Origin of the sequence: Cobetia sp. MB87, assembly GCF_011319755.1 — a bacterium.
GTDB lineage: Bacteria > Pseudomonadota > Gammaproteobacteria > Pseudomonadales > Halomonadaceae > Cobetia.
Genome location: NZ_VFBC01000008.1, coordinates 56,937 through 113,634 on the forward strand (window position 1 = coordinate 56,937; position 56,698 = coordinate 113,634).

At 64.4% G+C, this 56,698-nt stretch carries 47 protein-coding genes (2 of these 47 only partly in view); 30 read left to right on the plus strand and 17 right to left on the minus strand.

All coding sequences use genetic code 11. The features are described from left to right. Positions 1–728, plus strand: the final stretch of a protein-coding gene (locus CDPAHKCJ_RS09740) for a sigma 54-interacting transcriptional regulator (protein WP_166019639.1). The gene continues 907 nt to the left of window position 1, outside the view; the window shows 728 of its 1,635 coding nt (coding positions 908–1,635); its start codon lies off the left edge, out of view; its stop codon occupies positions 726–728. Positions 729–922: 194 nt separating this feature from the next. On the opposite strand, the gene CDPAHKCJ_RS09745 is transcribed toward CDPAHKCJ_RS09740, so the two are convergent. Next, entirely contained in the window at positions 923–1,600 is a 678-nt protein-coding gene (locus CDPAHKCJ_RS09745) for a TetR/AcrR family transcriptional regulator (RefSeq protein WP_166019640.1), read from the minus strand. A 245-nt stretch (positions 1,601–1,845) separates the two neighbouring features. Here CDPAHKCJ_RS09745 and CDPAHKCJ_RS09750 point away from each other — a divergent pair, with 245 nt between their 5' ends. Continuing rightward, a complete protein-coding gene (locus tag CDPAHKCJ_RS09750; protein ID WP_166019641.1) occupies positions 1,846–2,988 on the plus strand; it encodes an HlyD family secretion protein in 1,143 nt (380 codons plus the stop codon). Between the two features lie 2 nt (positions 2,989–2,990). Then, positions 2,991–4,565, plus strand: a complete 1,575-nt coding sequence (locus CDPAHKCJ_RS09755; RefSeq protein ID WP_166019642.1) for a DHA2 family efflux MFS transporter permease subunit — start codon at positions 2,991–2,993, stop codon at positions 4,563–4,565. Positions 4,566–4,648: 83 nt separating this feature from the next. Here the strand turns inward: CDPAHKCJ_RS09755 and CDPAHKCJ_RS09760 are convergent, their stop codons facing one another. The 4 genes from CDPAHKCJ_RS09760 to CDPAHKCJ_RS09775 form a co-directional block, all read right to left on the minus strand. Then, positions 4,649–6,157 carry a 4Fe-4S binding protein gene (locus CDPAHKCJ_RS09760; protein ID WP_166019643.1) on the minus strand — a complete coding sequence of 503 codons (1,509 nt, stop codon included), beginning with the start codon at positions 6,155–6,157 and terminating at the stop codon, positions 4,649–4,651. 41 nt (positions 6,158–6,198) lie between these two features. Further along, a complete protein-coding gene (locus CDPAHKCJ_RS09765) occupies positions 6,199–7,059 on the minus strand; it encodes an FTR1 family protein (RefSeq protein WP_166019644.1) in 861 nt (286 codons plus the stop codon). Between the two features lie 77 nt (positions 7,060–7,136). Then, the gene (locus CDPAHKCJ_RS09770) at positions 7,137–7,526 is read right to left on the minus strand and encodes a cupredoxin domain-containing protein (protein WP_166019645.1); all 390 of its coding nucleotides are present in this window, start codon (positions 7,524–7,526) and stop codon (positions 7,137–7,139) included. A 177-nt stretch (positions 7,527–7,703) separates the two neighbouring features. Then, positions 7,704–8,264: an iron transporter gene (locus CDPAHKCJ_RS09775; protein ID WP_166019646.1), complete on the minus strand. Its 561-nt coding sequence runs from the start codon at positions 8,262–8,264 to the stop codon at positions 7,704–7,706. Positions 8,265–8,555: 291 nt separating this feature from the next. Here CDPAHKCJ_RS09775 and CDPAHKCJ_RS09780 point away from each other — a divergent pair, with 291 nt between their 5' ends. Beyond that, positions 8,556–10,901 (plus strand): GNAT family N-acetyltransferase, encoded by a 2,346-nt coding sequence (locus CDPAHKCJ_RS09780; protein ID WP_166019647.1) that lies wholly within the window; start codon positions 8,556–8,558, stop codon positions 10,899–10,901. A 304-nt stretch (positions 10,902–11,205) separates the two neighbouring features. Further along, positions 11,206–12,672, plus strand: coding sequence for an aminoacyl-histidine dipeptidase (locus tag CDPAHKCJ_RS09785; protein ID WP_166019648.1), 1,467 nt, complete (start codon positions 11,206–11,208; stop codon positions 12,670–12,672). A 132-nt stretch (positions 12,673–12,804) separates the two neighbouring features. On the opposite strand, the gene CDPAHKCJ_RS09790 is transcribed toward CDPAHKCJ_RS09785, so the two are convergent. Continuing rightward, a complete protein-coding gene (locus tag CDPAHKCJ_RS09790) occupies positions 12,805–13,242 on the minus strand; it encodes a hypothetical protein (RefSeq protein ID WP_166019649.1) in 438 nt (145 codons plus the stop codon). A 375-nt stretch (positions 13,243–13,617) separates the two neighbouring features. Continuing rightward, the gene (locus CDPAHKCJ_RS09795) at positions 13,618–14,205 is read right to left on the minus strand and encodes a type 1 glutamine amidotransferase domain-containing protein (RefSeq protein ID WP_166019650.1); all 588 of its coding nucleotides are present in this window, start codon (positions 14,203–14,205) and stop codon (positions 13,618–13,620) included. Between the two features lie 215 nt (positions 14,206–14,420). On the opposite strand from CDPAHKCJ_RS09795, the gene rmuC reads away from it, so the two are divergent. The 5 genes from rmuC (at position 14,421) to CDPAHKCJ_RS09820 (ending at position 19,308) form a co-directional block, all read left to right on the plus strand. Continuing rightward, positions 14,421–16,265 (plus strand): DNA recombination protein RmuC, encoded by a 1,845-nt coding sequence (rmuC, locus tag CDPAHKCJ_RS09800; protein ID WP_240916750.1) that lies wholly within the window; start codon positions 14,421–14,423, stop codon positions 16,263–16,265. 340 nt (positions 16,266–16,605) lie between these two features. Continuing rightward, positions 16,606–16,902 carry a DUF2282 domain-containing protein gene (locus CDPAHKCJ_RS09805; RefSeq protein ID WP_166019651.1) on the plus strand — a complete coding sequence of 99 codons (297 nt, stop codon included), beginning with the start codon at positions 16,606–16,608 and terminating at the stop codon, positions 16,900–16,902. A 109-nt stretch (positions 16,903–17,011) separates the two neighbouring features. Continuing rightward, positions 17,012–17,938: a DUF692 domain-containing protein gene (locus CDPAHKCJ_RS09810; protein WP_166019652.1), complete on the plus strand. Its 927-nt coding sequence runs from the start codon at positions 17,012–17,014 to the stop codon at positions 17,936–17,938. Further along, entirely contained in the window at positions 17,935–18,741 is an 807-nt protein-coding gene (locus CDPAHKCJ_RS09815; RefSeq protein WP_166019653.1) for a DNA-binding domain-containing protein, read from the plus strand. The genes CDPAHKCJ_RS09810 and CDPAHKCJ_RS09815 overlap by 4 nt, the downstream gene beginning before the upstream one ends. A 93-nt stretch (positions 18,742–18,834) precedes the next feature. After that, the gene (locus tag CDPAHKCJ_RS09820) at positions 18,835–19,308 is read left to right on the plus strand and encodes a DoxX family protein (protein WP_166019654.1); all 474 of its coding nucleotides are present in this window, start codon (positions 18,835–18,837) and stop codon (positions 19,306–19,308) included. Between the two features lie 123 nt (positions 19,309–19,431). On the opposite strand, the gene CDPAHKCJ_RS09825 is transcribed toward CDPAHKCJ_RS09820, so the two are convergent. The 3 genes from CDPAHKCJ_RS09825 to betT all read right to left on the minus strand — a co-directional run bounded on the left by CDPAHKCJ_RS09825 (position 19,432) and on the right by betT (position 23,588). Next, complete coding sequence (locus CDPAHKCJ_RS09825) at positions 19,432–20,544, minus strand: phosphatase domain-containing protein (protein WP_166019655.1); 1,113 nt, start codon at positions 20,542–20,544, stop codon at positions 19,432–19,434. Between the two features lie 202 nt (positions 20,545–20,746). Beyond that, complete coding sequence (locus tag CDPAHKCJ_RS09830) at positions 20,747–21,226, minus strand: Dps family protein (RefSeq protein ID WP_166019656.1); 480 nt, start codon at positions 21,224–21,226, stop codon at positions 20,747–20,749. 364 nt (positions 21,227–21,590) lie between these two features. Beyond that, positions 21,591–23,588, minus strand: a complete 1,998-nt coding sequence (betT, locus tag CDPAHKCJ_RS09835) for a choline BCCT transporter BetT (RefSeq protein ID WP_166019657.1) — start codon at positions 23,586–23,588, stop codon at positions 21,591–21,593. Positions 23,589–24,075: 487 nt separating this feature from the next. On the opposite strand from betT, the gene CDPAHKCJ_RS09840 reads away from it, so the two are divergent. The 6 genes from CDPAHKCJ_RS09840 to CDPAHKCJ_RS09865 all read left to right on the plus strand — a co-directional run bounded on the left by CDPAHKCJ_RS09840 (position 24,076) and on the right by CDPAHKCJ_RS09865 (position 30,982). Continuing rightward, complete coding sequence (locus CDPAHKCJ_RS09840; RefSeq protein WP_166019658.1) at positions 24,076–24,624, plus strand: hypothetical protein; 549 nt, start codon at positions 24,076–24,078, stop codon at positions 24,622–24,624. Then, a complete protein-coding gene (locus CDPAHKCJ_RS09845; protein ID WP_166019659.1) occupies positions 24,624–25,061 on the plus strand; it encodes a hypothetical protein in 438 nt (145 codons plus the stop codon). The genes CDPAHKCJ_RS09840 and CDPAHKCJ_RS09845 overlap by 1 nt, the downstream gene beginning before the upstream one ends. Positions 25,062–25,185: 124 nt before the next feature. Then, a complete protein-coding gene (locus CDPAHKCJ_RS09850; RefSeq protein WP_166019660.1) occupies positions 25,186–27,324 on the plus strand; it encodes a cache domain-containing protein in 2,139 nt (712 codons plus the stop codon). Positions 27,325–27,340: 16 nt separating this feature from the next. Next, entirely contained in the window at positions 27,341–28,870 is a 1,530-nt protein-coding gene (locus tag CDPAHKCJ_RS09855; RefSeq protein ID WP_166019661.1) for a response regulator, read from the plus strand. Between the two features lie 122 nt (positions 28,871–28,992). Continuing rightward, complete coding sequence (locus CDPAHKCJ_RS09860) at positions 28,993–29,754, plus strand: DUF1007 family protein (protein WP_166019662.1); 762 nt, start codon at positions 28,993–28,995, stop codon at positions 29,752–29,754. Beyond that, on the plus strand, positions 29,744–30,982 hold the full coding sequence (locus tag CDPAHKCJ_RS09865) for a hypothetical protein (protein ID WP_166019663.1): 1,239 nt from the start codon (positions 29,744–29,746) through the stop codon (positions 30,980–30,982). Before CDPAHKCJ_RS09860 ends, CDPAHKCJ_RS09865 begins: the two co-directional genes overlap by 11 nt. Before the next feature lie 161 nt (positions 30,983–31,143). Here the strand turns inward: CDPAHKCJ_RS09865 and CDPAHKCJ_RS09870 are convergent, their stop codons facing one another. Continuing rightward, positions 31,144–31,572 (minus strand): HIT family protein, encoded by a 429-nt coding sequence (locus CDPAHKCJ_RS09870; protein WP_166019664.1) that lies wholly within the window; start codon positions 31,570–31,572, stop codon positions 31,144–31,146. Positions 31,573–31,976: 404 nt separating this feature from the next. On the opposite strand from CDPAHKCJ_RS09870, the gene CDPAHKCJ_RS09875 reads away from it, so the two are divergent. The 8 genes from CDPAHKCJ_RS09875 to CDPAHKCJ_RS09910 all read left to right on the plus strand — a co-directional run bounded on the left by CDPAHKCJ_RS09875 (position 31,977) and on the right by CDPAHKCJ_RS09910 (position 39,270). Next, positions 31,977–32,984, plus strand: coding sequence for a TAXI family TRAP transporter solute-binding subunit (locus CDPAHKCJ_RS09875; protein ID WP_166019665.1), 1,008 nt, complete (start codon positions 31,977–31,979; stop codon positions 32,982–32,984). A gap of 363 nt (positions 32,985–33,347) precedes the next feature. Next, positions 33,348–35,420 (plus strand): TRAP transporter permease, encoded by a 2,073-nt coding sequence (locus tag CDPAHKCJ_RS09880; protein ID WP_166019889.1) that lies wholly within the window; start codon positions 33,348–33,350, stop codon positions 35,418–35,420. Positions 35,421–35,624: 204 nt separating this feature from the next. Next, the gene (locus CDPAHKCJ_RS09885) at positions 35,625–36,404 is read left to right on the plus strand and encodes a TSUP family transporter (RefSeq protein WP_240916751.1); all 780 of its coding nucleotides are present in this window, start codon (positions 35,625–35,627) and stop codon (positions 36,402–36,404) included. 179 nt (positions 36,405–36,583) lie between these two features. Continuing rightward, positions 36,584–37,579 (plus strand): zinc-dependent alcohol dehydrogenase family protein, encoded by a 996-nt coding sequence (locus tag CDPAHKCJ_RS09890; RefSeq protein WP_166019666.1) that lies wholly within the window; start codon positions 36,584–36,586, stop codon positions 37,577–37,579. A gap of 65 nt (positions 37,580–37,644) precedes the next feature. Next, positions 37,645–37,776 (plus strand): entericidin, encoded by a 132-nt coding sequence (locus CDPAHKCJ_RS09895; protein ID WP_346773917.1) that lies wholly within the window; start codon positions 37,645–37,647, stop codon positions 37,774–37,776. Between the two features lie 23 nt (positions 37,777–37,799). Beyond that, the gene (locus CDPAHKCJ_RS09900) at positions 37,800–37,931 is read left to right on the plus strand and encodes an entericidin A/B family lipoprotein (RefSeq protein ID WP_107335644.1); all 132 of its coding nucleotides are present in this window, start codon (positions 37,800–37,802) and stop codon (positions 37,929–37,931) included. A gap of 151 nt (positions 37,932–38,082) precedes the next feature. Beyond that, the gene (locus CDPAHKCJ_RS09905) at positions 38,083–38,214 is read left to right on the plus strand and encodes an entericidin A/B family lipoprotein (RefSeq protein WP_043333217.1); all 132 of its coding nucleotides are present in this window, start codon (positions 38,083–38,085) and stop codon (positions 38,212–38,214) included. A gap of 168 nt (positions 38,215–38,382) precedes the next feature. Next, positions 38,383–39,270 carry a LysR family transcriptional regulator gene (locus CDPAHKCJ_RS09910; RefSeq protein WP_166019667.1) on the plus strand — a complete coding sequence of 296 codons (888 nt, stop codon included), beginning with the start codon at positions 38,383–38,385 and terminating at the stop codon, positions 39,268–39,270. Between the two features lie 69 nt (positions 39,271–39,339). Here the strand turns inward: CDPAHKCJ_RS09910 and CDPAHKCJ_RS09915 are convergent, their stop codons facing one another. After that, on the minus strand, positions 39,340–40,458 hold the full coding sequence (locus CDPAHKCJ_RS09915; RefSeq protein ID WP_166019668.1) for a rhodanese-related sulfurtransferase: 1,119 nt from the start codon (positions 40,456–40,458) through the stop codon (positions 39,340–39,342). Between the two features lie 329 nt (positions 40,459–40,787). On the opposite strand from CDPAHKCJ_RS09915, the gene CDPAHKCJ_RS09920 reads away from it, so the two are divergent. The 4 genes from CDPAHKCJ_RS09920 (at position 40,788) to CDPAHKCJ_RS09935 (ending at position 46,125) form a co-directional block, all read left to right on the plus strand. Beyond that, positions 40,788–41,579 carry a formate dehydrogenase accessory sulfurtransferase FdhD gene (locus CDPAHKCJ_RS09920; RefSeq protein WP_240916752.1) on the plus strand — a complete coding sequence of 264 codons (792 nt, stop codon included), beginning with the start codon at positions 40,788–40,790 and terminating at the stop codon, positions 41,577–41,579. Positions 41,580–41,610: 31 nt separating this feature from the next. Then, a complete protein-coding gene (locus CDPAHKCJ_RS09925) occupies positions 41,611–43,998 on the plus strand; it encodes an FdhF/YdeP family oxidoreductase (protein WP_166019670.1) in 2,388 nt (795 codons plus the stop codon). A gap of 174 nt (positions 43,999–44,172) precedes the next feature. Continuing rightward, positions 44,173–44,613: a VOC family protein gene (locus tag CDPAHKCJ_RS09930; protein ID WP_166019671.1), complete on the plus strand. Its 441-nt coding sequence runs from the start codon at positions 44,173–44,175 to the stop codon at positions 44,611–44,613. A gap of 285 nt (positions 44,614–44,898) precedes the next feature. Beyond that, positions 44,899–46,125 (plus strand): diguanylate cyclase, encoded by a 1,227-nt coding sequence (locus tag CDPAHKCJ_RS09935; RefSeq protein ID WP_166019672.1) that lies wholly within the window; start codon positions 44,899–44,901, stop codon positions 46,123–46,125. A 55-nt stretch (positions 46,126–46,180) separates the two neighbouring features. Here the strand turns inward: CDPAHKCJ_RS09935 and CDPAHKCJ_RS09940 are convergent, their stop codons facing one another. Next, a complete protein-coding gene (locus CDPAHKCJ_RS09940) occupies positions 46,181–46,882 on the minus strand; it encodes a phosphatase PAP2 family protein (RefSeq protein WP_166019673.1) in 702 nt (233 codons plus the stop codon). 315 nt (positions 46,883–47,197) lie between these two features. Between CDPAHKCJ_RS09940 and CDPAHKCJ_RS09945 the strand changes: the two genes are divergently transcribed. Further along, a complete protein-coding gene (locus CDPAHKCJ_RS09945; protein WP_166019674.1) occupies positions 47,198–47,716 on the plus strand; it encodes an META domain-containing protein in 519 nt (172 codons plus the stop codon). A gap of 111 nt (positions 47,717–47,827) precedes the next feature. Here CDPAHKCJ_RS09945 and CDPAHKCJ_RS09950 read toward each other — a convergent pair whose 3' ends face one another. Further along, positions 47,828–50,671 (minus strand): valine--tRNA ligase, encoded by a 2,844-nt coding sequence (locus CDPAHKCJ_RS09950; RefSeq protein WP_166019675.1) that lies wholly within the window; start codon positions 50,669–50,671, stop codon positions 47,828–47,830. Between the two features lie 263 nt (positions 50,672–50,934). Between CDPAHKCJ_RS09950 and CDPAHKCJ_RS09955 the strand changes: the two genes are divergently transcribed. Next, positions 50,935–53,889, plus strand: coding sequence for an ATP-binding protein (locus CDPAHKCJ_RS09955; RefSeq protein ID WP_166019676.1), 2,955 nt, complete (start codon positions 50,935–50,937; stop codon positions 53,887–53,889). A 15-nt stretch (positions 53,890–53,904) separates the two neighbouring features. Here CDPAHKCJ_RS09955 and CDPAHKCJ_RS09960 read toward each other — a convergent pair whose 3' ends face one another. The 3 genes from CDPAHKCJ_RS09960 to CDPAHKCJ_RS09970 all read right to left on the minus strand — a co-directional run. Continuing rightward, a complete protein-coding gene (locus tag CDPAHKCJ_RS09960) occupies positions 53,905–54,375 on the minus strand; it encodes a DNA polymerase III subunit chi (RefSeq protein ID WP_043333207.1) in 471 nt (156 codons plus the stop codon). Between the two features lie 250 nt (positions 54,376–54,625). Next, positions 54,626–55,720 carry a branched-chain amino acid aminotransferase gene (locus CDPAHKCJ_RS09965; protein WP_166019677.1) on the minus strand — a complete coding sequence of 365 codons (1,095 nt, stop codon included), beginning with the start codon at positions 55,718–55,720 and terminating at the stop codon, positions 54,626–54,628. Positions 55,721–55,865: 145 nt separating this feature from the next. After that, positions 55,866–56,698: the 3' portion of a leucyl aminopeptidase gene (locus CDPAHKCJ_RS09970; RefSeq protein ID WP_166019678.1), read on the minus strand. It continues 688 nt past the right edge of the window; 833 of the gene's 1,521 nt are visible here — the last part of the coding sequence; its start codon lies beyond the right edge, outside the window — the gene reads right to left on this strand; the stop codon is at positions 55,866–55,868.

The following is a 56,698-nucleotide window of genomic DNA, read 5'->3' on the forward strand; positions in this document are numbered from 1 at the left end:
ACGCACGTGGCAAGCAGGGGCTTCTGGACGTCGCCAATGGTGGCACGCTCTTCCTGGATGAGATCGGTGATCTGCCGCTTTCATTGCAGGCCAAGTTGTTGAAGGTCGTCGAAGAGCAGCGTTTCATGCCTGTCGGCGGGACAGAGCTTCGCCGCACCAACGTCCGTCTGCTGACCGCCTCACATCATGATTTGGCTGCTCGGGTGAAGGAGGGGCGCTTCCGGGAAGACCTCTACTATCGCCTGAGTGTCGTGCCCATCACGCTGCCACCATTGCGTGAGCGGCGCAGCGAAGTGATCCCGCTGCTGCATCATTACCTCCGCCATTTCTGTCAACGTCATGCACTGGCCCGGCGCCTTGACCCTGAAGTGCTCGAGCTACTGGGCAGCCATGCATGGCCCGGTAATATTCGTGAGTTGATCAATCTGGTGGAGCGCCTCGTGGTGACCACCACCAGCGAGGTGATCACATCCGATGTCCTGCCGGCAGAGTATCTTGCGGCGCATGCCAGTTCAGGGTGGGATGATTCGATGATGCTCGGCGCGATAACCGCCCCGGGGGATGGTTCATCGGAGTGCACGCTGAAGGAACATACCGAAGCTCTGGAGCGGCGCTTGATCGAGCAAGCCCTGAAGAAGCATCGCACCACTCGTGCTGCGGCGGCATCGCTGGGGATCAACCAGTCGACGCTGGTCAAGAAGATGCAGAAGTTCACTCACACGCCCTGAAGCCGGCAGAGCTGTTCGGGCCTTTACTCATCCTCGACCCTCGACCCTCGCTTTTCGCCTCTTCAATCCTCCCTAGATGAGCGTGTACCCGCTTTCCTTTCACAGCTTGTCCCTCAGGCACCAAAACCTCCCAGCTCTCTAACTGCCCCCGAAGTCAGCAAGCTTTCTAACTGGCACCGAAACCTGCCAGCTCTCTAACTTGCCCCGAAACCCGCGATGAAGACGCGCACGCAGCGCCTGACATGGGGGCGGAGTTGTTCGGGACTTGCGGTGTCGGGTGGGCAGCCGAGCAGGGCGTCGACATGCAGCGGGTTGAGCAGCATGCCGGTAAGCAGGTTGGCGGCGGCCAGTGGTTCCTGGCCGAGGCCGGTGGACGGCAGGTGGCCCTGGGCGACCTGACGCGACAGATAGCCTGCCAGGCGCTGTCGGGTCAGCTTGGGACCGTTGTCGAGGAACAGCTTGCCGAGCTCTGGATTGCGGCCGCTCTCGAAGGCGAGGCCACGGAACAGGCGGATCAGTTCGGGCGCGAGGGCCAGCGCCAGCATCGCCATGCCGAAGTCTTCCAGCGCTTCCTCGACGCTGCGTGCCTCGTTGGCTTCGTGGTCCATCACCGACCACACCGTCTGCGCTTCCTGCTGCATCACGGCCAGAAACAGGCCGTCCTTGTTGCCGAAATTACGATACAGCGTTGCCAGGGACCCGCCGGCCTGACGGGCGATCTCATTGATGCTGGTCGCGGCAAAGCCATGTTCGAGGAAATGTTCGCGCGCGACTTCCAGCTGGCGTTTGCGGCGTGCCTCCCCGCGCGGTGAGGCGCGAGTCGCGGTGCTTCCCGAGTCAGGGCCGGTCTCTGATGAGGGTGAATCAGTCATGTGAGTGTCCTGTCTGTGATTCGGAAAACCGCCTGAAACAGGCAAGGTTGCGATATTGCGAACGAGAGACGCTGTCTGCCGAAACTGTTGGGGCTGCCTCAATGAAGTGTAGTATTCATTACACTTTGTGGCGATGCAAGATGACAGCCGCGGCCCGAGCGCTCGCAAAAGCCGTGGCCGCCTCATCCGCAGCGTCAGACAGATTACACGCCTGTCACCGACAGGCAGCAAGAGAGAGTCGCCGAATGAACAAGGCAGGCAAGGGTGTCGTGGCACTCATCGTGGTGGCGGGCGTGATCGCTGGCGGAGTGATGGGAGCCGAATGGTGGCAGGTCGGGCGCTTCATGCAGGAAACCGACAACGCCTATGTGCGTACCGACAGCGTCGCGGTGCGCTCCGAGATCACCGCGCGGGTGACGCGCATGCTGGTGCATGACAACCAGCCGGTGAAGAAGGGGCAGTTGCTGGTGCAGCTGGATGAAGAAGATGCCAGGGCCAATCTGGATCAGGCCAGTGCCGCGCTGGACAACGCGCGTACCGGGGAAGTCCAGGCCGAGCGTCAGCTGGACCTGCAAGACGCGAAGATCGACGAGGCCAAGGCCGCGCTGGCCTCGGCCAAGGCTGAACGCGATCAGGCGGCGCTGCATCTCAAGCGCTCCAGAAGTCTGGAGAGCCGCAGCTACGCCTCGCGTCAGTCCTATGAGGATGATCAGGTCACCCTGCGCACCGCCGACGCCAAGGTGGCGCAGCAGAACGCGGCACTGGCGTCCGCGCGTCAGCAGCTGGAAGTCTACAAGGCGCAGCTGGAGTCGGCGCGTGCCCAGGTGGTGTCAGCGGCGGCGGATCTTGCCTACGCGCGCCACCAGTTGGAGAAGACCTCGATCTACGCGCCTCAGGACGGCGTGGTCGGCAATCGCAGTGTCGAGGTGGGCACCATGGCCAGCGCGTCGTTGACCCTGATGCAGCTGGTGCCGGTGAAAAGTGCCTATGTGGTGGCCAACTACAAGGAAACCCAGACCGAGCGCATGCGCGTCGGCCAGCCGGTCAGTCTCGAGGTGGATGCCTACCCGGACATCGAGTTTGAGGGCGTGGTGGATAGCCTGGCGCCGGCGACCGGTACCGAGTTCAGCCTGCTGCCGACGGACAATGCCACCGGCAACTTCAACAAGATCGTCCAGCGTGTACCGGTGCGCATTCGCCTGACCGGCCCTGAGGATGCGTTGCCGCGTCTACGCGCTGGCCTGTCGGTCATCCCCAGCGTCGATACGCGTGAACTGCCGGACACCGGTACCTATGCCGTCGATGCCCTCTCCAGGGATACCATCGCCGACGACGTCATCGCGCCCGATGTCGCACAGGTCGCTGGCGCTGATCGCGGAGCACAGTAAGCATGGCCGAAGCAACGCAGGCACCAGCGGGCGCCGCCAGTGACATGCCGACACGCCGCCAGCAGATCGGCTTCGTGGCCGCGGTGTTCGGCATGTTCATGGCGATTCTGGATATCCAGATCGTGTCCAGCTCGCTCAATGAGCTGCAGGCGGGCCTGGCCGCCAGTCAGGACCAGATCTCCTGGGTGCAGACCAGCTATCTGATCGCCGAGATCGTGATGATTCCGCTGTCCGGCATGCTGGCGCGCATCTTCTCGACGCGGCTGGTGCTGACCGTCTCGGCGCTGGGCTTCACGCTGGCGAGTCTAGGCTGTGCGCTCTCGACCTCGCTGGAAGCCCTGATCGTGCTGCGTGCGGTCCAGGGCTTCATGGGCGGGGCGATGATTCCGCTGACCCAGGCGGCCAGTTTCTCGATCTTCCCGCGCCGCATGATGGGCAGCATCCAGGCAGTCATCGGCCTGGTGGCGACCATGGCGCCCTCCATCGGGCCCTCCGTCGGCGGCTACATCACCGAATACATGAGCTGGCATTGGCTGTTTCTGGTCAATCTGGTGCCGGGCATCATCGTGGCGGCGCTGGTGTGGCGCAATCTGGAGATCGACAGCGGCGACCGCGGCCTGCTCAGCCGTCTGGATACGCCGGGCCTGGCGCTGATGGCGGTCTTTCTCGGCAGCCTCGAATTCGTGCTCGAGGAGGGGCCCGGCGATGACTGGTTCGCCAGTTCGCTGATCCTGTTCTGGAGTGTGGTATGTGCCATCGCGGCGGTCGGCTTCTTCTGGCGCGTGCTGACGACCGCGAATCCCATCGTCGACCTGCGGGTGTTCAGGGACCGCAACTTCGCGCTGGGGGCTATCATCGGCTTCTGGATCGGCGTGGTGCTCTATGGGCTGGTCTATCTGGTGCCGCTGTTTCTCGGCTCGATTTCCGGCTTCTCCAGCGTGCAGATCGGGCAGGTGATGTTCGTCAGCGGCGTGGTGATGTTCCTGATGGCGCCGGTGGCGGGCAAGCTTTCCGACCGCATCGACCTGCGCCTGATGCTGTGCATCGGCCTGGTGCTGACCGGTCTAGGCACCGGCATGAACGTGCACCTGACCTCGGACTCGGGCTTCGATGACTTCTTCTGGCCGCAGGTGATCCGCGGCGCGGGCCAGATCATGGTGCTGCTGTCGGTCTCCCGGCTGGCGATGGGACGTCTGGCGCCCCATGAGATAGGCAACGGCAGTGGCCTGTTCAACGTGATGCGCAACCTGGGCGGCGCGGTGGGACTGGCGCTGATCGACACCATCCGCGAGCTGCGTGAGGACTATCACTGGAACCAGATGATCGGGGCCATCGACCAGAGCCGCCAGGTGGTGATCGATCAGCTGGCAAGCTATCAGTCGACCTTCGCGGGGCTGGCTGATCCGTGGCAGGCCGGTGTGCAGATGATCGCCCAGCGCATCAGCCTCCAGGCCGAGGTGCTGGCCTTCGACAATATCTTCCTGTGGCTGGGCGCGGTCTATGTGGTGGGCAGTGTCGTGGTGATCGCCTTCCGTCGGCCGGAGAGTGAGGGCAGTAACGAAGGCGGGGCTCACTAGTGTGGCGTCACAGTCGCACCGACCAACGACAAGACCCGCCTTGATGGCGGGTCTTGTCGTTTCAGCATGCGGGTGACAGCGTCTCACCAGCCCCAGAACATCAGGTACCAGATGCCCAGCGCGGGCAGGCATGCCAGCGCGACACTCGCGGTGCCGATCAGCCGTGAGGCGTTGCCGGCGAGCAGGCCGCCGTTGCGCTGCTCGCTACTGTGCTGCTCGCCACTATGCTGCTCACCGGTGATGCGCCAGGCCAGCCGCAGGCCCCACAGGCAGGCCAGCGCCAGCAGGGTGGCGCGCAGATCATTGGCCCAGGTGAGGTTGATGCCGTCACCGCGCAGCAGCGTCATGGTGGTGGCGGAGAGGCCGAGGAACACGCCCAGCCCGCCCAGCGGAATCAGGCTCAGCGAGAGATGCCACAGGCGTGACAGCGTCGCCTTGCCACCCATCAGCCAGTTGCCCAGCAGCAGCGGCAGGCTGGTGAGCGCGCCCAGCAGACCGCCACCGACCACGATCCACAGCGTGATCAGGCTGCCATCGAGCAGATTGAAGACATCGTTGTGCTCGGGATAGTTGGTCAGGATCCATGTCGGCAGCGTGGTGGTCAGCGGCCACATCAGATCGTGCTCGATCAGCCAGACCGCCAGTTGCTGCTTGAGGGCGACGAACCACGGGCTGGCGCTCCAGCTGAAGGCACCGATGGCGATGCCGAGCAGGCCGAACACCAGCACCGAGTAGTGGGTGAAGCGCACCGGCTGCGGCGGCTCGACCAGTTCCACCCCCGGCGCACGCCACTCCAGCTGCATCGCGTCCTTGTAGCCGCTGCAGCGTCCACAGACATGGCAGTCACCGGCACTGTCGAGCTGCTTGAGCGGAATCAGCGGTGCGCAGTCAGGGGCGTGCATGCGTACCGCGTTGCCCTGGCGGACAGCCTGATTGTGGGCGTTCCATCGCGCCTGGTCGGTACGGAAGTGGGTCGGTGACAGGCGCGCCAGCAGATTGAAGACGCCATTCACCGGACACAGCTGACGGCACCAGACGCGGGTGCCCTTGCCGTAGATCAGCCCGACCACGATCGCGGCCACCGTCGAGCCGCCCAGTACCACCAGTGCGCCCAGCGGGTACTGATAGACGCTGGCCAGCTGGCCATAGAGCGTGGTGCCGAGGAAGGCCACGAAGGGCCAGCCGCCCCAGCGCATCCAGCCGGGAATCGGTCGTCCGAGGCCGATGCGGCTGGCGGCTTCGGTCAGGGTGCCTTCGGGGCAGAAGACACCGCACCACACGCGACCCATCAGCACCATGCTGATCAGCACGAAGGGCCACCATAGCCCCCAGAACACGAACTCGGCGAACACCGTCAGGTTGGTGAGGATATGCGCCTGGTAATCCGGCAGCGGCAACAGGGCCGGCACCACCAGCAGAAAGGCATAGATGCCGACCACCAGCCATTGCACCAGCTGGATCAGGCCACGCCGCTGCTGCATTGCCTGACCGAAGCGCGCGATGCGTGTGGCTTGACGGCCAGGCGAGGTGCCGCCATCACTGGCGATGAGGTTGGCGATGTCGCCGTGGGGGCTGGAACCGCAATTGGCCATGGCTGTCGTCTCTCCTGGCTGGCAGATCGCGTGAACAGGACTCAGCTGCGCGCGCGGGCAGTGAGCTGGCGGCGCTGGACCACGCGCTCCATCTTGCGTTGACGCTTCATGAGGCTTGCGACGATGACCCAGTAGCCCAGATAGCCGATCACCATCGTCGTGGCAGGCCAGGCGCGATAGCCGGCGAAGGTCGCCAGCAGTCCGCCGAGGCCGCTGCCATCATCGAGCAGCCAGCTGGAATCCCACAGCGGGTCGAGGCCTGCCGGTAGATAGCCGAGGCCGATCAGCTGCTCGAGGCCCGACATCAGCAGTGACGCCGCCAGCAACAACAAAAGGATTTCGGTCACGCGGAAGAACAGCTTCCACGAGAACAGGCGTGAACCGAGCTGCAGCGCCATGAAGGTCGCCACCGCGAGGGCGAAGCCGAGGCCCGCAGCGAGCGAGAAGCTGGCGATGCCGCCGGATTGCAGGCTGGCGGCGCCCATGCCGTAGAGGAAGACGACGGTTTCCGCGCCTTCACGCGCCACGGCGATGGCGACCAGCGTCGCCACACCCCAGTAGCTGCCGGAGGAGACGGCGCTGGCCAGTCCGCTCTCCAGCTCTGCCTTGAGCGTGCGGCCCTTGGTGCGCATCCACAGCACCATCTGGGTGATCAACAGACAGGCGGTCAGCACCAGTACGGCCTGGAAGACCTCCTGCGCGGTACCGGTCAGCCAGGTGTTGGCACCCATCAGCGCCGCCCCCATCAGGCCGGCCAGCACCAGGCCGGCGACGACCCCGCCCCACAGGTAGCGCAGGCCCGCGCGGGTGCCGGACTGCACCAGCCAGGCGTGCATGATGCCGATGACGAGAATGGCTTCGACGCTTTCACGCCAGACGATAAACAGGATCTGATCAAACATGCGGACTCTCTTCTACTGACGTTCGGTGCGCGCCATCGATGACGAAAAAGGTGTCATTGGCACAGGGTGTGCCGAGCTTATTCGGCGACGACCTTGCCACGCGCGTCCGGCAGGTGGAAATCATCGAAGAAGTCATAGCTCCCCGCGCGCAGCGGATGAATGACGACGAACGACTTCACGCCCGGCGCCAGCACCTTCTCCTTGCGCAGGGAGTTGCTCTCGAATTCGGCCGGCGTATTGCCCGCGTTATGCAACTGGATGACGAATTTCTCGCCCGCCTTCACCTCAAGGACCTCAGGGATGAGCTTGCCGTTGTCGAGGGTCAGGTCGTAGGACGGCATGTCGCTGGCGGCCGCCGGCCGAGGCAGCAGGGCCACGAGCAACAGGGCGAGCGCGGGCAGCAGGGCGCTTGCTCGATGGGGCAGGCGAGAGGGCAAGAGGGAGGGCAAGTGAGAGGTCAGGCGCATGGGACACTCCGGACGATGAGGAAAAGCGCACACTGACACCAGCACAAGGCGCTGGTGGTAGAGCGACCAATGGCCGCGAGTGCAGGTCAGCACAGGCGGCCATCGAAGGAGCAAGCGGCAATGGCCGCCTCACGGGATGCAGATATTCAGGGTCATGCAGCAAGGGCAGAGCGGCGCTCAGTAGCCGCCTTTCTTGCCGACACCGGCATAGACGAAGTCGTAGTCGGTGGTGATGGTCTGCGGCCACTCGGCGACGCCGGTTTCCTTGTCGATATGACGCGGCATGTCCGGATGCTGGATCTCGAAGGTCAGGTGGTACTTGCCCGGGCCATCCAGCTTGACGTTCTTGCCGTAGTGGGTGCCGTCATTGGCGATCATCGGTACCAGCTCGCCTTCGATCGGCGCCTCGCCACCCTGCTTGGTCAGGGTGTAGTGAATGCCGAGATAGGGGATCCAGTCGCCCGGCGCGAAGCCGTTGTCGTTTTCCATCAGCGCGTGGATATCGGCTTCCAGGTGGATATCGGCCTGGTTGGCAGGCAGCTTGCCGGCCGGAGCCATCACCACCGGCTGCAGGTAGACCGCAGCGATTTCCATGCCGCCTTCCTTGACCGGTGTGCCGATCGGGTATTCCAGTGCCGAGGCCTGGCCCGCCACGAACGTTGCCGCCAGGCTCAGGGCGAGCAGGGAAGGCTTGAGCGCGCGGGGCAGAGCAGTGGTGAAGGAGTGACGCTGTGGCATCGGGGGGACTCGCAATGATGGGAAGTGGAGCTTCATTATCCCGATAAGCCTAAATATAACCATTCTCATCCCTGCGCCGCTTGCGTTGCTCATCTTGCAACGGGACGTTGTATGAGTATGAGTATTTTCTCAAGTAACAGGGGTAGGGGGGCTGACCTGGCGGGGGCGCCGAGCAGATCGCGGTTTTCTTGCAACTACCTCGCGACTGGCTCACGACTGCCTCGCGACTTTCTCGCGCCATCTGGTCGGGTCATCTGGTCTGGCGCGCTGCCATGCGGCATGCTGCGCGACATGACGACTCCTCCTTCAGATTCATCTTCTCGCATTGATCTGCCCGGCCTCGAGGCGTGGTGCCGAACGCTGCATCAACATCTGCTCGCGCGCCGTCAGCGTGCCTGTCTGTGGATCAGTGGCGATGACCCCTCTGGCGCCGCGCAGGCGATCTGTGAGCGCTGGCCGTCGCATGAGCCTGCCCCGTTGTGGCTGGGGACAGGAGAAGCCTTGTCGACACCGGGCGCGACGCCCATACGTGCGTTGGCGATGGCCAAGGCCGCCACCCAGCTGGGGGGTGAGCAGGCACTGGTCATCTTCGATGCGGCGCAGCCGGCGTCTGGCTTCGACCCGGATGCCTTCGGCGCCGTGGCCGGTACCCTGCAGGCGGGTGGCCTGCTGGTACTGATGACGCCTGCCGCCTGGGCCGCGGCAGACCCTGCGCCAGTACCGGATGGCGATCATGCGCGTCTGGCCCATTGGCCCTTCGAGCGGCAGCAGCTGACGACGCGCTATCTGGCGCGGCTGGCACGTCGACTGACGTCGCATGCCAGTGTGCTGCACTGGCCGCAGGGCGGAACCTTGCCGGCGCCGTCGCCGTCGCTGGATAGCGGCAATCAGGCGGCGCGATCAGGCGCCATCGCCGACCGCGACTGCCTGACGCAGGACCAGGCCGCCAGCGTGGCTGCGCTGGAGGCATTGGCGCCTGCGCGGCCTGTGGTGATCAGTGCCGATCGCGGGCGTGGCAAGAGTGGCGCGCTGGGCATCGCGGCGGCGCGCTGTCTGGCGGCGGGGGAGGATGTCTGGCTGACGGCGCCACGCCCTGCGGCGGTCAGCGCGGTCTTCGAACGCCTGGCGGTCCTGCTGCCCCGTGGGCAGCGCGAGGGCAATGTCTTTCGCTTGCCGGCTGGGCAGGCGGAGGACGGCACGGCTTCTGGCAGCGAACTGCGCTTTCTGGCGCCAGATGCCATCGAGGCAGCTCGCCTCGCCTGCCACGATGCGACGCTGCCGCGGCTGTTCGTCGATGAAGCCGCCGCCATTCCCACGCCATTGCTGAAGGGCTATCTGGTGCATTTTCCGCGCATCGCCTTCGCCACCACCGTGCATGGCTACGAAGGCACCGGGCGCGGCTTCCAGCTGCGGTTTCGTCATCATCTCGAGCGCCAGTGTCCCGGCTGGCAGGCGCTGGAGATGACGACGCCCGTGCGCTGGGCGCCCGGCGATCCGCTGGAGACGTTGACCGATGACCTGCTGCTGCTCTCGGCGCAGCCGCCTGAGCTTGGCGCGCTGGCGGATACCGCCAGGCAGTCCATCGAACCGTGGTTAGCCCGCAGTGAGGTCGTCCTGTTGCAGCGTGACTCTCTGGCGCGTGACGAGGCGGCGTTGCGGCAGCTGTTCGGCCTGCTGGTGCAGGCGCATTACCGCACCACACCGGCGGACCTGCGCCAGCTGCTCGATACACCGGGGCTCACGTTGATGGCGATTCGTCAGCGTGATGCCACGACTGGGAGTGATGCCTGGCTGGGGGTGGTGGCCGCCGTCGAGGAGGGCGGCTTCCCGACGCCCCTGGCGCATGACATCTGGTGCGGCAAGCGGCGTCCGCGCGGGCACCTGCTGGCACAGTCGCTGGCAGCGCATGCAGGTCACCAGGGCGCCGCCGAAGCCCGCTGGTGGCGGGTACTGCGTATTGCGGTGCATCCTGCACTGTGGCGGCGTGGTCAGGGAGCGCGCTTGCTCCAGGCGCTCGAGCAGCAGGCGCTGGCGGCAGGCGTCACGCGACTCGGCACCAGCTTCGGGGCCGAGGCCGATCTGGTCGCCTTCTGGCTGGCGCAGGGCTTCGTGCCGCTACGCATGGGCCTCAAGCGCGATGCCGCCAGTGGCGAGCACGCGGTGATGATGGGCAAGGCCATCGGCGAGAGCGGGAGTGGTCAATCAGCGCCGCGCGGGAAGTTTGCACAGGATGCCTTGCTCGGCGCGCTGCAGCAGGACTTCCAGCGCCTGCTGCCCAGCCTGCTCAAGCATGAGCTGCACGGCTTGCCGCCCCTCTTGGCCGACAGGCTGCGGCAGCGAGGATGTGAGGCTGGCCTGGCCACGCTGACGCCAGCCGCATGCACGCAGCGACTGGACTGGTATCGCCGTGGTGGCGGGGGGCTGGCGCTGGTACGGCCGTGGCTCGAGACAGCACTCGAGGCCTGTGAGTCTTCACGACTCGATGAGGCGTCACGTCACGGGCTGGTGCTGGCACTGGGCGGACAGGATGCGCCTGCCTTCGTCAGCTGGGCCGAGGGGCAGGGCCTCGTGGGCCGCAAGGCGCGCGATCGCTGGTGCCGTGCGGCCGCTGGGCGCCTGATCGAAAAGCGCGAATGACAAGGCCAGCGCGGCCGGGGGCTGCTCAGAGGCCCGGAATGCCGATCGGGCCGGGCATGTCAGGAATCGGCGAGCAGCCACTCAGCATCAGCAGGCCAGCAGTGGCGGAGATGGCGGTCAGCAGCAGTAGTCGACGAGGCATAAAGGCTCCGATGAAGGTGGGGAATGGCATGCATCTGTCAGCAGGGTCGTGATTGTCATCCTTGCATATTCGAAGTCGCTGATCGATAGGTGTCGACAACCACTAGCCACGCCCGTCCGCTGTTCCGTATGCTCATTGATGACAAGAACAGGAATCTTCGCCATGAATGAGCATATCGATACGTTGGACCCCGCCATCCTCTGGCGTCATTTCCGCACTCTGTGCAATATCCCGCGCCCGTCCGGGCATGAAGCCGCGCTGGTGGCCTATCTGATCGACTGGGCCGAAGCGCGTGGTCTCGCGCATGATCGTGACGCTTTCGGCAACCTGCGCCTGCGCAAGCCCGCCACGCCCGGCCACGAGAGCGCACCGGGCATCGTGCTGCAGGGCCATCTCGACATGGTCGCCCAGGCGGCCAGCGACAGTGATCACGACTTCATCCGTGATTCCCTCGATACCTATTTGGAAGACGGCTGGCTCAAGGCGCGCGGCACCACTCTGGGGGCCGACAACGGTCTCGGCGTCGCGGCGGCGCTGGCGGTACTCGAAGACGATAGCCTCGTGCACGGCCCGCTGGAAGCGCTGTTCACCCTCGAGGAGGAAACCTCGATGGGCGGCGCGCTGAATCTGGCCGAGAACTGGCTGGAAGGGCGCTACCTGCTCAATCTGGATTCGGAAGACCGCGGGCAGGTCTATATCGGCTGTGCCGGTGGCGCGGACATCAATGTCGCCCACGAGTTTGCCACCTCTTCTCTGAAGGATGCCGAAGCGGAGCTGGAGCTGACCATCGGTGGCCTGGTCGGCGGCCATTCCGGGCTCGATATCCATCGTGGGCGCGGCAATGCCAATCGCCTGATGTCACGCGCGCTGGTCGCGCTGGCCGAGTTCAAGCCGCGTCTGGTCAGCTGGTCTGGCGGTACACTGCGCAATGCCTTGCCGCGTGAGGCCACGGTCGGTGTGGTGATCTATGACGAGCGCGTCGCCGCCGCACGCCAGCGCCTCGAGGACTTCGAAGCCCAGATTCGCGACGAGCTGCGCGAGACGGACCCGGATGTCTCGCTCAGCGTGACCCGTGGCAATGCCGAGAATGCGCTGTCCGTGGAGGACACCCAGCGGCTGGTCGCGGTGCTGGATGCCGCGCCCTACGGAGTCGAGCGCATGAGCGCGGCGGTGGAAGGCGTGGTGGAAACCTCCAACAACCTCGGCGTGGTGCAGCTGCGCGAGGGGCGCTTCCATCTCTGCGCGCTGGTGCGTTCGCTGCGCGATGATGCCGTGACCATGATGGAGCAACGCATCCGTGGGCTCTTTGCGCTGATCGGCGCGACCACCGTGGCCGAGAATGCCTATCCGGGCTGGCAGCCGGCGCCGGATGCGCTTCTGCTGGCGCGCTTCTGCAGCCTGCACGAGCGCGTCACTGGTCGCGCGCCGGAGATCAAGGTCATCCATGCCGGGCTCGAGTGCGGCATTCTGGGGGCCAAGTATCCCCAGCTCGAGATGATCTCCTTCGGGCCGCTGATTCGCGGCGCCCACTCGCCCAGCGAGCGGGTCGAGGTCGAGTCGGTCGGTGAATTCTGGCAGGTGCTCAAGGGACTGATCACGGAACTCGCCGAGCCTGCCAAGGCCGCTTGAGCAACGCTCAGGCAAGACTCGTCACGCAGACGAACGACGCCCCCGCAGGTCAGCCTGCGGGGGCGTCGTTCGTCTGCGTGTCGTCATCTCTGGGCATCAGGCGCTGGCCTGGCCTGATGAGAGTGCGAGGCTTCAGTTGATATTGATGCGGATCGCCGGGATGCCGATGCTCACGCCGTCATGGTAGCGGCGTATGCCATGCCGACCGGAGTCATGGTTTTGGTAGTAGTACGGGCGGTAGCGGTCGTGCTCAAGACGCCCATGCTGATGGTAGCGGCGCTTGGGGACATGGCGGCGGATATCTTGACGAAAGTGCTGACGAGAATGCTGGCGCGAGTGATGGCGCTCCACGCGCGGCTCGTCGAACATCCTGAGATGGCGGCGCTTGATCGCCTCGTGGCGACTCTGCGGCGTGCTGTGACGCTCGCTGTGCTGGCCCTGCGCGCGATGGCGATCATCTGCGGCGACCAGCGTCGGCGTGGCGAGCATCAGCGTCAGTCCCAGCAGCAGGGAGGCCAACAGGGAAGGCAACGGAGAGTGAAGGGCTGTGGTCAAGGTCGAGATATGCATGGGGCGGTCTCCCGTATGGTCGGTCAGTCACCCAAGAGGATCCTTGTCGTCAGAATATCGTGTCGCGGCGCCTTTTACGAAAGGCGTTCGCTAATGTCTCCGTGAGTCGCTTGGCGTGCTGTTGTTGAGCCGAGTTGTCCAGATTGCGTTGCCTATGGCGTAAGTGGTTGCTCGCAATGAGGTTATCCGGCGCACGACTGCAGAGTGGTTCACGATCCTCGGGCGTGAGGGATACAGCCAGTGCTGCGAGGACACTTCACTTCTGCCGCCGAGGCACCGGATTGCGCCCTTGGGGCAACGAAAACGCCCCTGCCGGAGTGGCAGGGGCGTCTGTCTGTTCAAGCTTCAGAACTTGCGGCTCTCTGGCTTGCGGCCTCAGGCGTGCTGATGCTGGTGCTTGCCTTCGGCAAGCTCCTCGAGCAGCTTGGCATTGAACGCATCAAGGTCTGCTGGCTTGCGGCTGGTGACCAGCGCGCTGTCACATACCACTTCACTGTCCTGCCACTCGGCACCGGCGTTCTTCAGGTCCTGTGCAATGGAGGGGAAGGAGGTCATCTGACGACCTTCGACGACGCCGGCATCGATCAGGATCCACGGCGCGTGACAGATGGCGGCCACAGGCTTGTGGGCCTGGAAGAAGCTGCGCACGAAGTTCAGTGCGGTCTCGTCCTGGCGCAGGGTGTCCGGATTGAACAGGCCACCCGGTAGCACCAGGCCGTGATAGTCGTGCTCGCTGGCATCGCTGAGCGGGGTGTCGACCTGATACTTCTCGCCCCAGTCGGTTTCGGCCCAGGCGCGAATGCCGTCTTTCTCCGGCGAGACGATGTGTACCTCCACGCCCGCCTCCTGCAGTGCGGCGCGCGGCACCGCGAGCTCGGATTCCTCGAAGCCATGGGTCGCGAGAATGGCCACGCGCTTACCTTGCAGTTGTTGACGTGTCTGCTGATCGGTCTGCTGTGTCATGCAAATCTCCTTTCCGTGCTTCGGCTCTTGCGAGCGTACTGGGCAGAGAAGGGAAAAGTTCTGCTCTCGGCGTGCGTCACTCACTGAGGTGAGCGCCCCACGTTGATGCAGGGAGTTCCCGTCCTTTCGTGCCCTGACACTCAAGACATGGATGCGCGATACTGACTTTCAAGGGGGTGACCCCCACTGCGTTTTCACAGGCCATGGAGTGCCCGATGCCGCTGCTTTCTGAATCTTCCGCCGTGATGTGGTTGCTGGTCGGCGTGCTGTTGATGCTGTCGTTGATCCTGGGGCTGGGCTGGCGGCGAGCCCGCGAGCAGTTTCACGCTCTCGAAGAGAGCAGTGACGAAACCCGGCAGGCGTTGCAGCAGATGCTTGAAGAGACGCGGGATCTACAGCAACAGGCCGAACAGCGGGCGGCCTTGATCGAGCAACGTGGCGCACTGGATGGGCAGCAGGCGGAGCAGCAGCAACGCTATCTGAGCCAGTCGCTGGAGGAGGCGCGCCAGGCGCGTGATGCGCTGACGGAGCAGCTCGCCACGCTGCGCGAATCGCTGCAGGGGCGGCTTGATGAACAGTCGCGTGCGCTGAGTGAACAGCAGACGCTGGCACGCAGCCTGACCCGCCAGCAGGAAGTGCTGGAGGCGCAGCTGCTGGAGCGCGAGGAGCGTCTCGAGACACTGTCCGAGCGCTACGCCGAGCTGCGCGAGACGCATGCCTCGCTGGTGACGCGCCAGCGCCAGGAGGCTAGCCATCATGCCGATCAGCTGGCATTGCTCAACGAGTCGCGCGAGCGTCTGAGCCAGGAATTCGAGCAGCTGGCGGGCAAGGTGTTCGAGGAGCGCCAGCAGCGCTTCACCGCCGCCAGTGGCGCTCAGCTCGAGCAGCTGCTCAAGCCGTTCCGTGAGCAGGTCGGTGACTTCCGCCAGCGCCTCGAGCAGCTGCATGGCGAGGAGGTACGTGAGCGCACCAGCCTCAAGAGTCAGCTCGACCAGCTGGCGGGCCTCAACCGCCAGATCACCGAGGAGGCGGCCAACCTGTCACGCGCACTCAAGGGCGACAGCAAGATGCAGGGCAACTGGGGCGAGATGATTCTGGAGACCGTGCTGGAGCGCTCCGGTTTGCGTGATGGCATCGAGTTCAAGCGCGAGGTGTCGTTCACCGGTGAGGGCGGACGCCAGCGTCCGGATGCCATCGTCTACCTGCCGGACAACAAGCATCTGATCATCGATGCCAAGGTCTCGCTGACCGCCTACACCGAGTACGTCAACGCCGAGGATGACGTGACGCGAGCCCGCGCGCTGCGTGCGCATCTGACCTCGGTGCGCGGCCATGTCACCGGGCTTGCGCGGCGCAACTATCCCGCCATCGAGGGGCTGGGCTCGCCGGACTTCGTGTTCCTGTTCCTGCCGATGGAGCCGGCCTTCGCGCTGGCCTTCGAACACGATGACAGCCTGTTCCAGGACGCCTTCACCCAGGGTGTGGTGATGGTGACGCCGACCACCTTGCTGGCCAGCCTGCGCACCGTAGCGAGTCTGTGGAGTCTGGAGCGCCAGAACGACAATGCGCGCGTGATCGGGGAGCGCGCCGGGGCGCTGCTCGACAAGTTCCGCGGCCTCGCCGAATCCCTCGAGGAGCTGGGTACTCAGCTGGGACGCACGCGCGAGGCGCATGATACCGCCATGAAGCGGCTGGCCAGCGGGCGGGGCAACCTGATCAGCCGTGCCGAGGAGCTGCTGGAACTCGGCGCGCGCATGAAGAAGCCATTGCCGGAATCACTGGTGCGCCAGTCGCGCGACACCCTGCATCAGCCCGAGCAGGCGCTGGATCAGCCGCCGACATCCGCGCCGCCGGTGCTTGATCGCCAGGCCACATCCGAGCGGCCTGCCGGTGAAGAAGCGGCGGCCAGTGAAGGCCAGGATGGCATCGGAGCGGCGGACGCCGAGACTCCGGACGCCGAGGCGCTGTATACCGAGGCGCTGGATACCGAGGCAGGGCAGGCGCCTGCGTCGCTCTCGCGCTGGGAGCTCATGGAGCGCAAGTGGCAGGGCGATAGCTGATCGCCCTCATCGCCTGCAGCACTGCAGGCAGCCGTTGCGTCTGACGTTGCGACAGACGTTCAGACAGCGGATGACAGTCAACGACAGCGGCCCCTGCATGGGGTCGCTGGCGTTTGTATGGCGAGGTCAACGCAAGCGCGGGGTATCGTTCCCACTTCTGGTGAGGGGAATGAGGGTTGCGCGATATGGTCGAGACGCCGGTGAGGCAGGATTTTCGATTTTTTCTGCATCCATCTTTCCAGGCTCCCCGTAAGTTGGATTGAGCCCGCAGCGCAGGGGTGAAAGTGATAGATAAATAACGTTTGGCTCATTAAAGAGCATTTTCTCAGGAGATATGCCCATGTCTACCAAGACGAACACGTCCGCCAAGACCGCTTTTGCCCTGGCCTCCGCACTCGGAACCGCTGTCGCTCTGTCTACCGCTGTCGTCTCGCTTCCGGCTCACGCGGCGGGCATGGAAAAGTGTTACGGCGTGTCGCTGGCCGGTGAGAATGACTGCGCCGCTGGTCCGGGCACTTCGTGTGCCGGGACTTCGACCGTCGATTATCAGGGCAATGCCTGGAAGCTGGTTCCGGAAGGCACCTGCACCTCCATCGAGACGCCGAATGGCACCGGCAGCCTGGAAGAGATCAAGTAAGCATCACGTGTCGGGGCTGGCTCGGACTTTCCCGAACATCCCCCGAACTTGACGTCCGGTGGCCTGTCGCCACGCCGCCACCGGACGTTCGCAGCCTCGAGAGGTCTTCATGCACCAGCCATCCCCTTCCCCCGGCAGTCCGGATTTCGGTACGGCCTATTCCTCGCTCGACGAGATGGCCGTCGGCATCAGTCTCAAGGCGCAGCATGTGCGTGAGCTGATGTCGTCGCGACCGGCGCTGGGGTTTCTCGAGATTCATGCCGAGAACTACATGGGCGCCGGCGGGGCACCCCATGCCCGGCTGGATGCGCTGCAGGAGTATCCGCTCTCGATTCATGGTGTCGGCCTGTCGCTGGCATCGGAGCGCCCGCTGGATGCCACGCATCTGGCGCGCCTCAGAACGCTCTGCGAGCGTCACCCGCCCACCAGCGTGTCAGAACATCTGGCCTGGGCCGGCCATAGCGGCCACTTCTACAACGACCTGCTGCCGGTACCGCTGACGGACGCGATGCTGGCACGGGTCAGCGATAACCTGATGCAGTTGCAGGACACCCTGGGCCGTCAGGTATTGATCGAGAATCCCGCCCACTATCTGCGTTTCGATGCACGCGAGCTGGGAGCGGAACTGATTCCCGAGACCCATTTCCTCACTCGCCTGGTCGAGCGCAGTGGCTGTGGACTGCTGATCGACGTCAACAATGTCTTCGTCTCGGCGCACAACATCGGGATCGATCCCGCGGCCTGGCTGGAGTCCATTCCGGCTCACGCCGTCGGGGAGATCCATCTGGCGGGGCATGGTGAGGACACGCGTGAAGGCCTGTTGATCGACAATCATGGTGCGCCGGTCTGCGATGAGGTCTGGGCGCTGTATGCCGACTTCATCAATCGCATCGGGCCGCGCCCGACGCTGATTGAATGGGATACCCAGGTGCCGGCGCTGGAGGTATTGCTGGGACAGACCGCGCGCGCACAGACCTTGCTGCACAGCACGCGAGCGCAGCAACTGGCACGCTCCGGCGAGGAGGGCGACCGATGATCTCTCTCGAGCGGCATGCCAGCGCTGGGCACCAGCCCGATTGGCAGGGCGCCTTCATCGAGGCGCTCACCCAGCCCGACGTTGCGCTGCCCGGTATCGAGGCAGGCCATCAGCAGCGCCTCGATGTCTATCGCAACAATGTCTGGGCCAGCCTGATCAGTGCACTGGAAGAGGCCTATCCGGTGACCCGTCAGGTGGTAGGTGAGCGCTTCTTTGCGGCCCTGGCCCATGATCATTCCCGCCATCATCTGCCGCGATCACCGCTGATGATGGAGTACGGGGCTGGCCTTGCCGAAACCCTGCACGCGACCCTGACCACGCTGGTCGAGACGCGTCAGGTGTTGGCTGCTCAGCTACCGTTCTATGCGGTGGACCTGGCACGCTTCGAGGCCGCTCGTCTGGTGGCCTATCACGCGGCGGACGCCGAAGCCCTGGTGCCGACCCGGCTGGCGGGTTTGCCGCCCGAGGCGGTGATGGAGCTCAGGTTCTCGGCGCACCCCGCGGCATGCCTGCTGCGCCTGGAGCATGCGGTGCTCGAGATCTGGCAGCGCCATCAGCATGCAGGCGCGACGCTTGAGGGACTGGATATCGTGCGGCCCCAACGGGTGTTGATCACGCGCCCGGCGCTGGATGTGCAGGTCACGGTGCTGTGCGAGGCCGCTGCCTGTCTGCTTGATCTGCTGCTGGCGGGGCAGACGCTGGCGGACGCGGCAGCGCGGCTCGCAGACACACATCCTGAACAGGAGCTGGGGCCGCTGCTGGCCCCGCTGCTGGCAAGTGGTGTCTTTCGCGCGCCGACCTGATCGTGCTCGATGGCTTCTTGCTCTGCTTTATCCTGCTCGCTTCTTTTCTGCTCGACCCTTCGCGCCCTGGCGCACCCTTGAGGAGGCCTCATCATGAGCCTTGAATCATCAACGACGCCTGCGGTTCGCTCCGGTGTGGCGGGGCAGGTCCTGAAAGTGTTCGTCTGGTTGGAAAATCTGCGCATGGATGCGGTGCTGATCCTGATGCGCATCGTGATGGGTGCCGTGTTCTTCATGTCGGCACAGACCAAGGTCGACGGCTTCTCGATCAAGGACAGCACCTTCTTCCTGTTTGAACATGAATACGCCTTGCCGCTGGTCTCGCCGATACTGGTCGCGTGGCTGGCGACCATCGCCGAGCACCTCTTCCCGCTGATGCTGTGGCTGGGGCTGGGGACGCGCTTCGCGGCGCTGGGGCTGGCCCTCATGACACTGACTATCCAGTTGTTCGTCTATCCCCACGCCTGGGTGACCCACGGCCTGTGGCTGTCCAGCCTGCTGGTGCTGGTACTGCAAGGCCCGGGGCGTCTGTCGCTTGATCAGCTGATTCGCTCACGCATCGCCTGAAGTCGTCATCTGATGGTGGCAGCCGGTGAGAGAGGTGTGAGTCGTACACAATGCAAGACGGAGACCCCGGGGTCTCCGTCTTGCGTTGTAGTGTCGCTATCTATCCGCTGGCTATCGAGGCGCTCAGGCCGGCTCGTCGGCGAGTTGGTGCTCGATCTCGGCGCGCACCATCTCGACACTGGCGGCATCGATGTAGCCGTTGGCATGCGCGTGGTGCGCCATGTCGAGGCTATCGGTGCTCAACAGCATCACGCAGCCGAGAGCGGCCAGCTCCTCGCCGAGCCGGTCCAGCTCGGCCTTGCGCGAGTCCGAATCGCCTATCTGGCGAATGTAGATCGCGCAGATGCGGCCGGGATAGCGGCGTACGACCTCGGCGTAGACTTCCGGGTCATGCTGGCCGCTGTCGCCGATGAGCAGAAACTGCATCTCGTCATACAAGCCGAGCATCTTCTCGATCAGCGCCTGCTTGTGGTCTTCGGAGCGTCTGGGTAGCGGGCGTTGCAGCGTCAGCCCCCACTCGCGCAGGAACAGGATCGGCCCGACCGGAATGCGGTTGTGCTGGAAGAAGACCTCCAGCATCTCGTAGATGCTCCATGGGCCACGCGACACATAGAGCAGCGGGCGCTGCTGCTGGCCGTCATCTCCCTCATGCAGTGCCTGATAGAGCGCGGCCACGCCGGGAAAGGCGGTGCGGCGCTCGGCGGACTCGATGAACAGGCGATAAAGCATCTTGAGCTTGTTGGCGACACCGGTGTACATCACGGTGTCGTCGATATCGCTGATCACCCCGAGGCGCGTGCTGATGGGCGGCAGATAGACCTGTGCCTCGCCCTCCACCGGGGGCTGCTTCGGCGGACACGCGGTGATGCGGGCGGTATGCCACTGGCCCTGATGCTCCAGCGGCTCGACCAACGGCAGATGCACGCTGAAGTAGCCATCGCGGTCGGTGATGGCGGTGGTGCGGTTGTCTCCCAGCGCGACCTCTACCTCGACGCCGCTCTTGCCCCAGCGCAGCATGCGGCGACCGACATCCATCAGGTCGCGTCCGGCACCGGGAGCCAGCTGGCTACGTGAGCCGGGCTGGCGGAAGATGCGCCCCATCAGAAAGGCTTCGCTGTGCGAGCCATAGCCACGGTAGGCGTGAATGACGTAGCCATCCTTGCCCTGGGCGTGGCGCATGGGCTTGGCAGCCACATGCAGCAGCTTGCGTAGCAGACGTGTCAGCGGCAGTGACATGCAACCCTCCTGGTCGGTATTTGGCGGGCCTTCATGGCCACATGACAACGCCGCCTTTCGAGTCCCGCGTGTGCAGGGTCGAAAGGCGGCGTTCACACTGCGCGAATGCCTCGCGGCCCAGTGTCAGTCAAGTACAGCGTCAGGCAGGAGCTGCATCAGAGATCCGCGCTGTCATGCCTTGGCACTGCACTGGCTTGAGCGCTTACTCGCCCAGGTAGGCGGACAGCATCCACACGGTCTTTTCCTGCTCGCGGATGTAGTCACCGACCAGTGAGGCGGTACCTTCATCATCGGCGTCAGACGCGACGGACATGATTTCGCGCTGCAGTTCGATCAGGGACTTGTAACCGGTCAGCAGACCCTTGATGCAAGCCGTGCCGTCGCTGACGTGGGTGTCTTCCTTGATGGTGGCGACACGCGCGTAGTCACTGTAGGCGTGCAGCGGCTCGTGACCCAGGGTCAGGATACGCTCGGCGATCTCGTCGACCTTGGTCAGCAGGTCGGTGTAGGTTTCCTCGAACTTCACGTGCAGCTCGAAGAACTGGTTGCCCTTCACGTTCCAGTGGTAGCCACGGGCATTCATGTAGAAGGTCTGGTAGTTGGCCAGCAGGATGTTGAGGTGCTCGGCCAGCTGAGTGGCGCTGGCAGTGTGCAGGCCGATGGCATTGGTATCGTTGGACATGAAGACTCTCCTGAAAAATGTGAAGTGAACGGCATTGTGGGGAAAGTGGAGATGCAGGTGGCGAGCCGCGCTGCCAGTATGCCACCAGTGTAGAGGCTGGGCGGGATGCAGGGTAACGAATTCACTGTATCACCCTCATCGGCCACCCCTATCGTCGCCGGCGCACCACCCTCAAGCCGTAGATGAATGCCTGACAAGAGATGTGGTGCGCGCATGCGGTTTTCAAGGTCGCACACGGATATTGCAGCCAATGTCGCCGGCTTGGACATTCTGATTTCGGCCACATACGCAAAGGCCCCGCACGGGGCGGGGCCTTTGCGACAGCCATGTCGTCAGCTGTCATCACTTCTGCAACGCTCAGGCGTCAGTTGCGCGCCATGTGCAGGAAGTGCATGTGCTTCTCGTACTGGTCCAGCACGTCGCCGATCACCTGCTCCTTGGTGTAACCCATGACGTCATAGGTCTGGCCACCCTCACGCAGGAAGACCTCGGCGCGGTATTGGCGTTCCACGTCGCTGGTGCCCTTGCGCTTGACGTTGCGCAGCGCGAAGGCCGGTGCTGCGTATTCACGCACCCGCACACCGTAGACGAAGTCGACTTCCTCGCCGTGGCTGACCTGCAGATAACTGCGGTCTTCCTCGTCATTGACGCGAGTGTCCAGGCCCTGGGCCTCGAATTCCTTCGCGACATCCGCCAGTGCCGGCGTGACGGTGTTGATCAGGTACTGCTCGACGTTCTTCTGGCGCGGCGTCTCGACCAGGGTCTGGACGCGCTTCTGCCAGCTGCGTGCGCCGCCGGCAGTGTGGCCCGGCGTGTTGCTCAGGTGCTGCATGGAGCGTTGCTTGACGCCCTCGAGACGCAGTGCCTTGAGCAGGCCATAGCAGACGAACATCAGGATGATCGCGAACGGCAGGGCAGAGGCCAGCGAGGCGGTCTGCAGCGCGCCCAGGCCACCCGCCATCAGCAGCGCCACGGCGACGAAACCTTCGGAGAAGGCCCAGAAGACACGCTGCCAGACCGGAGATTCGTCACCTTCCTTGGAGGTCAGCATGTCGATGACCAGCGAGCCGGAATCCGAGGAGGTGACGAAGAAGGTCACCACCAGCACGGTGGCCAGCATGGAGGTGATGCTGCCGAACGGGAACAGCTCAAGGAACTTGAACAGTGCCACGGACGCATCGGCGGAGACCGCTTCCGCCAGGTTGCCTGCGGTATCGGTCAGCAGCATGTGCAGGGCGCTGTCGCCGAAGAAGGTCAGCCACAGGAAGGTGAAGCCCATCGGTACGAACAGCACGCCGTAGACGAATTCACGGATGGTGCGACCACGCGAGACACGCGCGATGAACATGCCAACGAACGGGGACCACGCGATCCACCAGCCCCAGTAGAACAGGGTCCAGCCACCCAGCCATTTTGACGGGCCATCTTCCGGGATATAGGCGAACATGTTGAAGGTCTTGTCGACCACTTCGCTGAGGTAGCCACCGATGTTCTGGATCAGCGTCTGCAGCAGGAAGATGGTCGGACCCACGCACAGCACGAACAGCATCAGCGCCAGTGCCAGGCCAAGGTTCAGCTCGGAGAGACGACGGATGCCGCCGTCCAGACCCATGACCACGGAGACGGTCGCCAGACAGGTGATGATGGCGATCAGGATGATCTGGGTGGTCAGATCGTTGTCGATATCGAACAGATAATGCAGACCGGAGCTGACCTGCAGCACGCCCAGACCCAGTGAGGTCGCGACCCCGAACATGGTGCCGAAGACGGCGAAGATATCGACGGCATGGCCGATCGGGCCATGGATGCGCTTGCCGATCAGCGGATACAGCGCGGAGCTGATGCGCAGCGGCAGGTTGTGGCGGAAGCTGAAATAGGCCAGCGCCAGCGCCACGACGGCATAGACGCCCCAGGCGTGGATGCCCCAGTGGAAGAAGGTGGTCTTCATGGCCTCACGGGCGGCCTCGACGGTGCCGGCATCGCCGACCGGAGGCGCAGTGAAGTGGAAGACAGGCTCGGCAACGCCGTAGAACATCAGGCCGATGCCCATGCCCGCGGAAAACAGCATCGCGAACCAGGAGCCATAGCTGAAGTCCGGCTCGGAATGGTCTGGCCCCAGCTTGATGTCGCCATAGCGCGAGAAGGCGAGACCCAGCGTGAAGATCACGAACAGGCCCATGGCCAGCAGGTAGAACCAACCGACGGTGTCGATGATCCAGGTCTGGACATGACCGAAGGCGGTCTGTGCGGTTTCCGGCATGGCGACCGTAAAGATCACGAACGCCAGAATCACGACGGCGGAGCCGAAGAAGACTGGCGGATTGATCTTGGCGACCGTGGGCTGGTCGGCATTTTCTGACATAAATTTCTCTCCCTGATTGCCTATTCGTCGATAATGGTAACTTATTGAACCTGTAGCGTCGTGAGTTGTCCGCGCGATATCGTTTCCATATGTAACCAGTGTTGCGCGCGTTGACAGGCGATTTGTGCACCGAGCGAGTGGTACCGGCAGTGCTGGCGTTGCGTGATCGTCGTGTGAAATGGCAATGCCAGTGCGGCCTTGTCAGGCATTGTCGGGTGCTGGATACGGTAGGCGCTGGCATGGCTGGAGGCTAAGATGAGGTTTCCTGCATCCAGGGTATCCCGCTGTCTTGATACCATAATTATGCAGAAACCCTACAAGACTTATGTGTCAGTCTAGTGCCTCTGGCGTGTCTCATGGTGTGAAAATCATGATGTCGCGCCGGCTCAAGTGGCTGACCGGAGACGTTCGCATGCTCCATCGACTTTCCGAATTTCCCGCGCGGCCGGACCTGGCTGACACGTCAGTGCGCTCGCGACTGCCGCGCATGACATTGCTCGCAGTGGGGCTGGTGCTGCTGAGCGGTTGCTCGGCTCTGTCCGGCAAGGACCCGCTGGCCGCGAATGACAGCGCTGGCCTGCCCGAGGCCTGCATCTTCCCGCGTGAGGGCGATGCCAATCAGTGGTTGCGTGCTGCGGCGCAGGTCATGGAGGCCCGTGGCTACAAGATCCGCGAGAGCGAGCAAGCGCTGGGCGTGGTGACGGGTGAGCGCAAGGTGGACCAGCCTGGCCTGGGCGCGATCGACGGGCCCTTCGGCTCGCGCATCGGCTTTTCGGTGGGCTACGGCGTCGCGGCGGGCAACGATTTCGGCGTGGGCGTCGGCAACGACACCTTCCGTGATGACCCGATCAGCTTCGAGCGCATCTCGCTGGTCGCGCCGGATGAGCGCGTGCGCGTGATCCGCGACGAGCAGGTCATCAACCAGGGTGGCTACGTCATCGATGCCCGCCCTCACAATGACAGCGACAGCTGCCGCCAGATCGAGCGTCAGCTGCAGACCGCGCTGGCGGGTCGTGATCCACGGGAGGTTCGCTGATGAACATGCGCAAGGCATCTCCACGCTTGCTGTGGCAACGTCTGGGGCTCGCGACGCTGCTCGCCGGCCTGCTGGTGCTGGGGGGCTGCATGAATCAGCCGACCCATGCGCCGGATTCACGCACCGCGGTGATCGCCCCCAACAGCGGCACTCTGACCTCCCGGCAGGTCTTCGTCACCCTGCTGACGACGCTGGCGGAGCGTGGCTTCATCATCGAGCGCGCAGACCCGGACCTCGAACGCCTGGATGCCAGCTACGCTGCCCGGCCGCCGCTGGCACTGGAAGCTTGGGTGAGCGAGGTCAACGGCCAGATTCGTCTCAGCGTGACCGGTGATAGCAATGGTGCCGATATCGCGCCGGGTCGCCTCGACAACCTGCTGGTGGAAGTCGCCGTGGCCCTGGATGCGCGCACCGTGCCGGTGATCGGCGCGCCGTGACTGTCACTTGCATGGCAACTCCACGAGGCGGCCCTCAGCGTCGCCTCTCTGGCCTTGCCCGCCACTTCGCCGGCGGGCAGTACCGAAGCCCGGGCGAGCCCGCGCTCGCGCGGTGTGACAGCCCATGACGCTGAGTGCGCTGCGCCGTCGGCGTCTGGCCTGGCTGGCACTCACGGCCAGCCTGCTGGCCGGGCTGATGGCCCTGTTTGCTCTCTGGCACTGGGAGCTGGCGCGCGGCGAGCGTGATGCCCGCCAGCACGCCGCGACTCGCCTGAATTTCTACGCCAGCACGCTGAATGCTGAATTGTCGCGCTTCCAATGGCTGCCGGAGTTGCTGGCGCGCCAGGCCCGTGTGCGCATCGCCCTTGACGAGCAGAGCGCTTCGCCTGCGGCAACGGCGCCTGTAATCCCCTCAGATCAGCCCGATACCTCCAGTGCCGCCGCTCCCCTTGGCTCGAGCAGTGACCTCAATCAGCATCTGCGGCGAGTCGCGAGTGCCTCCGGCGCGGCGGCCATCTTCCTGACCGACCGCAATGGCATGACCGTGGCCGCGAGCAACTTCGATCAGCCAGACAGCTTCGTCGGCTATCGCTACGACTATCGCCCCTACTTCATCGATGCCCTGGCGCGCGGACGCGGCGAGTTCTTCGCCGTCGGCAATACCACCGGGCGTCCGGGCTACTTCGTTTCGGCACCGGTGCTGGGAGCCGAGGGTCAGCCGCTGGGCGTCATGGTGGTCAAGGTCTCGCTGGAAGCGCTGGAAGATACCTGGCGCCAGGCGGGAGAGACGGTGCTGCTCGCCGATGCCAATCGCATCGTGCTGCTGGCCTCGCGGCGTAACTGGAAGTATCGCGCGCTGGAGGCGATCGAGCCTCAGGCACTAGACAGCATTCGGGCACAGCAGCAGTTTCGCGGGGCGCCGCTGACACCGCTGTCGCGGGAGCTGGAGGACGGCAGCCTGGTGCTGGGCGACCACCACGAACTGGCGGCGTCGGAGATCGTGCGGCTGCCGACGGCGGCGATGGGGCAGCGTTATCTGGATGAGTCGCTGGCCAGCGGACCGCTGGGCTGGCAACTGCATTTTCTGATGCCGTTGCGGCCACTCTATATCCAGGCGCGCAATGTGGTGCTGGTCGGCCTCGCCGTGATCCTGGGGCTGGCGATGATGGCGCTGTGGATGCGCGAACGTCAGGCACGCCTGGGGCTGATTCGGCGTGAAGCGGTGATGATGCGCGAGATCAACGAGCGCCTCGAGGAGCGGGTCGCCCAGCGCTCGCGCGAACTCGAGGCCACGCGTGACGAGCTGGTGCAGGCCGGCAAGCTGGCCGCGCTGGGCACCATGGCGGCCGGTATCGCCCATGAGCTCAATCAGCCGCTGGTCGGCATTCGCACCTACGCCGCCAGCGGCGGCAAGCTGCTGGCGCGGGGAGTCGCCTCCGCCGCTACGCGCCCCGAGTTGACCGCGCGTGCCGCAGAGTCCGCCGCCAGCAACTTCACGCGTATCAGTGAGCTGTCCGAGCGCCTGGCCGACATGATCCGCCAGCTGCGGGTCTTCGTGCGTCCGGCCAGTCAGCAGGCGCCCGTCGCCCTGGCGCTGGCACCGCGCATCGACTTTGCGCTGGAGCTGCTCGCCGAGCGAATCACCGCCCTCGACCTGACGGTGGAGCAGGGCGGGCTGCCCCGGGACATCATCGTGATGGGCGAACAGGTGCGTCTCGAGCAGTTGCTGACCAACCTGATCCGCAATGCACTCGATGCGCTGGAAGGGGAGCAGAAAGCGCAGCAGGCCGATCAACAGACCGGTCAGCAGAGCGATGCGTCGGACGACGAGCACGTGGCCCCGCGATTGCGCCTCAGCTGGCAGGCCTGGCCGGCAGTGACCAGTCTTGAGGGACAGCCGGGCGGATGTCTGCGCATCGAGGACAATGGCCCCGGCATCGACCCTGCGCTGCGTGCCACGCTGTTCGACCCATTCACCACCACACGCGAGGTCGGCGAGGGCATGGGGATGGGATTGTTTCTGAGTTATGGCCTGGCGCGCGACCTCGGTGGCCAGCTGCGTCTGGCCGATGGCGCTTCAGTGTCTGAACCGGCTGAGGGCTCCTTGCAGACTGAGGGCGCTGCGCTGGGCGGCGCCTGCTTCGAATTGTGGCTACGCACGCCAGCGTCCGAAGGGGGGCATGACGGCGACGGCACGGGTCATGAAGGCCTTGGCCATGAAAGCACCGAACAACAAGGCAGCGGGCAGCAATCCGTGACATGACGGGGTATACGCACGAATGACAGGCTATACGCACGACAGCGATGGCTTCGAGGGCGCAGAGGAGTTTGCCGCCACGGGCCTGGACCCGGCAGAGCTGCGCCTGCAGCAGGACAGCGATCTGACCCGCGAGGCCCCGGTATGGCTGGTGGATGACGACCCGGCGGTGCGCGAATCCCTCACCCAATGGCTGGAGTTGGCCGAGATCCACCTGCGCTGCTTCTCGCGCGCCGAGGCGCTATTGGAAGCCTTGGCCGCCGCCGAGCCGGTCAGCGTGGTGATCAGCGATATCCGCATGCCGGGCATGGATGGGCTGACGCTGCTGGCGCGGCTTGCGCTGCAGGCACCGGAGCTGCCGGTGCTGATGATGACTGGGCACGGCGATGTCGCCACGGCCGTTGCCGCGATGCAGGGCGGCGCGCGCGATTTCATCGAGAAGCCGTTTGACCCCGAAGCACTGGAGCTGAAGCTGCGTCAGGCGCTGGCGGGGCGGCGTCTGAGCGATGAAAACCAACGTCTGCGCCGGCGCTTGAGCGTGCGCGGCCTCAGTGGTCTGCTGCGGGGTGAGAGCCGTCAGATTCGCCAGCTGCGTGAGCGACTGCTTGAATTGCGCGGGCACCCGGCGCGGGTCTGGATCAGCGGCGAGGAGGGCAGCGGGCGCAGCACTCTGGCGCTGGCACTGGCCGAGCATGCGCCGCCTGCTGACGCGCTGCCCTCATCTACCGCCATGCCGACGGCGGCGACGGTCTTGCTGGCACGCGTGGAATGCGCGCCCCTGTCGCAAGCCAGGGCAGAGGGCGCGGAGGCACTGGCGAGCGCGATCGAGGATGCGCTCGCGGCATGTCCTGCGGCCAATACCTTGCTGCTGCATGAGGTGGACCACCTGAGTGGCGCGCAATGGCAGTGGCTGGAAGGCTGGATCGCCGCGCGTGAGGAGGGGGCCCGCCAGGCACCGCGGCTGGTGTGCAGCGCGCTGTGCAGCGTGGGCGACGTGATGGCGAGCGGGCCGCTGACTCGCACCCTCGGGCATGCACTGGCCGAGATCGAACTGACGACCCCCGCCCTGCGCGAGCGTCGCGAGGACATCCCGTTGCTGATGGCGCATTTCAGCCGTCAGGCCGCCGAGGTGCATGAGGTGGAGGCGCAACCCTTCGGCCGCGGTGAGCTGGCCGCGTTGATGGCGGCGGACTGGCCGGGCAACCTGTGGCAGCTGCGTCAGGCCGCCAGTCGCCGTGTGGTGCTGGGAGAATTGCCCGCGGTGCAACGGTCATCAGTGCCGGGTAGCGCCTCATCGGAGGAGGAGGCTTGCGAGGCCGCCAGTGGTGCGAGCGACGAGGCGCTGGCGAGCAGCGAGGAGCATGGGCTGGCGGCACAGGTGGCGATGTTCGAGTCGACCTTGATTCGCGCCGCCTTGACTCGCGCACGCGGCAACATCGCTCAGGTGCTGGAGGAACTGGCACTGCCGCGGCGTACGCTCAATCTCAAGATGCACAAATACGGGCTGCGCCGAGAAGACTTTCGCCATGGCCATGATGGTTCGGCGAACTGACCGTCATCAAAGCCTGTCGAAAGTATCCTCGGACTGCGTCGGGATGCCTCCCGTTTTGTTATGAAGTAACATCCTGCCGATCCCTTCCTGTCGTCCCCGTGACGTTCTGCCGGAGTTTCTCGATGTCTGTTGCTGTTCATCGCCTGGTGGCGGCGCTGTCGTCCGCGCTGGCGCGTTTCCCGTCTCGTCATGGCCTGCGCCCTGCAGCCTGGCTGACGCCGCTACTGATGCTGGGCACCCTGGTGGCCAGTCAGCCTGCCGCAGCCCACCCGCACGGCTGGGTCGACCTGCGGGTGACGCTGCGCCTCGATGACCAGGGGCGGGCCGTCGCGATGCGTCAGTATTGGCTGCTTGACCCCTTCTACAGTCTGACGCTGCGTCAGGAACTGGCCGCGCTTGAGGACGATACCAGCATGGAGCAGCGCCTCGATGTGCTGGGCAGCGAGATTCTGGCCAATCTGTCGCAGTTCGATTACTACACCCATGTCACGCTGGACGGCGAACCCGTGGCGCTTGGCAAGGCGACGCGCCAGACCACCTGGCTCAAGGGTGAGCGTGTCGCCTTCCAGATGGAGCTGCCGCTGGCCGAGCCGGTCGCGATGGCTGGCCACACCCTCAGTTATCGTATCTACGACCCCACCTATTACATCGAGATTCTGCATGACCCGGACGCCATCGCCGTGCAGCAAGGGCTGGTGGTGAGCGGGCTGGAAGGGCAGGACTCGGCGCTCAGGTGCACGCCGGGCATCACGCCGGCCGACCCGGACCCGTCCAAGGTCGCCGAGGCCTCGATGCTGGATATCAACGCCACCGCACCGATGGATCTCGGCCAGTACTTCGCCGAGGTCGGCAGTGTCAGCTGTGAGGTGGCTGATGAGCAGTGAACCGAAGGACACCAGCGGGCTTGGCGATATCAAGAGCCTCAAGGGCATGCGCGATGGACTGTTGAAGCCGGCCTCGTCGCGGGGGCGGCGCCTGGCTGGCTGGCTGGCGGTCGGCTGCGGGCTGCTCGTGCTGGGCTTGGCGCTCTGGCCAAGCCTGGTGCAGGGCTGGGGCGAGGCGCTGGGGTGGATCTTCGCCGAGCAATCGCGTTTCCAGCGCTCGCTGGGGCGCGCCATGAATGAACTTGCCGCGCATCCCGGCACGCCCTGGGCGCTGATCGGGCTGTCCTTCACCTATGGCGTGCTGCATGCCGCAGGCCCCGGCCATGGCAAGGTCGTCATCAGTACGCTGCTGGTCAGCCAGCCCATCGTTCGGCGGCGTGCGCTGTGGCTGTCGTTGCTGGCGGCCTTGCTGCAGGGCGTCAGTGCGCTGGTGCTGGTCGGCCTCGGGGCGGGGCTGCTCGACTGGGCGGGGCGCGATGTGCTCGGACAGGTCGAGAAGGTCACCCTGCTCAGTCATCTCGGGGTGCTGGTGCTGGGGCTGTTGCTGCTGTGGCGCGCCGCTCGCACGCTATGGCGTGTTGTCAGGGCACAGCCTGTCTCAAGCGCGGGAGAGCCGCCGGCGCCAGCGATGCAGGGGCTGGCGTTCGAGCCGTCGCCTGGCCACGTCCACTCACATTCTCACTCACACTCTCACGGCCATGCTCATTCATACGGGCATGACTGTGGTTGCGGCCATGCGCATGGCGTGACGGCGGAGCAGGCCAGTGGCGACTGGCGCACCATGGGCATGGCGGTGCTGGCGATCGGCCTGCGGCCGTGTTCCGGCGCGATTCTGGTCTTGCTGGCCGCGCTGGCGCTGAACATGGTCGGCAGCGGGGTACTGGCGGTGCTGGCCATGTCATTGGGCACCGCGCTGACGGTGGGTAGCGTGGCGATGGCCACCTTGATCATGAAGGCCAGCGGACGCCTGGCAGCGGCTGGCTCGCGCCTGGGTGGGACGCACTCGGGCGGCCGCGCACGTCGTCAGTGGCCGTGGGCGGCGCTGGTTGGTCTGCTCGGCGGCATCATCATCACGGTCTTTGGCGCCTTGCTGGTCGCCAGTAGTCTCAAGGCGCTGGACTCTCCCACCGGTCGCGGTGCTTCACCGTTTGATCGCTCGGCGCCCGGCACCACCCTCCAGAGCCCGCTGGGCCCGAGGACGTCAGGGCAGAGCTCAGGCGACAAGTGAGATCCGGCGACGAGTGAGGTCTGCGGCGCCAAACAGGCGTGCTGCTGACTACCTACAAGATACGACAACGGGGCCCATTGGGCCCCGTTTTCGTAGATGTGAGAGCGTAGATGGCAGTGTCTGCGAGAGCGTAGATGTCAGTGAAAACGCAGGTGACGGCGTCAGTAGGAATAGCTCGGCAGCTCGGCGATCTTCATGCGCAGAGTGTCGATGAGCACCGTCAGTGTCTCGTTGTCGTGGGGCTCGGCCGTGCCGACTCCCCACACCGGCCCCGGCCAGGCTTCATCATCGCTGCGGCGGGCGATCACGTGCATGTGCAGTTGCGGCACCATGTTGCCCAGCGCGCCGATATTGAGCTTCTCGCCGCCGCTCACCGTCATCAGCAGCTCGCCCAGTTGGGTGGTTTCCTGCCACAGCTGTTGCTGGGCGCTGTTGTCCAGCTCGTAGATCTCGCGGATGGCATCGCGGCGCGGAATCAGTACCAGCCACGGATAGCGCGCATCGTTCATCAGGCGCACGGTGCACAGCGGCAGGTCGGCCACGAAGTGGGTGTCGGCATCCAGCTGCGGGTGAAGGCTGAAGGGGGTCATCGTCTCTCCTTGATCGGATGGAGCAGGGCGGGCGTGTGTCGAGGGCAAAGGGTAACCCGAATCGTGACGGACTCCCTGACTTGAACGCTCGCGAATGCCCTCAGTGTGACCAGATCGGCAGAATCCTGCCACTTTGCGGATTGCCCGTGCGCGCTCTGGAGGCTGCGCAATGCCCCCATCGCCAAATACCGCGCCACGCGGACAGTTGCTAACCTTCTTCCTACGCTGAAGCCAAGGCTCGCAACGAACGTCCCACGCAAAAGAGGGCTACCTTGCGCATTGTCGGTCGCGACATGGCCAGCATCGCCCAGGGCCAGAGCCTGCTCAGCCGCAATGTCCGTCTGCCTAACCACATTACAAGAATGCTCAACCTGCGCCCGGCAGGTTCGCCAAGGAGTCACTCCATGCAAAAGCGCCAGTTCCTCAAGGCCGGTCTCGGTCTCGCCATCGCAGCCTCTCTTGGTCTCAGTGCCGTGGCTCAGGCGGAAGGCAAGTACATCATGGGTACCGCCACCACCGGTGGCACCTTCTACCCGGTCGGCGTGGCACTCTCCACGCTGATCAAGGTCAAGCTCGAGCCGACCGCCGGCATCTCCGTGTCCGCGATCTCTTCCGCCGGTTCCGGTGAGAATCTCAAGCTGATGGAAGAGGACCAGGCCCAGTTCGGCATCATCCAGGGCCTGTACGGCGCCTGGGCATGGAATGGCACTCCGCCGGTCAACAAGGCGCACAAGAACCTGCGCAGCATCTCGATGCTGTGGCAGAACGTCGAGCACTTCGTGGCCCGCAACGATGAGGTCAAGACCGGCACCATCGAGGACATGACCAACTTCTACGGCAAGAGCTTCTCCATCGGCAAGAAGAATTCCGGCACCGAAGGCTCTGGTCGCTTCATTCTCGAGCAGCTGGGCATCGATGCCGACAAGATGGATCTGGCCTACATGGGCTATGGCCCGAGCGCCGACGCGATGCAGAACGGCAACATCGACGGCATGAACATCCCGGCAGGCGCACCGGCCTCCGCCGTGACGCGCGCCTACGCCAACCTGGGCGGCGAGATTACCACGCTGGACTTCACCGACGAGCAGCTGGCCAAGGTCAACTCCCAGTTCGAACTGTGGACCCCTTATGAAATCGCCGCCGGGACCTACCCGGGTCAGGACAAGGCGATAAACACCATCGCCCAGCCGAACATCCTGGTGGTGCGTGACGACGTCTCCGAAGAAGACGTCTACCAGATCACCAAGACCATGTACGAGAACCTGCCATTCCTGAACAACATCCACCCGGCTACCAAGGCCATGGCGCTCGACAAGGCCATCGCGGGCCTGCCGCTGCCGCTGCACCCGGGTGCAGCACGTTATTTCAAGGAGCAGGGCATCGAGATTCCGGCGCGCCTGATCGCCGAGTGATCCACGCCTGATGTTCCCGCTGCCCTCATCGCTCGCCTCTGGCGGCGGTGAGGGCAGCGCAGTTTCCCAGACCAATAAACCACTGCCGGTCCGGCGCCATGTCACTGCCCCGCGCGGGCAAGGTGAGGCGCAAGGCCAGAGCAGTGCCCACGAATGATTGCTGTAGAAGCCCGTATTCTCCTCGCAAGCCCGGGCGCATGGTGACGCAAGTCGCCGCTGCGCCATCGCTGTCTGATCCCGTCTTGAGGCAACGCCATGCATGATTCCCGCTCGCCAGAGCCCTCTCGTCCCACTGATAGCGAAGCGCAGGAGCCGGATCTCTCCGGTGTGCGCGACGAATCCGCCGAAGCTGCGCCGTGGCGCATGGAGCTGCCCTGGTTGGGGCGTGCCGTCTTCGTGATTTCCATCGTCATCTGTCTGGCGCACCTGTACTTCAACACCGTCTCTACCCTGTCGGAGCTGTGGGTGAGCGCCTTGCACTACGGCCTGTTCGGTCTGCTGTGTGCGCTGACCATTCCGATGCTGACCCCGGCCAGTGATGGTGCCAAGCGCTGGGTGCTGGGCGTGGATGTCCTGCTGGGGCTGGCGGCACTGGGTTGCGGCCTCTACCTGATCGGCTTCGAGGATGCGCTCTATGACCGTGGCGTGGTGTTCTCCACCGCGGACTGGGTGGTCTCCATCGTCGCGGTCGGTCTGATCCTCGAGTTCGCGCGTCGCACCACCGGCTGGTTCATCCCGGTGCTGTGTCTGATCGCGCTGACCTACGTGGCCTGGTGGGGCAAGTATGTCGGCGGCGTGTTCAACTTCCCGGGCCTGACCTGGGAGACGGTGCTGTTCAGAAGCTTCATCGGCGGTGAGGGAATGCTGGGCTCCATCGCGCGCATTTCCTGGTCCTACGTGTTCATGTTCATCCTGTTCGGGGCCTTTCTGGTCAAGTCCGGCGCGGGTGACTTCATCATCGACCTGGCGCGCTGCGCGGCGGGGCGCTTCAAGGGTGGTCCGGGCTTCGTGGCCGTGTTCGCCTCCGGCCTGATGGGCTCGGTGTCCGGCTCGAGTGTCGCCAACACCGTCTCCACCGGCGTGATCACGATTCCGCTGATGCGCCGTGCCGGCTTCCCCGCGCGCTTCGCGGCAGGCGTCGAGGCCGCCGCCTCGACCGGTGGCCAGCTGATGCCGCCGGTGATGGGCGCAGGTGCCTTCATCATGGCGTCCTACACCCAGGTGCCGTACCTGACCATCGTCGGCGTGGCTGCCTTGCCGGCGCTGCTCTACTTCCTGTCTGTCGCCATGTTCGTGCGTATCGAAGCCAAGCGCTCCGACGCCACGGCGCTTGATGACCCGCAGGGCCCGCGCCTCAAGGACGTGCTCAAGGATGGCTGGCACTATCTGGCACCGCTGTTCGTGCTGGTCGGTGCACTGATCTACGGCTTCACGCCGACCTACGCCGCTGGCATCGCGATCCTGTCCGTCATCGCGGCCTCGTGGCTGTCGAAGAATCCGATGAAGCTCGGCGACATCCTCGAGGCGATGCTGGCCGGGGTGCGCAACATGACCACCACGGCGATCCTGCTGATCACCGTCGGCCTGATCGTCAACGTCGTCTCCACCACCGGTATCGGCAACACCTTCTCGCTGATGATCACCGACTGGGCGGGTGGCAGCCTGCTGATCACCATCATCCTGATCGCGCTGGCGTCATTGATTCTGGGCATGGGCCTGCCGGTGACGGCGTCCTATATCGTATTGGGCACGCTGTCCGCCCCGGCGCTCTACAACCTGATCGCCCATTCCCAGCTGGTGGATCTGCTGGCGGCGGGCAACCTGCCGGAGCAGGCCAAGGCCATCTTCATGCTGGCCGCACCGGACAAGCTGGACCTGCTGGGCGCGCCGATGAGCATGGACGCCGCCCGCGAACTGCTGGCGCTGGTGCCGGATACCTTCCAGAGCCAGCTGTATGAGCAGGCGCTGTCGCCGCACGTGCTGACCATGGCGCTGGTGAGTGCCCACATGATCATCTTCTGGCTGTCCCAGGATTCCAACGTCACGCCGCCGGTCTGCCTGACCGCCTTCGCGGCAGCCGCGATCGCCCGCACACCGCCGATGAAGACCGGCCTGATGGCCTGGAAGATCGCCAAGGGCCTCTACATCGTGCCGCTGCTGTTCGCCTGGAGCCCGCTGATCTCCGGCGATATCGGCGAGATGCTGACGGTGTTCGTGTTCGCGCTGTTCGGGATCTACGCCATCGTCGCGGGTCTGGAAGGCTATCTGGAGCACGAGCTGCCCTGGTGGCTGCGTCTGGCGATGTTCCCGCTCGGTGCGCTGATGCTGTGGCCGCATGGTCAGCTGACCTACGACCTCGCGGGTCTGGTCATCTTCGTGGGCGTGCTGGCCTACAGCGTGCGTCAGAGTGGCCGGCAGCAAGCGCTGGCGCACTGAGCCCGGCGTGTCGGATGAGCGCCAGACGCGTCAGCCGATGTGGCTGAAGCAGGCGTGACGTGACGCGATATGCTATGAACGATGCCCGGCATCACTTGCCCCCGCTCAGTCATGCGAGGGTGGTGTGTCGGGCATCGCGCGCTCTGGGGCATGTCTGCCTCGGGCGTCTTCACTCAACAGGATGGCGGGACAAGGAATGTCGGCATGATGTCGGATGTTGCAGGGCTGACCAGCGGCCTTGATCTGATCAGCGTAGTGGCGCTGATCGCACTGGGTGGCGTGGCCGGTTTCATCAATGTGCTGTCGGCGGGTGGCTCGATGCTGACGCTGCCATTGCTGATGTTTCTCGGTCTGCCGGCGGCCCAGGCCAATGCCACCAACCGTGTGGCGATCACGTTGCAGAGTGCGACCGCGACCAGCACCTTCCTCAAGGCGGGCGCGCACAATATGGGGGTGGCCTGGCGGCTGGCCGTACCTGCCGTGGCAGGCGCCATGCTGGGGGCCTGGCTGGCGACCCGCATCAGTGCCGAGGCCTTCGAGAGCGTCCTGATCGTGGTGATGGTGGTGTGTTCGATCATGATGCTGCTGCCGACGCCGCGCATCGACACCCGTGAACTGACGCCGGAGCGCATCACGCCCGTGGTGTTGCTGGCGATGTTCGGCATCGGCATCTATGGTGGCTTCATCCAGGTCGGTGTCGGCGTGCTGTTCATCGTGGTGCTCTACCGGCTGCTCAAGATCGACCTGACCCAGGTCAACGTCTTCAAGGTCTTCATCGTGTTGATGTATACCCTGCCGGCGCTGGCGGTGTTCGTGTTCGATGGTCAGGTGCGCTGGGCCTACGGTCTGGTGCTGGCGGTCGGCAACATGAGCGGCGCCTTCCTCGGCGCGCGGGTCAACATGAGTCCCGCGGGCGCGCGGTGGGTCAAGTGGCTGACGGTCGCGGTCATCTTCATCATCGTGCTCAAGTTGGCGCTGACCTGATACTGGCCTGATGCTGAGCTGATGCTGACCTTATGTTAGACACGGAGTAAGCTCGCGGTAATCTGAACGGAATGCCAGCCTGTCCTGTCGACACACCGGCATGCCGCTCACCCCCTATTCATCATGGCGCCGAGCCTGGCTATGGCGTCTCTTTCTTCATCGTTCAGGAGTCTTTCCTCATGCAAGCCATGGTCATCGAGCAGTACGGCGGTCCCGAAGTGTTCGTCGAGCGCGAACTGGAGACCCCGACACCGGCGCGGGGGCAGGTGCGCATCAAGGTGACGGCTTCCAGCATCAATCCCATCGAGACCAAGCTGCGCAGCGGGCTGGTCAAGTCGCACCCGGAATTCCCGGCCATTCTCAATGGCGATGTCTCCGGGGTGATCGATGCCGTCGGCGAAGGCGTGACGGACTTTTCCGTCGGGGATGAAGTGCTGGGGTGTGCCGGTGGCGTCAAGGGCTGGCAGGGCGCTCTGGCGGACTACATGATCGCCGACACCCGGGTGATCGTGAAGCGCCCGAGCCTGGCGGCGCTGACGCTGGAAGAGTGTGCGGCCTTGCCGCTGGTGTTCCTTACGGCCTGGACGGCGCTGGTCTCGCGCGGTCAGATCAAGGAAGGCGAGCACGTGCTGATCCACGCTGGTACCGGCGGCGTCGGCCATGTCGCGGTACAGATCGCCAAGTATCTCGGCGCGCATGTCACCACCACCGTGTCCAGCGAAGCCAAGGCGGATCTGGCGCGCCAGCTGGGTGCCGACGAGATCATCAACTACCGCGAGGAAGCGGTCGCGGACTACGTGACTCGCCTGACCTCCGGACGTGGTTTCGATCTGGTCTTCGATACCGTCGGTGGCGACAATCTGGATCGCTCCATCGAGGCCACCGCGACCTCCGGCCGTCTGTGCTCGATCAACACCCGCTCGACCCACGATCTGACCCAGCTGCACGCCAAGAACCTGTCGCTGCACGTCATCTTCCGCTCGGTACCGCTGCTGACCGGTATCGGCATGGACGACCAGCCGGAGCTGCTCAATGCCTTGAGCGAGATGCTGGAGGCCGGTGCGGTACGTCCGCTGCTCGACGAGCACCAGTTCAGCTTCCGTGACGTCGCCAAGGCGCATGAGCTGCTGGAGTCCGGCGAGGCGCTGGGCAAGATTCTGCTGGTAAATCGTTGAGTATTGGCACCTTCGGTCAGTGAGGGTGTCTTACCTTCATTGGCCGTTGATCAGGAAGAGAAGTGATGAGAATGACGCGTTTGATGGTGGCTGCCCTGTTGGTGGCTAGTGTGAGTCTGGCCGGCTGCAATACCGTGGCCGGTTTCGGCAAGGACCCGGAGCATCTGGGCGGTTCGATCGACAACGCCGCCAGCTGATTGCCTGAAAGAGAGGAATGCCCATGCGACGATTCATGATGATGACTGGCACCGCGCTGCTGTTCGGCCTGCTGTTGGGTGGCTGCAATACCGTGGAAGGTTTCGGGGAAGATCTCGAACACCTTGGGGGTTCCATCGAGGAATCGGCCAGTTGATGGCATTGTCCATGACATGGGCGGTGAGTGAACAAAACATGAATCTCACCCCTTGAAAGCTCATGGGGCGGCCCAAGGTATGAGGGTAGAGACGCAGGAACTGGCGTCTTCATGAGATTTCCCGATATTCACTACCGCAAGGAGCATGACCATGTCCCGCACCATTGCACTCATCTTCGCCTCTTTCTTCACTCTAGCCGCGCTTTCCGGCTGCAACACCGTTGACGGTGCCGGCCAGGATGTCGAGCATGCTGGCGAAGCAGTCCAGGACGCCGCGCAATAAGCGACGCCCCGGATAGTGGTGATATCCAACGCCCGGCCATCGTGCCGGGCGTTTTTCGTGTCTGATCACCGCTCAGGCTGACTGACGGAGCGCCTTGCGTCATCATGCGGCTGACGGCATGCGCCCCCAGCGTGCGTCACTCCTGCCATCGCGAGCCAAGGACCCGACATGGATCATCGACAGTTGAGTTTTCTGGTCGCGCTGGCCAGTGAACGCCATTTCGGTCGCGCCGCACGGGTCTGTCATGTCACCCAGCCGACGCTGTCGGCGCGCCTCAAGCAGCTCGAGGAGGAGCTGGGCACGGCGCTGATACTGCGCGGTCATCGCTTCGAGGGCTTCACGCCGGAAGGGGAGCGCGTGCTGACCCACGCACGGCGCATTCTCGCCGAGCTGGATGAGCTGAAGGGCGACCTGTCGCCGGACGCGGTGCTGACCGGGCGACTGTCACTGGGCGTGGTGCCGTCGGCGCTGGCGGCGGTCGGCGAGTTTCTGCCGCGGCTGCGCGAGGCCTTTCCGCAGCTCTCGCTGCGCCTGCGCGAGCTGTCGACCTCATCGCTGGCCCAGGGGCTCGAGGATGGCGAGCTGGATCTCGCGATCGGCTATCCTGCAGCGCCGGCCATGAGCGGTTTCGCCTGTCGGCCGCTCTATCAGGAGCATTCGGCCCTGATTGCCAGTCAGGCGCATTTCTCACTGCCCGACGCGCCACAGTGGGAGTGCCTGCGTGACTATCCGCTGGTGTTGCTGACGCCGGAGATGCAGCAGCGGCGACGCCTCAATCAGCAGTTCGAGCTGCTGGGGCTGCAGCCTTCCCCCTTGTTGGAGGCCAATTCGATTTCCGGCCTGGGCGTGATGCTGGAGGCGGGGCTGGGAGTCAGCGTGCTGGCGGAGAACCTGGCCGATTCGCGGCTTGGTGAAGGGCTGATCGCGCGTCGACTGCCCGGCGAGGGCGAGACGGTCGGGCTGTTGTGGCGCAGTGGCCAGCAGCGCAGCCGACGGCTGAATGCCGTGCTGGAGCTGCTGCGTTCGCTGCCCCACTCGGCGGGTGTGGCCGGTTGAGTGAGCCTGAAACGCAGAACACCCCGTCGAGACGGGGTGTTCGGGTAGCGAAAGCGACGTTGGCTGCTATCAGCTCTTCTTGCTGGGCTTCTTGCTGGGCTTCTTGCTGGCTTCGAGCGCGGCACGACGGGCGGCTTCACGCTGCTGCTGCTTGGCATCGCGCCGTGCCTGCATCTGGGCGACGGCATCCATGCCCAGGTGGGCTTCGCCACGTTCTCTGGCGAGGCGAATCTGGTTCTCGCGCTCGGCGAAACGCGCCTTCTGGGCGTCGCTCAGCTTGTCGTAGCAACGCGGGCAGCTGACGCCTTTCTGATAGCGCTCGCTCTGCTTGTCTTCCTCGGTGATCGGCAGGCGGCAGGCGTGGCACTGATCGTACTGGCCGGGGCGCAGCTGGTGGTCGACGGTGACGCGCTCATCGAACACGAAGCACTCGCCCTGCCACAGCGTCTCTTCCTCGGGCACCTCTTCCAGATACTTCAGGATACCGCCCTTGAGGTGATAGACCTCATCGAAGCCCTGCTCCTTGAGATAGGCCGTGGACTTCTCGCAGCGGATGCCACCGGTGCAGAACATCGCCACCTTGCGGTGCTGTGTCGGGTCCAGCTCACGCGAGACGTAGTCCGGGAAATTACGGAAGGCAGTGGTGTTCGGGTTGACGGCACCGGCGAAGGTCCCCACTTCCACTTCATAGTCATTGCGCGTGTCGATCAGCAGCACCTCAGGATCGGAGATCAGCGCATTCCAGTCTTTCGGCTCCACATAGGTGCCGACGGTGTGACGCGGGTCGATGCCCTCGACGCCCATGGTGACGATCTCGCGCTTGAGCTTGACCTTGGCGCGCAGGAAGGGCGCCTGCTCGGCCAGTGACTGCTTGGTGTCGAGCTCGGCCAGGCGCGGGTCGCTGGTCAGCCAGGCGAGCAGCGCATCGATGCCCGCGCGTGAGCCGGACACGGTGCCGTTGATGCCTTCGCGGGCCAGCAGCAGGGTGCCGCGGATGGCGTGCTCGTTCATCACCGCCAGCAGCGGGTCGCGCAGTGTCTCGAAGTCCTCGAGGGTGACGAACTTGTAGAGCGCGCAGACCACATGCTGCGGGGCCAGCGGGCTGGGGCGGGCGGAGGCAGACGTGCTGGTCAGCTGCGGGGCGCTGGCCTGATCAGGCGCGGCAGTCAGGTCGGTAGTGTCGGTCATGCGAAGGTCCTCATGCGGGCCGGAACGTAAATCCGGAGCAGGATGATCGAGAGATGAGAGCGGCCGGCGGATATCGCGACAGCAGGGGCACCCTCAAGGGTCGGCGACGCATTTTACGCGACTCGCGCGCGAATTTCTCGCCCGCCGCGATGGCCCGCATGGCTGTCACCGGCAGGACGTCACCTTCATTGATGGTGTCTATCAATTGGCGGCTCGGCTCAATTGGTCGCCCTCATGGCATGGCGGTAGGATGTTCCCATATTGGGCAGAGGTTGGGTGAGGAGTGCGCGCACCATTCTCGCCACGCACCTGCGCCACGGAGAGCCGTAATGAAAGATTCGCTCTATCAACAAGCGCCAGGCGCTGCAGGCTATGCGGATGCCCGCGAGGTGCCGCTGCGCGAGCTGGATGGCCCATCGGAGCTGCCGGTGAGTCTCGCGCTCAATGACACCGCGATGGGCACCTTGCTGGCGAGTCCAGAGGCCCTTGAGCCGCTGGCGCTGGGGCATGCCTTCACCGCGGGCTGGATCACGCGGCGTGACGAGGTTTCGGCGATCCATCTCTCGCGGCTGCGTCATGGACTGGCGGTGCGTCTTGAGGTCAGTGACTCGCTGGCGCGCAAGGCCGAGCGTCATCAGCGGCGTGAGAGCAGTGTCTCGAGTTGTGGCGCCTGTGGCGTGCAGGACGAAGCGGAGCTGATGGCGGGACTCATGCGTCTGCCGCCACGGGCAGCGCTGGCACCCGATGCGCTGATACGTGGGTTGGAGCGCCTGGAGCGCGCCACGCGCCGCGGCATGCATCTGGCACTGGGGCTGGACGGCGAAGGCGGTCTGATCTCGCAGGGCGCCGACATCGGTCGCCACAATGCGCTGGATCGGGTGATCGGCATGAGCCTCGACAGCGGTGTGTGGCCCGAGGCGTTGCTGGTGTCGAGCCGCTGCAGCCTGGAGCTGGTGCAGAAGACCATCCGTGCGCGCATTCCGACCCTGATCACCCTCGCGGTGCCCTCGCGACTCGCTGTCGAGATCGCGCGTGCCTGCGACCTCAATCTGATCTGTGCCCACCGCGGGCGTCGACTCGAACTGCTCAGCGGTAACGCTGAGCGCCCCCATATATCCTAGCTCCTGTTCCTCCTGGCCACTGGATCCTGACATGACCGACATTGCTGCCCCCGAGATCGAGACGCCTGCGTCTACCCATCTGCCCCGCGAGGATGCGCAACAGACACGTCATCCGCGCATTGCCGCCTATTCCGGGCCGGCAGGCGGCTGGGGCGCGCTCAAGAGTGTCGGTCAGCATGTCAGTCACTCCAGGGCGCCGTGGAAGAGCGTGCGCTCCCTGCTCAAGGCCAATCAGGACAAGGGCTTCGACTGCCCCGGCTGTGCCTGGGGAGACCCGGAACACGGCTCCTCCTTCGAATTCTGCGAGAACGGCGCCAAGGCGGTGGCGTGGGAAGTGACCGCCAAGCGGGTCACGCCGCGCTTCTTCGCTCAGCACACCGTCACGGAGCTGCTGGGCTGGGACGACTTCATGCTCGAGGATCAGGGCCGCCTGACCGAGCCGATGCGCTACGACGCGGCCAGTGATCGCTATATGCCGATCAGCTGGGACGCGGCCTTCGCGCTTGTCGCCGAGCACCTCAGCGCGCTGACGTCGCCGGATGAGGCGCTGTTCTATACCTCGGGGCGTGCCAGCAACGAGGCGGCCTATCTCTATCAGTTGTTCGTGCGTCTGTTCGGCACCAACAACTTCCCCGACTGCTCCAACATGTGCCACGAGGCCAGCGGTGTCGGCATGAAGGCGAGCCTCGGCGTCGGCAAGGGCACGGTGCTGCTGGAGGACTTCGAGCACGCCGATGCCATCTTCGTGTTCGGTCAGAACCCCGGCACCAATCACCCGCGCATGCTGGGCGATCTGCGGCGTGCCTCACGGCGTGGCGCGCGCATCGTCAGCTTCAATCCGCTGCGTGAGCGGGGGCTGGAGCGCTTCGCCGACCCGCAGTCGCCGCTGGAGATGATGACCCTGTCCAGCCAGCCCATCAGCCATCGCTATTACCAGCCGCGCATGGGCGGCGACATGGCGGCGGTGCGTGGCATGGCCAAGGCGCTGTTCGCGATGGAGGCACGCGGCGAATTCACGCGCGCCGCCAGCTTCATCGAGGCGCATACCCAGGGCGTCGAGGCCTGGCAGGCGCTGGTCGAGGCGACCGAGTGGGCAACCCTCGAGGACCAGTCCGGCCTGACACGCGCTCAGCTCGAGGAGGCGGCGACCATCTTCGCGGGCGCCGACAACGTCATCTGCACCTGGGCGATGGGCATCACCCAGCATCTGCATGCCGTCGAGAGTGTGCGCGAGATCGTCAATCTGCTGTTGCTCGGAGGACACTTCGGTCGCCCCGGTGCCGGGGCCTGTCCGGTGCGTGGCCATTCCAACGTCCAGGGCGATCGCACCATGGGCATCGACGAGAAGGCGCCCGCCTGGCTGATCGATGCGCTGGAAGCGCGCTACGGCGTCAGCATGCCGCGTACGCCGGGCTACAACACCGTGGAGAGCCTGGCGGCGCTGGAGCAGGGCAAGGCGAAGACCTTCATCGCGCTGGGCGGCAACTTCACGCGTGCCACGCCGGACAGCGAGCGGACCGAGGCCGCGATGCGCAACCTCGAGCTCAACGTCCAGATCAGCACCAAGCTCAATCGCAGTCACTTGGTGATGGGCAAGCAGACCGATGCGCTGATTCTGCCGTGTCTCGGTCGCAGCGAGATCGATCGCTCCTCACAGGTGGCTTCCCAGCACATCAGCGTCGAGGACTCGATGTCGATGGTGCACTCCAGCGCAGGCATCAAGGCGCCGGCCAGCCCTGAGTTGCGCTCCGAGCCCGGCATCATCGCGGCGATCGCGCGTGCCACTCTGGCGCGCGTGCTGCCGGCGCGAGGGGGCAGTGATCCGGTCGATTGGCAGGCCCTGAGCGAGAACTATGATCTGATCCGTGACGAGATCGCGGCGGTCATTCCCGGCTTCGCGGACTTCAATGCACGGCTGGCACACAAGCGCGGCTTCCACCTCGCCAATCCGGCACGCGAGCTTGCCTTCCCGACCTCCAGCGGCCTGGCCGAGTTCTCGCACATGCCGCTGCCGGAGTCGGTGATGCATCAACAGCTGGCGCGGCGTGACGGCTGGCTGACGCTGCAGACCATGCGCAGTCACGATCAGTACAACACCACCGTCTACGGCTACAACGACCGCTATCGTGGCGTGTCCGGTCAGCGGCGGGTGATCTTCATCAATGGTGAAGACCTGGCGCGGCTGGGGCTGGCCGACGGTGATTGGGTCGACATGCTCGGCGAGCCGCGTCCGGACGGCAGCGAGCGGCGTGCGCCGCAGTTCCGTCTGGTCGAGTACGACATCCCGGCCGGTTGCATCGGGGCCTACTATCCGGAAACCAACGTGCTGGTCGCGTTGGAAAGCCACGGCGCTGATACCGGCACGCCATCCTCCAAGGCGGTGCCCGTGCGTCTGGAGCGCAGTTCACGCATTGTCTGACGGCGCGAGATGCCAGCAGCAGGGTGCATGCATCACCACACTGCCGCGTGGCGAGGAGACTCGTCGCGCGGCAGTCGTGTGTCTAGAATATTCCCGTGCGCCGAGCCAGCTACGCTCGGCACACGTCTTTTCCGTCCTCAGTGCTGCCTAAGCCACCGTTCAAGAGAGTGATCCATGCAATATCTGCACACCATGCTGCGTATCCGTGATGTCGACGCTTCACTGCATTTCTTCCGTGACCTGCTCGGCATGGTCGAGATCTCGCGCAAGGATTCCGAGAAGGGCCGCTTCACGCTGATCTTCCTGGCAGCCCCGCAGGATGCCGAACGTGCCCGCGAGATGCAGGCGCCGATGCTGGAACTGACCCATAACTGGGACCCGGAAGAATACGAAGGTGGGCGCAACTTCGGCCATCTGGCCTATCGCGTCGAGGATATCTACGCTACCTGTCAGCATCTGATGGATAACGGCGTGACCATCAATCGCCCGCCGCGTGACGGCCACATGGCATTCGTGAAGAGCCCGGATGGGATTTCGCTGGAGCTGCTGCAGGCCGGTGACGCCCTTGCGCCGCAGGAGCCTTGGGTCTCCATGAGCAACACGGGCAGCTGGTAAGCAAGCAAGCCTGCATGTTGACGTGCCCGTAAGCGTCGCATCCAGGCAACGCAATAGCCGAATTATGACTGGTGCATCGCCCAGCAGGGCTTATGATGTAATGAAGTTCATAAGCCCCGTAGCATGATGTGCGACATGTCGTGCTCGGCCTTTGTGAGGTGTCATCGCGGCAGGCAGGTATACCTTCTACCTTTCTCTTGCTGCCCACCCGCCGCGATGTTGCACCTCCTGGAGTCGCGTGAGGGACCGCCACGCGGACACTGCCTAGCTGGCAAGGACTGCCTGATGCCGAGAGTCGTAAGCGCCTGGCTACGTCATGAACCACGATTGCTCGCCGTGGAGCATCGTCGTTTCTACCATGCCTATCTTTGGGTCTATCTGATGCTTATGGGCCTCTTCGTGGTGTGGGTTCCCTTCTTCACTCTCTTCAACGAGCCGCGGCTGGCATTCGTCAGCGGCATCATGGCGCTCGTGTCCGTGCTGGGCGTGATGCTGCACCGGGCGCACCAGTTGACGCTGGGCCTGGCCCTGATGATGAGCGCCTTGACGCTGCTGGCCTGGCTCTCGGTTTTCTGTTTCGGGCTCTCGGCGGGCTATGAGTACTATTTCTTCATCGTGATGGCCGGTATCCACCTGGCCCCGCTGGCGGCGCGAGTTCGAGTGGTGACGACACTGATGCTGTTCATGGCGGCTGTCTCGGCGCTGATGGTCTCGCCAGTCCTGCATGAGGGCAGTGTCCTGCCCGCCTGGGTGCTGCAGTCTGCCAACCTCTTCGCGGTCTTCCTGATGATGGTCACCTTCCTGTGGCGCATGCTGGCGCTGACCGAACACTTCGAGCGTCAGTACCTGAAGGATGCCAGTCGTGATGAGTTGACCGAATTGCTCAATCGCCGCCAGATACTGCGCCACGCCGAGGACTGGTGGCGTGACGGAGTGCCCTGTGCGGTATTGATGCTGGATGCGGACAACTTCAAGCGCGTCAATGACCTGCATGGCCATGCCGTCGGGGATGAAGTGCTGCGCCATCTGGGCCGTCTGCTGACGGCTACGCTGCGTCAGGGCGATCGCGCCGGACGTGTCGGTGGCGAGGAGTTCCTGGTGCTGCTGCCGCGTATCGGGCGTACCGAGGCCATCTCCGTGGCAGGACGCATGCGCTCCCTGCTGGCCAAGTCTCCTCCGGTCTTCGCCGGCACGCCGGTGCCGGTCACGGTTTCCATCGGCATTGCCATCAGTCATGAGGTCGATTCGCTGGATCAGCTGATGCAGCTGGCCGACCGGCGGCTGTATCACGCCAAGCACAATGGGCGTGATCAGGTGGTGGCCGGTGGGGAACACGAGATGACAGGCTTCGCCACGGCCGATATCAGCCCTCCGCCCCCCGGCAATGACGGCGGCGGACTTGGCAAGGCAGAGGCCGTGGAGGAGGGCACTCGTGACAAGGAGGATGACTGCCAGGAAAAGCAGCATCACAAGGACTCCACCCCTTTCTCACGGACACCCCTCGTCGGCTGACATGAGTTCAGGGTCTTGAGTTCAGAATCTTGAGTGCAGGTTCACGAAAGCTGCTTCAGGCGTGTGGCTTGAATCGAGTCAGCGCGTTTTCCATGCCACGGGCAACGGTTGTCGCCAGGGGCGTGCACAGCACCCAGGGCAACGCGATCAGTGCAATGCTGAGCGAGCCCAGATAGACGTCGCTGAACCAGTGGGCACCGACCATGATGCGTGGTGCGCTCAGCAGTACCACGAATGCCAGACTCCACAGCGCGATGCGTCGTGGTGCGAAGGCCAGCATGAAACTGGCGAAGACCATCAGCATCAGGCCATGATCCCCCGGGAAGCTGTTCGAGGCCGAATCCTTGGTCTTGAAGGACACCAGTTCGGAGAGATGCTGAGCGTGCTGGAAGACGCGAGTCGGACTGGCATGGCCGTAGCTGATGGCACGCAGCACGAACAGCGAAATGATCCCTGCGGTCAGCAGCATGGTGATGCCAAGGCTGGTCCAGTGTCGGTAACGATCGGGACGAGGATCCTCAAGCATCGCCCAGCAGAACAGGACTCCCATCAGCCCGAATGCCGCCGCATCGAAAAAGCGGGTATTGAGCAGCCCCAGCAGGGTATCCCAATGCGGATTGAGCGGAGAGATGAGGTGGTTGAAGGCCCAGAATACCCGGCCGTCCAGATCGGGCCAGAAATCCAGTGCAGGTACCCACCAGCTGATCAGCAAGGCAAATCCTGCGGCATTGAGAGCCAGTAGTCGTCTGGACAGCATCTCTGTCCCTCCCGGTGCAGATGGTGCGAGGTGTCATCAATAATCAGCAATCCAGCCATATCGCTTGCTGGACGACGTATGGTAATTTGTCAGATCTTTCAGAAACACTGTTTTCGAACTCTCCTTCCAGAGATGCATCGTTGCGTCAGACGCGATCTGACAAGCGCTTCTGTCATGACTACAACACCCGCTGCACAGGCCGCTCTACGCGACAGAGAACGATGCATGCGCGTGAGGGTCGCGACAGGCGTTATCCATCCGTATCGTTCCACCATGGCCTGGCATCGGGACAGGCTCACCACGAGGGGGCTCGTCATGAGCATCTACTTGCGTCGTCCATCACTTGCCACTTCGCTGGCGATTGCCGCTTCTCTATTGGCCGGATGCGCCGCCAGCCATCCCGGCATGAGTACGTCCGGCACCCGTGGCGGGAATGACGGCATGGCAGCTGCTCCGGCGCTGGTCGGTACCACCTGGAGCTTCTCGAAGACCGAGGACGGCGAGACCCCCAATTTCCTGTTGCAGGCCCCGACCCCCGAGCAGCTGGCGGATGAGGAGGATGACCGTCTGCGCCTGGTGGGCAGCAACGGCTGCAATCGTCTGATGGGGCCGGTGGTGCTGGATGAATCTCGCCAGTCGCTGGATATCGGCCCGCTGGCCTCGACCATGAAGATGTGTCCCAACCCGGAGCAGTCCAACGCCTTCAACCGCATGCTGGAAGAGGTGGCCAGCTATCAGGTCGTCGGCAGTGGCGAGAGTGCTCGGCTGCGCGTGATGGATGACACCGGCTATCTGCTGGCCACCTTCCTGCCGCTGGAAGACGTCGCCGAGTAACGCCTTCGATGCGCTGGTAGAGGTGATCCGCGAGCGGGCTGCCAGAAACGAGAAAGCCCCCTGCACCGTTCGGTGCAGGGGGCTTTTGCTTGCGTAGAGAGCGAGCGTGACTTACAGCGCTTCGATCTTGACGCGCTGGCTTTCCAGCAGTGCAAGTTCCGCCTGGGCATCGGCCAGCTTGGCGCGCTCCTTCTCGACCACATCGGCCGGTGCACGACCGACGAACTTCTCGTTGCCGAGCTTGTTCTCGAGGCCGGTGATGACCTTCTGCTGCTTCTCGTGCTCCTTGTCGATGCGCTTGAGCTCGGCTTCCTTGTCGATCAGGCCGGCCATCGGCACCAGCACTTCCAGCTCACCGACGCGCTGGATGGCGGACATCGGCGCTTCGTCGCCTGTCGCCAGGAAGGTGATGCTTTCCAGACGTGCCAGCTTGGAGAGGAACAGACGGTTGGCTTCCAGACGCTCGGCATCGCCAGCCGCGCCATGCTGCAGGAAGACTTCCAGCGGCTTGGCCGGTGACAGGTTGAGCTCGCCGCGCACGTTGCGGATCGCGATGATGATGCCTTTCAGCCACTCGATATCGCGGATGGCCTGCTCATCGATCCGGTCGGCTTCGGCCTGCGGCCATGCCTGGCTCATGATGCTCTCGCCTTCCACCGCCTTGCCGGCGTGCGGTGCGATGCGCTGCCAGATCTCCTCGGAGATGAACGGCATCATCGGGTGAATCAGGCGCAGGATGGTCTCGAGGGCGCGCACCAGGGTGCGACGCGTGCCGCGCTTGGCTTCCGCGCTGGCATTCTCGTCCCACAGCACCGGCTTGGACAGCTCCAGATACCAGTCGCAGTACTCGTTCCAGATGAATTCATAGAGTGCCTGGGAGGCGTGGTCGAAGCGGAATTCTTCCAGCGCGCGGGTGACCTGCTGCTCGGTCTGCTGCAGGCGCGCGATGATCCAGCGATCGGCCAGCGACAGTTCAACGGCTTCGCCATTGACGCCGCAATCCTGGTCCTCGGCATTCATCAGCACGTAACGCGCTGCATTCCACAGCTTGTTGCAGAAGTTGCGATAGCCATCGAGACGGCCCATGTCGAACTTCACGTCACGCCCGGTGGAAGCCAGTGACAGCAGGGTGTAGCGCAGCGCATCGGTGCCGTGAGGTTCGATGCCCTCCGGGAACTCGTTGCGCGTAGCCTTGGCGATGGCCTTGGCCTTCTTGGGCTGCATCATGTTGCCGGTACGTTTCTCGACCAGCTCATCCAGACCGATGCCATCGATCAGGTCGATGGGATCGAGCACGTTGCCCTTGGACTTGGACATCTTCTGGCCGAGGCTGTCGCGCACCAGACCATGTACATAGACCTTGCGGAACGGCACTTCACCCTTGAACTTCAGGGTGAACATGATCATCCGCGCCACCCAGAAGAAGATGATGTCGAAGCCGGTGACCAGCACGTCGGTGGAGTGGAAGGTCTTGAGCTCTTCCGTGTCCGCCGGCCAGCCGAGGGTGCCGAAGGTCCACAGCGCGGAGCTGAACCAGGTGTCGAGGACGTCTTCGTCCTGACGCAGTTCGATGTCGGCTCCCAGGTGATTCTCGGCGCGGACTTCTTCCTCGTTGCGGCCGACATAGACGTTGCCGTCGTTGTCATACCAGGCCGGAATGCGGTGGCCCCACCACAGCTGACGCGAGATGCACCAGTCCTGCAGGTCACGCATCCACGCGAAGTACATGTTCTCGTAGTTCTTGGGCACGAACTCGATGTCGCCGTTCTCGACCGCCTCGATGGCCGGACGCGCCAGCTCCTCGACGGCCACGAACCACTGGTCCGTCAGTAGCGGCTCGATGACATCGCCGGAGCGGTCACCGTGCGGCAGGGTATTGTTGACGGCCTCGACCTGCTCCAGCAGGCCCAGCGCGTCCATGTCGGCGACCAGCTTCTCGCGCGCGACGAAGCGATCCAGACCGGCGTAGGCGGCCGGCAGGCTGGCATCTTCCTCGGGCTGCGGACGGCCCTGCAGATCATAGATCTCGGCGCGCTCCAGAATGGTGGCATCCTGGCTCATCACGTTGATCAGCAGATGGCCCTGACGCTTGCCGACTTCGTAGTCATTGAAGTCGTGGGCCGGGGTGATCTTGACGCAACCGGAGCCCTTTTCCATGTCGGCGTGTTCATCGGCGACGATGGGGATGCGACGGCCGACCAGCGGCAGTTCGATGAACTTGCCGACCAGGCTTGCGTAGCGCTCATCCTTGGGATTGACGGCCACGCCGGTGTCACCCAGCAGGGTTTCCGGGCGCGTGGTGGCGACGACGACGTAGTCCTTGCCATCGGCGGTCTTGACGCCATCGGCCAGCGGATAACGGAAGTGCCAGAAGCTGCCTTGCTGCTCGCGGTTCTCGACTTCAAGATCGGAGATCGCGGTGTGCAGGGTCGGGTCCCAGTTGACCAGACGCTTGCCACGGTAGATGAGGTCTTCCTTGTGCAGACGCACGAAGACTTCCTGAACGGCCTTGTAGAAGCCATCGTCCATGGTGAAGCGTTCGCGCTTCCAGTCGATGCTGGTACCCATGCGACGCAGCTGGCGGGTGATGTTGCCGCCGGACTCTTCCTTCCACTCCCAGATCTTGTCGGTGAAGGCTTCGCGGCCGAGATCATGGCGGGTCTTGCCTTCTTCGGCGGCGACCTTGCGCTCGACCAGCATCTGGGTGGCGATACCGGCGTGGTCGGTGCCTACCTGCCACAGGGTATTGCGGCCCTGCATGCGGCGCCAGCGTACCAGGGTGTCCATGATGGAATCCTGGAAGGCGTGGCCCATGTGCAGGGAGCCGGTGACGTTGGGCGGCGGGATGACCAGTGAGAAGCTCTCGCCCTGGCCTGACGGCGCAAAGCGATTCTCGGATTCCCAGCGCTCGTACCAGCGCGTCTCGATGGCGTTCGGTTGGTAGGTCTTGTCCATGGGTCTGCAAATGATCCGGTTGGGCGGGACGTCCCGCGCCGGCTCAGTGAGCGGGGCAGCGCAGGCAGAAAATGGGCTCGATTATAGCGCTGCTGATGACGGGCGTCATTCGGTCTTGCCAGTGTCGATCCGTGAGGTGCTGGTGAGAGGAGAGGCACAAAGCAGGCAACATCCACGCATTGATGCCGTATCCTGTCGCAACTACATGACGCCGAGGCTCGTCGCCTCGCATACTTTCCATTCCTCACGCTCGCGGAGCCGCAATGTCCCAGCCTCGCCCCACGGACAGCGCCCCTCGTCCGACTCGTCGTTGGGTCTGGCATGAACTGCTGCGTCATGCGCTGGTGCCATTGCTGGTGCTCGAGGTGGCGCTGCTGGGCTGCTATCTGGTGTTGCATTGGCTGGTCTCCGGGCAGCAGGACTCCACGCGCAGTGAGCTGGTGAATACCCAGCTTGAGCAGCTGACCCATTACGAGGCAGAGCACATCAGCTTGCTGGCGGACGACTGGCGCAGCGATGCCCGCCAGCTGGCGCGCAGCACGCTGCGTCACATGGACACTCCCGTGACGGCCCGCCAACGCGAGCAGGAGCTGAAGCGCCACATGAGTGCGAGCGACGGCACCCTGTACGTCGCCGAGGACGATGGTGGCGCCGGCTCCTATTACTCCTCGCTGGTGCCCAGCTATCTGCAGGACCACGACAAGGTGGTGCGCCTCTCGGCCATGGATGCCCAGATGTCGGACATGCTCGCCACGCAACCCGAGCTGCGTCAGATCTGGTTCTCCGGCTACGACGGCTATTTCCGCATGCTGCCATGGACCGATACCCGCAACATCTTCACGCCCGGCGTCGACCTCACCAGCTACGGCTTCTACTATCTGGCGGATGATCGCAACAACCCGAGCCGTGGCGCTGTCATCACGCCGCCCTACCAGGATCCGGTCGGCAGCGGCTGGCTGGTCTCGACGCTGATGCCGGTCCATCGCGGCGACTTCCTCGAAGGCGTGGTCGGGATCGACGTCACCCTCGATGCCCTGGTCGAGCGGCTCGAGAACGCCGAGCTGCCCTGGGGCGCCTACCTGATTCTGGTGAGTGACGATGTCGTCATGGCCATGCCGAGTGTCGGCGAGCAGGATTTCGGCCCCCAGCCCGACCCTGAGGTCGTGCCGATGCCGCTGCTGCACGATCGCTTTCTCGATACGGCGCATGATGTCGAGAACTCCCCTGCCATGGCGCATCTGCTGCGCAGTATCTCGGATGAGGCGCAGGGCGTGCGCAGCGTTTCCTTGCTCGCCGGTGAGCGTCTGGTCGGCTGGCAATCGGTGCCGGGCACCGACTGGCGGTTGCTGGCGGTGGTGGATGCGCAGCAGGTGAGCAGCGGCATCGATATCTGGAATGAGCGCTTCAATCAGTTGGGCTACGTGATGCTGGTGGGGCTGATCCTGTTCTTCTTCACCCTGCTGGTGGTGATGCGTTGGCGGGCCGAGGCCATGGCGGCCACCCTGTCCGAATCACTGGCACGCCTCAGCGACATGGCGCTGCGCATCGGTCGCGGCCAGCCCGTGGTACGCGAGCGCTTCCAGCTGCAGGAGCTGGACCAGGCCGGTGAGGCGCTGCGCGAAGCGGCTCAGCGCCGTGACCAGATCGAGCTTGAACGCGCCGAAGGTGCGCGGCACGTCGAGATGGTGATGGCGGCCTCCGGCGATGCCACCTGGCGTTACGACTTCGATCAGGACGATCTCTACCTGCACGAGAATTTCTTCCTGATGCTGGGGCTGCCGGTACGCGCCAGCATGCATCTGGCGGATCTGGACGCCATGACGCACCCGGAAGACCTCGTCGGTCTGCTCGAGGCGCGCTGGCGGGTCATGCACGGGGAAAGCTGGGCCGAGGCGCGCGACGTGCGTTATCGGCATGCGCGCGGTCACTGGGTCTGGGTACAGATTCGAGGCCAGATCACCCGGCGTGATCATGAGGGCCGGCCGCAGCGCGCCACCGGGCTGGCGCTGGACATCCAGCGCCACAAGCAGTCACTCAAGCTGCTGGAGGCGGCCCGCGACAGTGCCACCGAGGCCAGCCAGTCCAAGTCGCGTTTCTTCTCGAGTTTCAGTCACGAGATTCGCACGCCGCTCAACGCCATCATGGGCTTCACGGATCTGCTCTGCGAGGAAGCCGACCTGACCCGCGAGCAGCGCCGCTACGTGGACGAGGCCAGTCATGCGGCGGCGCAGCTGTCGGCATTGATCGAGGACGTGCTGCAGATGTCGAGTCTGGAGGCCGGTGACCTGCCACTGGATTGCCAGCCCCTTTCGGTGGGCCAGAAGCTGATCCGCTTGGCCGGGCAATATCAGCCGCGACTGGAGAGCGCCAACCTGACGTTATCGCTGTCACTGGAAGGCGCGTCACTGTGGCTGAATGCCGACCAGCGTCGCCTGGATCAGATTCTCGGCAACCTGATGGGCAATGCCATCAAGTACAACCGCGAGGGGGGCTGGATTCGTCTGGCCATCGGCCAGGAGCACAATGCCAGCGGAGTGGAGATGGGCTGGGTGGAAATCACCGACGGCGGCTTCGGCTTTGATTCCGCGCAGGCGGTCCAGCTGTTCCAGCCGTTCTCGCGTCTGGGGCGTGAAGATTCAGGCATCGAGGGCACCGGGCTCGGGCTGGCGCTGTCGCGGGAACTCGCCCGCCGGATGGGAGGGGACATCACGGCACGGGGCGAGCTGGGCGAGGGTGCCAGCTTCCGGGTCTGGTTGCCGCTGGCGGATGTCAGCGCCCATGAGCGCGTCGTCCAGGCGGCGTGGTCGGCGGACAAGGTGCTGCCGGTGCCCTGTCGCTGGCTGGTGATCAGCACGCGGGCGCAGGACCGTCTGCGCCTCGAGGTGATCGGCAGTCATGTCGCCAATCTGGAGATCATCATCGCCAGCAGTGCCGCCCAGGCATTGCGTCTGGTGCGTGATGTCAGCCCGTGCCTGGTCATCTTCGGTGATGTGCCGGACATGAACGTGGCGGCACTGTTTGCCGAGATCCAGCGCATGCCACGTGAACTGCCGCTATGGGCAGTGCGACTCGGGGAGCGTGACGCCAGCGAGACCGCAGGCGGCTTGCCCGAGGCCTTCTTCGACAGCGGCGAGAGTCCGCCCTGCATGGCCGATATCGAGCGCTGGATGACGCATCTGATGGTCAACTTCCAGCGTGCCTGCAATACGGACCAGTGACGCAGGGCGTATCGCTCAGCTGACGCCCTTGAGCTGATGCGAGCGCACGGCATAGCCGCGCGACTTGTAGGTGCGCCAGCATTCACGCTTGGTCACCAGCACATCCTGATGCTGATTGATGATCTCGGCGACGCGCTCGAAGCGCGAGAACCATTCGGGAATCTCGGGGTGCAGGTTGAGCAGCGCCTCGATGCCCGGCGCCGGCGCATCCTGCCAGCCGATGGTCACTGGCGGGCGCGGCACGTCGTCGGCGTGTTCGGCCTCACGTGCGGCCATGTCGAGATCGATGTCCAGCGCATGGGGCACGAAGCTTTCCGGGCGGAACTGCCACAGATGCTCATCGAACTGACGCGCCATCGCCTCGTCCTCGACATGCACATGCAGGCGAAAGCCCTTGGCGTGGATGGTCTCGGCCAGGCGGCAGGCGAATTCCAGCCGGGCTTCCAGCGTGGTATCGGGCAGGATGTAGAAGTCGATCTGGGTCATGGGCACCGCTCGGGCAAGGAATTCTCGAGCGCTCAGGATACCGCACTCGCCGCGTGGCTTCGATGCAGCCTGCCTCCCGTGACATCTTTCCGCAGTCAGATATCCGCGCGCCAGAAACCCAAAGGCCCGCCTCAAGAGAGGCGGGCCTTTGGGTTTTCGATCAGCCCTCGAGCCCCGGGGGCAGGCTCGAGGACGTGTTTCAGAGCACTTATGTCAGAGCGCTTATGTCAAAGCACTCATGTCAGTGCACTCATGCCAGACGCGTCATCCAGCCACGCGTGTCTTCGGCGCGACCGTATTGCAGGTCCAGCAGCTGGCTGCGCAGACGCATGGCGACATCGCCGGCATTGGCGGTCAGGTCGAGGCGACCGTCTTCGCTGACCAGCTCGCCCACCGGGGTGATGACGGCGGCGGTACCGCAGGCGAACACCTCGGTGATCTCGCCGGAGGCGATGCCTTCACGCCACTCGTCGATGCTGATCGGGCGCTCTTCCGGCGTCAGGCCCAGATCGGTCGCCAGGGTCAGGATGGAGTCACGGGTGACACCTTCCAGAATGGTGCCGGTCAGGCGCGGCGTGACCAGGCGGCCGTCCTTGAAGACGAAGAACAGGTTCATGCCGCCCAGTTCCTCGACCCACTTGTTCTCGGCGGCGTCCAGGAACACGACCTGGTCACAGCCATTGGCGGAAGCTTCGCTCTGCGCGGCCAGTGAGCCCGCGTAGTTGCCGCCGCACTTAGCGAAACCGGTACCGCCGGCGGCCGCACGGTTGTAGTGCGAGGACAGCCAGATGGAGACCGGCTTGATGCCGCCCTTGAAGTAGGCCGCCACCGGTGAGGCGATCACGTAGTAATCGACTTCACGCGACGGACGCACGCCGAGGAAGGCTTCACTGGCGATCATGAACGGGCGCAGATAGAGGCTGCATTCGTCACTGACGCTGGCCGGAGTCGGCACCCAGGCGCTGTCCTGCGCGAGCAGGGCCTTGAGCGAGCCGACGAAGTCCTCGTCGGACAGCTCCGGCAGTGCCAGACGGCGGGCGGAGTTGCGGAAACGTGCGGCGTTCTTCTCGGGGCGGAAGGTCCACACCGAGCCGTCTTCATGACGATAGGCCTTGATGCCTTCGAAGATTTCCTGGGCGTAGTGCAGTACCGAGGCGGCAGGGTCGAGGCTCAGCGGGCCGTAGGGGCGGACTTCATGGCCGTGCCAGCCGCCGTCGGCGGTCCAGCGTACATGGGCCATGTGATCGCTGAAGTGACGGCCGAAGCCGGGATTGGCCAGAATGGTGTCACGAACGGCAGCATCCGCCGGTTGCGTGGACGCGCGGACGTCGAAGCCTTTGGTCACGTGGGTGTCTCCGTAGCAGCGAGACCCCCGACGCGGAACGCCGGGGGTCGAATCATTTTTATAGGACCTCTCGGGTCAGCGGTGCCGAGTGGCGTGCCGACCCGCGTGTCTCAACGCTAGCACGCCATCGAGAGCATGCGAAGCCTCAGACGGTCTCTTCCTGCGGGGCGCTGAGTTCCGCTTCGCGATCCAGCAGGTATTGGGTCAGCAGGCCCACCGGGCGGCCGCTGGCGCCTTTCTGCTTGCCGGACATCCAGGCGGTGCCAGCGATGTCCAGATGTGCCCACGGGAAGGTGTCCGCGAAGCGGGACAGGAAGCAACCTGCGGTGATCATGCCGGCTTCCCGGCCGCCGATGTTGGCGATGTCGGCGAAGTTGGAATCCAGCTGTGCCTGATACTCGTCCCACAGCGGCATGTGCCAGGCGCGGTCCCAGGCCTCTTCACCGGCGTCGAGCAGGTCGAGTGCCAGGTCATCGTCGTTGGAGATCAGGCCGGTGGCGTGATTGCCCAGCGCGATGACGCAGGCACCGGTCAGGGTGGCGATGTCGACGACGCTGGCCGGCTCGAAGCGCTCGGCGTAGGTCAGCGCATCACACAGCACCAGACGGCCTTCGGCGTCGGTGTTGAGGACTTCGACGGTCAGACCTTTCAGGGTCTTGATGATGTCGCCCGGCTTGGTGGCGCGGCCGTCCGGCATGTTCTCGGCGCTGGCCACGATGGCCACCACGTTGAGCTTCGGCTTGAGTTCCAGCACGGTGCGCATGGTGCCGAACACGCTGGCCGCGCCGCCCATGTCGTACTTCATCTCGTCCATGCCGGCGCCCGGCTTGAGCGAGATGCCGCCGGTATCGAAGGTGATGCCCTTGCCGACCAGCACGTGCGGGGCTTCGTTCTCGTCTTCCGCGCCGCGGTATTCCATCACGATCAGGCGGCTCGGCTCTTCACTGCCGCGGCCGACCGACAGCAGGGACAGGGCGC

What these genes read in the sequence shown, in the direction of transcription:
- CDPAHKCJ_RS09865 (WP_166019663.1), top strand. Translation starts at nt 29,744, where the DNA reads ATGAGCAGTGAACCGAAGGACACCAGCGGGCTTGGCGATATCAAGAGC.
- CDPAHKCJ_RS09860 (WP_166019662.1), top strand. Translation starts at nt 28,993, where the DNA reads ATGTCTGTTGCTGTTCATCGCCTGGTGGCGGCGCTGTCGTCCGCGCTG.
- CDPAHKCJ_RS09890 (WP_166019666.1), top strand. Translation starts at nt 36,584, where the DNA reads ATGCAAGCCATGGTCATCGAGCAGTACGGCGGTCCCGAAGTGTTCGTC.
- CDPAHKCJ_RS09900 (WP_107335644.1), top strand. Translation starts at nt 37,800, where the DNA reads ATGCGACGATTCATGATGATGACTGGCACCGCGCTGCTGTTCGGCCTG.
- CDPAHKCJ_RS09805 (WP_166019651.1), top strand. Translation starts at nt 16,606, where the DNA reads ATGTCTACCAAGACGAACACGTCCGCCAAGACCGCTTTTGCCCTGGCC.
- CDPAHKCJ_RS09760 (WP_166019643.1), bottom strand. Translation starts at nt 6,157, where the DNA reads ATGGCCAATTGCGGTTCCAGCCCCCACGGCGACATCGCCAACCTCATC.
- CDPAHKCJ_RS09880 (WP_166019889.1), top strand. Translation starts at nt 33,348, where the DNA reads ATGGAGCTGCCCTGGTTGGGGCGTGCCGTCTTCGTGATTTCCATCGTC.
- CDPAHKCJ_RS09845 (WP_166019659.1), top strand. Translation starts at nt 24,624, where the DNA reads ATGAACATGCGCAAGGCATCTCCACGCTTGCTGTGGCAACGTCTGGGG.
- CDPAHKCJ_RS09895 (WP_346773917.1), top strand. Translation starts at nt 37,645, where the DNA reads ATGAGAATGACGCGTTTGATGGTGGCTGCCCTGTTGGTGGCTAGTGTG.
- CDPAHKCJ_RS09905 (WP_043333217.1), top strand. Translation starts at nt 38,083, where the DNA reads ATGTCCCGCACCATTGCACTCATCTTCGCCTCTTTCTTCACTCTAGCC.
- CDPAHKCJ_RS09885 (WP_240916751.1), top strand. Translation starts at nt 35,625, where the DNA reads ATGATGTCGGATGTTGCAGGGCTGACCAGCGGCCTTGATCTGATCAGC.
- CDPAHKCJ_RS09765 (WP_166019644.1), bottom strand. Translation starts at nt 7,059, where the DNA reads ATGTTTGATCAGATCCTGTTTATCGTCTGGCGTGAAAGCGTCGAAGCC.
- CDPAHKCJ_RS09935 (WP_166019672.1), top strand. Translation starts at nt 44,899, where the DNA reads ATGCCGAGAGTCGTAAGCGCCTGGCTACGTCATGAACCACGATTGCTC.
- CDPAHKCJ_RS09915 (WP_166019668.1), bottom strand. Translation starts at nt 40,458, where the DNA reads ATGACCGACACTACCGACCTGACTGCCGCGCCTGATCAGGCCAGCGCC.
- CDPAHKCJ_RS09930 (WP_166019671.1), top strand. Translation starts at nt 44,173, where the DNA reads ATGCAATATCTGCACACCATGCTGCGTATCCGTGATGTCGACGCTTCA.
- CDPAHKCJ_RS09945 (WP_166019674.1), top strand. Translation starts at nt 47,198, where the DNA reads ATGAGCATCTACTTGCGTCGTCCATCACTTGCCACTTCGCTGGCGATT.
- CDPAHKCJ_RS09815 (WP_166019653.1), top strand. Translation starts at nt 17,935, where the DNA reads ATGATCTCTCTCGAGCGGCATGCCAGCGCTGGGCACCAGCCCGATTGG.
- CDPAHKCJ_RS09925 (WP_166019670.1), top strand. Translation starts at nt 41,611, where the DNA reads ATGACCGACATTGCTGCCCCCGAGATCGAGACGCCTGCGTCTACCCAT.
- CDPAHKCJ_RS09790 (WP_166019649.1), bottom strand. Translation starts at nt 13,242, where the DNA reads ATGCATATCTCGACCTTGACCACAGCCCTTCACTCTCCGTTGCCTTCC.
- CDPAHKCJ_RS09755 (WP_166019642.1), top strand. Translation starts at nt 2,991, where the DNA reads ATGGCCGAAGCAACGCAGGCACCAGCGGGCGCCGCCAGTGACATGCCG.
- betT (WP_166019657.1), bottom strand. Translation starts at nt 23,588, where the DNA reads ATGTCAGAAAATGCCGACCAGCCCACGGTCGCCAAGATCAATCCGCCA.
- CDPAHKCJ_RS09840 (WP_166019658.1), top strand. Translation starts at nt 24,076, where the DNA reads ATGACATTGCTCGCAGTGGGGCTGGTGCTGCTGAGCGGTTGCTCGGCT.
- CDPAHKCJ_RS09780 (WP_166019647.1), top strand. Translation starts at nt 8,556, where the DNA reads ATGACGACTCCTCCTTCAGATTCATCTTCTCGCATTGATCTGCCCGGC.
- CDPAHKCJ_RS09820 (WP_166019654.1), top strand. Translation starts at nt 18,835, where the DNA reads ATGAGCCTTGAATCATCAACGACGCCTGCGGTTCGCTCCGGTGTGGCG.
- CDPAHKCJ_RS09830 (WP_166019656.1), bottom strand. Translation starts at nt 21,226, where the DNA reads ATGTCCAACGATACCAATGCCATCGGCCTGCACACTGCCAGCGCCACT.
- CDPAHKCJ_RS09775 (WP_166019646.1), bottom strand. Translation starts at nt 8,264, where the DNA reads ATGCCACAGCGTCACTCCTTCACCACTGCTCTGCCCCGCGCGCTCAAG.
- CDPAHKCJ_RS09910 (WP_166019667.1), top strand. Translation starts at nt 38,383, where the DNA reads ATGGATCATCGACAGTTGAGTTTTCTGGTCGCGCTGGCCAGTGAACGC.
- CDPAHKCJ_RS09745 (WP_166019640.1), bottom strand. Translation starts at nt 1,600, where the DNA reads ATGACTGATTCACCCTCATCAGAGACCGGCCCTGACTCGGGAAGCACC.
- CDPAHKCJ_RS09940 (WP_166019673.1), bottom strand. Translation starts at nt 46,882, where the DNA reads ATGCTGTCCAGACGACTACTGGCTCTCAATGCCGCAGGATTTGCCTTG.
- CDPAHKCJ_RS09810 (WP_166019652.1), top strand. Translation starts at nt 17,012, where the DNA reads ATGCACCAGCCATCCCCTTCCCCCGGCAGTCCGGATTTCGGTACGGCC.
- CDPAHKCJ_RS09850 (WP_166019660.1), top strand. Translation starts at nt 25,186, where the DNA reads ATGACGCTGAGTGCGCTGCGCCGTCGGCGTCTGGCCTGGCTGGCACTC.
- CDPAHKCJ_RS09825 (WP_166019655.1), bottom strand. Translation starts at nt 20,544, where the DNA reads ATGTCACTGCCGCTGACACGTCTGCTACGCAAGCTGCTGCATGTGGCT.
- CDPAHKCJ_RS09785 (WP_166019648.1), top strand. Translation starts at nt 11,206, where the DNA reads ATGAATGAGCATATCGATACGTTGGACCCCGCCATCCTCTGGCGTCAT.
- CDPAHKCJ_RS09795 (WP_166019650.1), bottom strand. Translation starts at nt 14,205, where the DNA reads ATGACACAGCAGACCGATCAGCAGACACGTCAACAACTGCAAGGTAAG.
- rmuC (WP_240916750.1), top strand. Translation starts at nt 14,421, where the DNA reads ATGCCGCTGCTTTCTGAATCTTCCGCCGTGATGTGGTTGCTGGTCGGC.
- CDPAHKCJ_RS09920 (WP_240916752.1), top strand. Translation starts at nt 40,788, where the DNA reads ATGAAAGATTCGCTCTATCAACAAGCGCCAGGCGCTGCAGGCTATGCG.
- CDPAHKCJ_RS09770 (WP_166019645.1), bottom strand. Translation starts at nt 7,526, where the DNA reads ATGCGCCTGACCTCTCACTTGCCCTCCCTCTTGCCCTCTCGCCTGCCC.
- CDPAHKCJ_RS09955 (WP_166019676.1), top strand. Translation starts at nt 50,935, where the DNA reads ATGTCCCAGCCTCGCCCCACGGACAGCGCCCCTCGTCCGACTCGTCGT.
- CDPAHKCJ_RS09960 (WP_043333207.1), bottom strand. Translation starts at nt 54,375, where the DNA reads ATGACCCAGATCGACTTCTACATCCTGCCCGATACCACGCTGGAAGCC.
- CDPAHKCJ_RS09875 (WP_166019665.1), top strand. Translation starts at nt 31,977, where the DNA reads ATGCAAAAGCGCCAGTTCCTCAAGGCCGGTCTCGGTCTCGCCATCGCA.
- CDPAHKCJ_RS09750 (WP_166019641.1), top strand. Translation starts at nt 1,846, where the DNA reads ATGAACAAGGCAGGCAAGGGTGTCGTGGCACTCATCGTGGTGGCGGGC.
- CDPAHKCJ_RS09950 (WP_166019675.1), bottom strand. Translation starts at nt 50,671, where the DNA reads ATGGACAAGACCTACCAACCGAACGCCATCGAGACGCGCTGGTACGAG.
- CDPAHKCJ_RS09855 (WP_166019661.1), top strand. Translation starts at nt 27,341, where the DNA reads ATGACAGGCTATACGCACGACAGCGATGGCTTCGAGGGCGCAGAGGAG.
- CDPAHKCJ_RS09870 (WP_166019664.1), bottom strand. Translation starts at nt 31,572, where the DNA reads ATGACCCCCTTCAGCCTTCACCCGCAGCTGGATGCCGACACCCACTTC.